The 44409-nt window shown below is 70.8% G+C and carries 35 protein-coding genes and 1 pseudogene (1 of these 36 only partly in view); 14 read left to right on the top strand and 22 right to left on the bottom strand.

Annotation, left to right across the window (positions count from 1 at the left end; all coding sequences use genetic code 11):
• Window positions 1-260: 260 nt before the first annotated feature.
• The 6 genes from ACIBCM_RS26580 to ACIBCM_RS26555 all read right to left on the bottom strand — a co-directional run bounded on the left by ACIBCM_RS26580 (window position 261) and on the right by ACIBCM_RS26555 (window position 7972).
• Window positions 261-1289, bottom strand: coding sequence for a thiopeptide-type bacteriocin biosynthesis protein (locus ACIBCM_RS26580; RefSeq protein WP_399247368.1), 1029 nt, complete (start codon window positions 1287-1289; stop codon window positions 261-263).
• The gene (locus ACIBCM_RS26575; RefSeq protein ID WP_399247366.1) at window positions 1271-2491 is read right to left on the bottom strand and encodes a lanthionine synthetase C family protein; all 1221 of its coding nucleotides are present in this window, start codon (window positions 2489-2491) and stop codon (window positions 1271-1273) included. Before ACIBCM_RS26575 ends, ACIBCM_RS26580 begins: the two co-directional genes overlap by 19 nt.
• Window positions 2488-5544, bottom strand: coding sequence for a lantibiotic dehydratase (locus ACIBCM_RS26570; protein ID WP_399247364.1), 3057 nt, complete (start codon window positions 5542-5544; stop codon window positions 2488-2490). Before ACIBCM_RS26570 ends, ACIBCM_RS26575 begins: the two co-directional genes overlap by 4 nt.
• A gap of 87 nt (window positions 5545-5631) precedes the next feature.
• Entirely contained in the window at window positions 5632-5826 is a 195-nt protein-coding gene (locus ACIBCM_RS26565) for an FxLD family lanthipeptide (protein WP_099280197.1), read from the bottom strand.
• Entirely contained in the window at window positions 5823-7103 is a 1281-nt protein-coding gene (gene fxlM / locus ACIBCM_RS26560) for a methyltransferase, FxLD system (RefSeq protein ID WP_399247362.1), read from the bottom strand. The genes ACIBCM_RS26565 and fxlM overlap by 4 nt, the downstream gene beginning before the upstream one ends.
• 317 nt (window positions 7104-7420) lie before the next feature.
• Window positions 7421-7972 carry an ATP-binding protein gene (locus tag ACIBCM_RS26555; RefSeq protein WP_399247360.1) on the bottom strand — a complete coding sequence of 184 codons (552 nt, stop codon included), beginning with the start codon at window positions 7970-7972 and terminating at the stop codon, window positions 7421-7423.
• 228 nt (window positions 7973-8200) lie between these two features.
• Between ACIBCM_RS26555 and ACIBCM_RS26550 the strand changes: the two genes are divergently transcribed.
• The 4 genes from ACIBCM_RS26550 to ACIBCM_RS26535 all read left to right on the top strand — a co-directional run bounded on the left by ACIBCM_RS26550 (window position 8201) and on the right by ACIBCM_RS26535 (window position 11178).
• Window positions 8201-9673 carry a helix-turn-helix domain-containing protein gene (locus tag ACIBCM_RS26550; RefSeq protein ID WP_399247358.1) on the top strand — a complete coding sequence of 491 codons (1473 nt, stop codon included), beginning with the start codon at window positions 8201-8203 and terminating at the stop codon, window positions 9671-9673.
• A 14-nt stretch (window positions 9674-9687) separates the two neighbouring features.
• Window positions 9688-10392, top strand: coding sequence for an HAD family hydrolase (locus ACIBCM_RS26545; protein WP_399247356.1), 705 nt, complete (start codon window positions 9688-9690; stop codon window positions 10390-10392).
• Window positions 10393-10513: 121 nt separating this feature from the next.
• Window positions 10514-10780: a helix-turn-helix transcriptional regulator gene (locus ACIBCM_RS26540; protein ID WP_399247354.1), complete on the top strand. Its 267-nt coding sequence runs from the start codon at window positions 10514-10516 to the stop codon at window positions 10778-10780.
• Window positions 10781-10962: 182 nt separating this feature from the next.
• The gene (locus ACIBCM_RS26535; protein ID WP_399247352.1) at window positions 10963-11178 is read left to right on the top strand and encodes a hypothetical protein; all 216 of its coding nucleotides are present in this window, start codon (window positions 10963-10965) and stop codon (window positions 11176-11178) included.
• Window positions 11179-11291: 113 nt separating this feature from the next.
• On the opposite strand, the gene ACIBCM_RS26530 is transcribed toward ACIBCM_RS26535, so the two are convergent.
• Window positions 11292-11660: a MerR family transcriptional regulator gene (locus ACIBCM_RS26530; protein ID WP_399247350.1), complete on the bottom strand. Its 369-nt coding sequence runs from the start codon at window positions 11658-11660 to the stop codon at window positions 11292-11294.
• A gap of 211 nt (window positions 11661-11871) precedes the next feature.
• Between ACIBCM_RS26530 and ACIBCM_RS26525 the strand changes: the two genes are divergently transcribed.
• Window positions 11872-13374 (top strand): MFS transporter, encoded by a 1503-nt coding sequence (locus ACIBCM_RS26525; protein ID WP_399247378.1) that lies wholly within the window; start codon window positions 11872-11874, stop codon window positions 13372-13374.
• A 217-nt stretch (window positions 13375-13591) separates the two neighbouring features.
• Entirely contained in the window at window positions 13592-14062 is a 471-nt protein-coding gene (locus ACIBCM_RS26520) for a hypothetical protein (RefSeq protein ID WP_399247348.1), read from the top strand.
• Between the two features lie 377 nt (window positions 14063-14439).
• Here the strand turns inward: ACIBCM_RS26520 and ACIBCM_RS26515 are convergent, their stop codons facing one another.
• The 4 genes from ACIBCM_RS26515 to ACIBCM_RS26500 form a co-directional block, all read right to left on the bottom strand.
• On the bottom strand, window positions 14440-14895 hold the full coding sequence (locus ACIBCM_RS26515; RefSeq protein WP_399247346.1) for a hypothetical protein: 456 nt from the start codon (window positions 14893-14895) through the stop codon (window positions 14440-14442).
• A 226-nt stretch (window positions 14896-15121) separates the two neighbouring features.
• The gene (locus tag ACIBCM_RS26510) at window positions 15122-16663 is read right to left on the bottom strand and encodes an alpha/beta hydrolase (RefSeq protein ID WP_399247344.1); all 1542 of its coding nucleotides are present in this window, start codon (window positions 16661-16663) and stop codon (window positions 15122-15124) included.
• A gap of 67 nt (window positions 16664-16730) precedes the next feature.
• Complete coding sequence (locus ACIBCM_RS26505) at window positions 16731-16877, bottom strand: hypothetical protein (RefSeq protein WP_399247342.1); 147 nt, start codon at window positions 16875-16877, stop codon at window positions 16731-16733.
• A 310-nt stretch (window positions 16878-17187) separates the two neighbouring features.
• The gene (locus tag ACIBCM_RS26500) at window positions 17188-17403 is read right to left on the bottom strand and encodes an EF-hand domain-containing protein (RefSeq protein ID WP_399247376.1); all 216 of its coding nucleotides are present in this window, start codon (window positions 17401-17403) and stop codon (window positions 17188-17190) included.
• Between the two features lie 96 nt (window positions 17404-17499).
• Here ACIBCM_RS26500 and ACIBCM_RS26495 point away from each other — a divergent pair, with 96 nt between their 5' ends.
• Window positions 17500-18150 (top strand): GNAT family N-acetyltransferase, encoded by a 651-nt coding sequence (locus tag ACIBCM_RS26495; RefSeq protein ID WP_399247340.1) that lies wholly within the window; start codon window positions 17500-17502, stop codon window positions 18148-18150.
• 130 nt (window positions 18151-18280) lie between these two features.
• Here ACIBCM_RS26495 and ACIBCM_RS26490 read toward each other — a convergent pair.
• The 7 genes and pseudogenes from ACIBCM_RS26490 to ACIBCM_RS26460 form a co-directional block, all read right to left on the bottom strand.
• Window positions 18281-18934, bottom strand: a pseudogene (locus ACIBCM_RS26490) (ADP-ribosyltransferase); the annotation flags it as partial.
• 159 nt (window positions 18935-19093) lie between these two features.
• Window positions 19094-20296 (bottom strand): YncE family protein, encoded by a 1203-nt coding sequence (locus ACIBCM_RS26485; RefSeq protein ID WP_399247338.1) that lies wholly within the window; start codon window positions 20294-20296, stop codon window positions 19094-19096.
• Complete coding sequence (locus ACIBCM_RS26480) at window positions 20296-21102, bottom strand: polysaccharide deacetylase family protein (protein ID WP_399247336.1); 807 nt, start codon at window positions 21100-21102, stop codon at window positions 20296-20298. The genes ACIBCM_RS26485 and ACIBCM_RS26480 overlap by 1 nt, the downstream gene beginning before the upstream one ends.
• 646 nt (window positions 21103-21748) lie before the next feature.
• A complete protein-coding gene (locus tag ACIBCM_RS26475; protein WP_399247334.1) occupies window positions 21749-22273 on the bottom strand; it encodes an ATP-binding protein in 525 nt (174 codons plus the stop codon).
• 443 nt (window positions 22274-22716) lie between these two features.
• Window positions 22717-23487, bottom strand: coding sequence for an enoyl-CoA hydratase/isomerase family protein (locus tag ACIBCM_RS26470; protein WP_399247332.1), 771 nt, complete (start codon window positions 23485-23487; stop codon window positions 22717-22719).
• A gap of 144 nt (window positions 23488-23631) precedes the next feature.
• Window positions 23632-24876 carry an Ig-like domain-containing protein gene (locus tag ACIBCM_RS26465; protein WP_399247330.1) on the bottom strand — a complete coding sequence of 415 codons (1245 nt, stop codon included), beginning with the start codon at window positions 24874-24876 and terminating at the stop codon, window positions 23632-23634.
• A 378-nt stretch (window positions 24877-25254) separates the two neighbouring features.
• On the bottom strand, window positions 25255-26481 hold the full coding sequence (locus ACIBCM_RS26460; protein ID WP_399247328.1) for an Ig-like domain-containing protein: 1227 nt from the start codon (window positions 26479-26481) through the stop codon (window positions 25255-25257).
• 169 nt (window positions 26482-26650) lie between these two features.
• On the opposite strand from ACIBCM_RS26460, the gene glgX reads away from it, so the two are divergent.
• Window positions 26651-28852, top strand: coding sequence for a glycogen debranching protein GlgX (gene glgX, locus ACIBCM_RS26455; RefSeq protein ID WP_399247326.1), 2202 nt, complete (start codon window positions 26651-26653; stop codon window positions 28850-28852).
• Between the two features lie 158 nt (window positions 28853-29010).
• On the opposite strand, the gene ACIBCM_RS26450 is transcribed toward glgX, so the two are convergent.
• The 4 genes from ACIBCM_RS26450 to ACIBCM_RS26435 are packed head-to-tail and all read right to left on the bottom strand — an operon-like array spanning window position 29011 to window position 32828.
• On the bottom strand, window positions 29011-29706 hold the full coding sequence (locus ACIBCM_RS26450; RefSeq protein ID WP_399247324.1) for a response regulator: 696 nt from the start codon (window positions 29704-29706) through the stop codon (window positions 29011-29013).
• Complete coding sequence (locus tag ACIBCM_RS26445) at window positions 29690-31045, bottom strand: sensor histidine kinase (protein WP_399247322.1); 1356 nt, start codon at window positions 31043-31045, stop codon at window positions 29690-29692. Before ACIBCM_RS26445 ends, ACIBCM_RS26450 begins: the two co-directional genes overlap by 17 nt.
• Window positions 31046-31083: 38 nt before the next feature.
• Complete coding sequence (locus tag ACIBCM_RS26440; RefSeq protein ID WP_399247320.1) at window positions 31084-31929, bottom strand: ABC transporter permease; 846 nt, start codon at window positions 31927-31929, stop codon at window positions 31084-31086.
• The gene (locus tag ACIBCM_RS26435; RefSeq protein ID WP_399247318.1) at window positions 31926-32828 is read right to left on the bottom strand and encodes an ABC transporter ATP-binding protein; all 903 of its coding nucleotides are present in this window, start codon (window positions 32826-32828) and stop codon (window positions 31926-31928) included. Before ACIBCM_RS26435 ends, ACIBCM_RS26440 begins: the two co-directional genes overlap by 4 nt.
• Before the next feature lie 157 nt (window positions 32829-32985).
• Between ACIBCM_RS26435 and ACIBCM_RS26430 the strand changes: the two genes are divergently transcribed.
• From ACIBCM_RS26430 to ACIBCM_RS26405, 6 genes are all read left to right on the top strand, one after another.
• A complete protein-coding gene (locus ACIBCM_RS26430; protein WP_399247316.1) occupies window positions 32986-35142 on the top strand; it encodes an ABC transporter transmembrane domain-containing protein in 2157 nt (718 codons plus the stop codon).
• Window positions 35139-37019 (top strand): ABC transporter ATP-binding protein, encoded by a 1881-nt coding sequence (locus tag ACIBCM_RS26425; protein ID WP_399247314.1) that lies wholly within the window; start codon window positions 35139-35141, stop codon window positions 37017-37019. The genes ACIBCM_RS26430 and ACIBCM_RS26425 overlap by 4 nt, the downstream gene beginning before the upstream one ends.
• A gap of 737 nt (window positions 37020-37756) precedes the next feature.
• Complete coding sequence (locus tag ACIBCM_RS26420) at window positions 37757-39790, top strand: M4 family metallopeptidase (RefSeq protein ID WP_399247312.1); 2034 nt, start codon at window positions 37757-37759, stop codon at window positions 39788-39790.
• A gap of 169 nt (window positions 39791-39959) precedes the next feature.
• Window positions 39960-41831 (top strand): pentapeptide repeat-containing protein, encoded by a 1872-nt coding sequence (locus ACIBCM_RS26415; RefSeq protein ID WP_399247310.1) that lies wholly within the window; start codon window positions 39960-39962, stop codon window positions 41829-41831.
• A gap of 133 nt (window positions 41832-41964) precedes the next feature.
• Window positions 41965-42657: a response regulator gene (locus tag ACIBCM_RS26410; RefSeq protein ID WP_399247308.1), complete on the top strand. Its 693-nt coding sequence runs from the start codon at window positions 41965-41967 to the stop codon at window positions 42655-42657.
• A gap of 384 nt (window positions 42658-43041) precedes the next feature.
• A protein-coding gene (locus ACIBCM_RS26405; RefSeq protein WP_399247306.1) for a sensor histidine kinase crosses the window boundary here: on the top strand, window positions 43042-44409 show its 5' portion. 222 nt of this gene lie beyond the right edge of the window; only the first 1368 of its 1590 coding nucleotides appear in the window; it begins with the start codon at window positions 43042-43044; its stop codon lies beyond the right edge, outside the window.

Genomic DNA, 44409 nt, shown 5'->3' with positions numbered 1-44409 from the left:
TCAGCCACGTGATCATTCTGGCCTCGGCCCGCCACGCAGGGAACCACCCACGCGGCGGGCCGTCACGAGGCAAACATTGCCTGATACGGCACTAGATCCAGGATCCTAGGTCCTAGATCCGGACCATGAGCCCTCACGGAGTACTCACGGAGCCCTCAGTGAGTACTCCGTGAGGGCTCACTGAACGCTGCTTGACCTGCGATTTTGTGATTCACGGAGGGATCACTGATTGCTCCGTGAGGGCTCACGGCCTGACACCCTCACTCTCCGGAAGAGGTCTTCGGCGGCCGGGATGAATCCTGTGAAGGGCCCAGGATGGCGGTGCGGGCGGTCAGCGCCAGGACGCCCTGGGAGTGCATGGTCAGCCCCATCCGGTTCCAGTGGAAGATCACATGAAGGCTGAGGATCCGGCGCAGCCCCCGGTCGAGGGTGCCGAGTCGGACGGCTTCGGCGAGCGATCGGCCGGTCTCCCCAAAGGCGGCAACCCATTCCTTGATGGGTTCGAGTGACCCGCCGGGGCACAGCAGGCTGTCGTGGTCGGCTCGGAGGAGGGTTCCGATGTCCTCGGTGATGGCTTCGAGCTTCTCAGGGGGAATGGGGTTGACCGGGATGCGGTGCTCGTCGGTGATGACGCGGTGCCAGACGTCGGCCTGTTCGTACCATTCCAGGCCAGCGGCGCGCATCATCAGGGTGCAGAGGAGGACGGACAGTTCGCGGCGGCCGAGGGGGATGTCGTGGCGGTCGTCGATGCGGGGGATCTCCCGGCTGTCCGCGACGAACAGTCGGTGCGCGGCCGTCATGCCGGCCGGGCCACCGAAGGCCGTGGTCTCCGGTTCGTAGATGCCGGTCCACCACCGTTTGAGGAAACTCCCGCCCGGGGCGGTGAGCCGGTCGAAGCCGGCGGCCAGTGTGGTCCTTGCCGCCGAGTCCGTGGAGGTGAGCCGGATGCGGAGGCGCCAGCAGGGGTGCTTGCGCGTGTACCACCAGCCGTCGATGTCACCTGCGGCCTCGGCGGTACGCAGGAGGGGCATGATCGCGGCCAGGAAGGAGAACTCGGCCATCCTCCAATTGGCGAAGTGGAGGTTCACCTGCCACCACTCGGAGTCGGCCGAACTGCTCTGGAGGGCCTCGGTCCCCGCACAACGGAACAGCTCGACGGCGTCGGTGAGGTCGGCCGGGTCCATATCTGCCTTGCGGGCGGCCTCGGAGACGGGAGTTCCGGCAAGTACGTCGAGGACGGCTTCCGTGGCCTGGGACGGATCGGTCCGGGTCAATCGATCAGAAGACATGCGTCCCATCTCGAGGTCGGGGTCTGCTGCGCGGTAAGGGTGGTCAGGGCGAGCGCCGTACCCGCGTCACCGTTCAGAAAGCCTGGGTTCCGGTCTCCCGCAGGAGCTCGATCCCGGAATGCGGTGCCGAGGTGAGCGGGCAGAGCGCGGAGACGGGGGTCGTGCGCGTTGTGGGCGGCCCGGACGGCCGTTTGGTAGATGCCGGCCCATCCGTGGCAGAGACCGTTGTCCGTGATGCTCGCGAGCTGGATGGGGTCGGTGAGCGCCTGGTGGAGAGCGTCTTCATGGACGGCCTGAAGTTTCTCGTCGTTCAAAGCGATGCCTGCGAGCTGGCCAGCGCGGGCGATGCCGGTGGTGCCGTAGCACCAGCTCGGGCGGGCGGGTCCCGGCTGGTGGGGACGGCCGGTGGCGAGGTCGTGGCGGGTGAGGTGCTCCGGCCACCAGGGGCCGGTTTCGCTCTGCTGTCGCCAGGTGTCGAGGTGGTCGCAGATCGTACGGATGGCTGCGGACTGGCCGGAGACGGCGATGCCCCTGCGGAGGGCCTGGGCGAGGAGGAGCAGGGGGCCGGTGATGCCGTGGGCGACGCCGAGGTTGCCATGGCCGCCAGGGAAGTCGGCGGAGTGCTCACGGTTCGGGCCGTGGTCGACCCACCATCCGGGGACGCCTCGGTGGTCTTCGCCGAGCGGGCGGGTCAGAGCGACCAGGTAGCCGAGAACTCGCTCCAGAACCGTACCTCCGGGGTCGGTGCGGAGGAGGTAGGCGCCGACTCCGGTGAGTCCGTAGAAGACGTCGTACTCGGCGAACGAAGGCGGTTCTCCGTGGTGGATTCGTTCGAGCGCGGTATCGGTCCGGCGGTGGGCGAGCTCCGTGATGTGCCGGTGCAGGGTGGCCCGTGCGTCGGCGTAGAGGTGCTCGACGGGCGGGGGCGTTGTGCTGAGGAGGAAGGCGACGGCCGGCGCCCCGAGGAAGAGTCCGGTGGTATCGGCGGCGCTGACCTCTCCGGCCAGCGCTTCGGTGATCCAGTGGTGAGCGTGTTTCCAAGGTGTCAGGCCGAGGCGGGCGCGTTCGATGTGGAGCAGGGCGATTCCCGCTGATCCTTCGGCAAGGGACTGGGCTCGCCAGGGTTCGTCCGCGGGCGGCGGAACAGGGTCGGTCAAGCGGTCGGTGAGCTGTAGGAGGACTTCGGCGGCGAGGGCCGTCATCGCGTTTGCCTCCGGTATCGGTGGTGCAGCGCAGCGGTCCGGGCAAGTCGCGATGTGGTGGCTTCGGTGGTGGTGTCCGGGCCGAGGGCGCGAGCGTGGTGCTGATGGATCAGCGAGCGGGCGGTGGTCAGAGGCTCACGCTGGTCGATCAGGGCTCGCCGGTAGGCGCGGACGGCGGTGGCACGAGTGGTCCATGCGTCGGCGGCCTCGGTGCCGCCGGGAAGAGCGCTGAGCGCCGCCCGATATCCCGGAGTGGAGAGGCTGAGCGTCTGTTCGCGCAGGCTGCGGTCCAGTCGCCCGCTTCCCTGGGGTGTGTGCTCGATCAACCACTCCTCCCCCTGTTCAGGGGTGGCCGCGAGGTTCTGTACGAGGTCGAGGATGCCGGCCGCTGCCAGGGCCTGGGGTGAGAGGTCGGGATTCTGGTCGGTGAGACGGATCTGGGCGAGGACGGTCGCCGAGTCGGCGACGAAGAGCCTGTGGGCGGCATCCAGTGCCGGTCCGTGGCCGTACTCGCCCGGGTGTGGGCGGAAGTCGGTCAGGGTGAGGTTGGAGACCAGCGCCTTGTCGTGAAGGGAGCGGGCCCACTCATGGACGTGTTCGGCCACCGTCCCGTACGTGCCGGGTTCGATGTGGAGGACGAGGTCCAGGTGCGGCGCGGCCTCGGAGCGGCGGATGAACCACCACATCGGCGGGGTGTAGCCAAAGCAGCCGAGGAGGCGGGGCAGGTGCCGGACGAGGATTTCGTCGTAGCGCCGGGGGTGACCGTGAATTCGGGCGCGCAGGACGGTACCGGCACCCGGTAAGTGGGCTTCTCCCTTGGCGACCAGGACGGTCGAGGTCCGTGTGGGGCGCTCGCTCTCGTCTTCCGCAGGGACGATGTGGAGCGGTAGCCAGACCTCGTGGGCACGGCCGATCCAGCCATAGGCGTCGGTGCCGGGTGATTCGCGCAGGACCAGGCGGCCGGCTCCGTCGAGGTGGGTGCGGAGGATGTGGCGGTGGACGCTGTGGGTCAGGTCCAAGGGGAGGCGCTGGTCGTGTTCGGTCATGGTGACGTGCTCTGGGACACGGAGCCGCTCCCTCCAAGCATCGAAGGCGTGGTCCCATTCCTTCGTAGTGGCTGTCTGGCCCGGGAGGTCCTGGGCGGCGAGCAGCCAGCGGGCCGGAGTGAGGACGGTACGGCGGTAGCGCACCCGGGGCAGATACGGCAGGCGGGCGGCGGCACCATAGTCGAACGGCTTGTAGACGGCGTGCCGGGCCGTGGCGATCTCGGCGAGGAACCGGGCCAGCGGCGGGGTCTGGACTGCGGCTTCGAGGGCGTGCGGGACCCGGACGGTGATCGGCCTGCAGGTGGAGATCTGGACGAGGTGGAAGCTGCGGTCATCCGCGGTGACGGCGAGATCAGTGAGGGGTATGGAGCCGTCGTCCGACTCGCGGTGCTCGGCGAGCGGGATGACATGGGAGAGCAGGTGCGGAACACGGGCGACGTTCTCGTTGCGCCGTCGGCGGGGAGCGAAGCTGAGCTGCGCGGCGACCGCGCCGGTGCTGTCCGTGTACGTGGCGGCCAGCGCGTCCCGATGCTCTGTGGGGAGCAGGTGAGCGAAGCGGCCGGCCATGCTGCTGCCTGGTCTCGGTACACCGGTGACCAGAAGCTGGAAGTCACCCCGGGCGAGTGCCGCAGTGGAGGCGGAGTGGATTTCGAAGGCGACTTCCACGCGAGGGACGAGCGTCCGGCCGTCGGTGCCCGCGGCCTTGGCCAGAGTCTCCGTCACGGCATCGGTGAGGACCAGTTCGTCCCGGCCTGCCATGACGGTTTCCTGGACCATGCGGAGAAGGATTCCGTCCCGGTCTGTCAGTTGCTTTGGTGCCCGCTCGCGGACTGATCCGGTGTAGCCGGCGGGAAGGCCGAGGCCCGTGTCCGACACAAGGTCCAGGACGGGGACGAGCGTTCCGGTGCCGTACTCGGCGAGGAACTCGTGGTGGTAGTCGCGCCAGTGCTGGTAGCCGTACGGCTGCGGGGTGGTCCGGTAGAGCGCCGCAACGGCGCGCTGGGCTTCGTCCACCACCGGCTGAGGGATCGTGACCTCGCAGTCGAGGGCCGTGTCGACGAGAACCGGAGTCCGGGTGACTGAGGAGACCGTCTGCATCCGCGCGATCGTGGTGTCGAGGGTCGTACGGTCGGACCGCGTCCCGGACAGCTCCGAGTGAATGGAGTACAGCTCCCGCACCGTTTCCCGGACCTCGTCCACGGTCTCGGCGTCGGCCTTCCTCAGCTCGGCGCAGAGGTGATCGAAGGCGTCGACGGTGGTCATGGGTGCCCACAAGCTCGTGATGAGGAGGTGGTGCGAGACGAGTTCCTGGAGCAGGGTGTCGATCTGCCCGGCGACGGCCCGTGGGAACCGGGTGCGAAGGCGGTCACCTAGATCCCGGTACCGGATGGGATGCCGGGCCGCCTCCATCGCAGCCGCGAGCGAGCGCGTGTTCCATACGGCTATCTCTTCCGGCGCCAGATGCGGCGCACGGGCGTCGGCGGGCGAGCCGGGTGCGACGAGCCGGTCATCACGTATCCGGACCGGGGCATTGGCCATCACGGGCAGCCGGTCGCGGAGCCCGGGGCTTGCCTGGAGGCGCTGAATGATCTCGGTGAGCCAGTCGGCGTCGGCTCGGACCGTTGCCTTCGGCTTCGTACCCCAGCTCACCGAAGGGTCCGGCCCGACGAGGAGCGGGGCCGTACCGGCGAAGAGGCCCAGAGGTGTCGGGCGGTGCTGCCAGCGCAAGAGGTAGGAAGCGACCGAGAGCACGGCCCGACGAATCTTCCGGGGCTGAGTCTGCCGTCCCTCGACCACGGCCTCAATGGTCTCGCACAGCACTGGCGCGGTGAACCGAAGCGCCTCCTGTACGTCATCGCGCTGCCAGGTCCGGGCGAGCCAGCCCCGGAGGAGCACGGTGTTGTCCAGGTCCAGCGTGCGGGGCAATTCGGCGGTGCCCGTGCTCGTGGTGGCGCGGAGCAGGGCCACGCCCTGCCACCGGTGGCCGGCCCCGGTCGTGGCGGTCATGAAAGGGAATCCCTTCGGGCGGCGCGTGAGCGGGGAACGGTCCGGTGGACCGGGCCGAAGGCGGCCCGGTCCACCGGAGGTGCCGGGTCAGGCCGAGTCCTCCACGAACGAGTTGCAGGCCGAGGCCCCGCCCTGACAGGTCGGTCCGCAGCCGTCACCGGTGGAGCACATGAGCTTGCCGTACGGGTGTTCCGCGATGACGACCCGTACATCGAGCGGGGCGAAGTCGTCCTCGTCGAAGGCCATAGACGGTTCGGTCTGAGCCAGGATGGCGTTCGTCATGCCGTGCCCTTCCTCTCTTCTGAAGTGATGCGGGACAACCTGATCTCCGGCGGCTGAGCCGGGGGCCAGGCGAGGGAGATCCGGCTGTGCACCTTGTCGATCACCCGGTCGGCCGGGATCTGCTCGTCAGGGGTGCCGGCCGGATGGACCCGGATGACCGGGTTGGGGCCACCGCGCCGGTCGCGGGCCCAGTCACGGATGTGGTCCGCGACGATCTTGGCGAAGCCGGAGGCCGTCGGGCCGAGCGCATGGACGCCGTACTCGACGCCCTTGTCGTCCTCGGTCGGGCGGACGATGAGATAGGCGAAGTCGGCGCCGTCCACGGCGGCAAGGGAGAAGGACTTGTTCGAGGGGGCGACGATCCCGGTGTCCAGGTCGGGGTCGACCGTCATGACACAGAAGCCGGGCAGTGTGATCGCCAGGTGCATCTGGAGCGTGTCCACGAGTTCGCCGCGGCCGACGTCGACTCCGGTCCACAGCTCCACCCGCGGGGTGGTGACGGCGTTGTCGAGCAGGCTCGGATCGGCGGGCAGTCCGTCGTCGAACCGCAGCCCGATCGCCGGGGTCCCGGCGACGAGCAGCAGCTCCTCCTGGTGCCCGGACGAACCCTGCATGGGGACGAAACCGCAGACGAACGCGGATTCGCTCTCCAGGTGGTCGCCGATAAGGACAAAGGCCACGGACCGGGTCAGCCCGCGCATCCGCAGCGGTACGACCAGGCGTCCGCCCGGGGCGAGCCGCTCGGTCCACGCGGGCGGGATGTCCCAGGCGCCGGCGGTCACCATGACGAGATCGAACGTGCCGAGGTCGTCCAGGGGTTCCGCCGCGTCGACGCAGACCACCTGGACCCGGTCGTAGCCGTACTCGTCCAGCAGTCGGCGGGCCCGGTCCGTCACTGTGGAATCGATGTCCACGGTGACCACGTCACCGGCTACTCCGACCAGTTCGGCGAGGTAGGCCGCGTTCAGACCACCCGACCCGATCTCCAGCACCCTCATTCCCGGGCGTACCTGTGCCTGCTCCAGCATCATCGCCTGGATTTGCGGCGCGGAGACCGAGCTGAGCTGGACGCCGTGTTCGTCCGTCTTGGTGATGACGGCCGCGTACGGGGCGTACGCCTTCTCCAGGGTTGCCTCGGGGACGAAGGCGTGCCGTGGGACCTTCCGCATCACGGCCTCGACCTCCTGGGAGGCGATCGCGCCGTCGGCGACCAATTGGTCCACGACCTGGTTGCGCAACCGTGCGGCCTCGTCGGAGTCGACTGTCGTGTGGGTCATGAGGGTGTCCTTCGTTCGTACGTGTTCAGGGTGGGAAGAACCGGCCGGCGGGGCGCCGTCGGTGCCACCACGCCGGGACGCTATCGGCGGCCATCGGCCTGCCCCGGCAAACGACAGGGGCTGGCCGGAATGCACTGCGTCAGGTCGCGCAGTCTCCTATGGGTCCGACGAGCACTCATCGCCGCAGCAGACGGCAGCCGGCCCCGCCCCAGACGCGACGAGTTCAGTGCCGCGCTGCCCCGGAGACGCTGCCGTCACGGGGGCGAGACGGCAGGATGTCCGAAACCCGCTGCGGCGAGATTGGCCCGATAACGGAGTCAATCAGCGGGCACCGCCTCCCCGGGGCTTTCGCCTTCAGGAGTCCGGAGGGAGCACCACACCGAGGTGCGGTCGTCCGACAGTCCCCAGAAATCGGCGAACGCGTCAACCAGAAGCAGCCCCCTACCGGTCTGGGCGAGATCTTCGTCCGGCGCTTCGAGCCCGCCTTCGCCGATCTCGATCCGCGAGCCACTGCCGACTCTGAGCCAGAAGCGGCTGGCCGTGCACCACAGGCGCACCTCGACCTGGCCACGTCCATACTCGAACGCGTTGGTCACCAGTTCGGTGATCAGAAGGTCGGCAGTTGCGACGAGGTTGTCGGCTCCCCAGAGCCGCAGATGGGCTCGTTCGATTCGCCGGACCTCTCCGGGCCGGGATCTGTCCTCATCGGTGAGGGGGCGGCCTGGGGCCGTGGTCCGGTCGAAGTCGACCGCGAAGCCCTGCGCTTTCGGGTTCCGGAGGTTCCAGCACCTCACTCCTCGTCCGAGTGAGCACACCAACGCGGTGGGCTCCGTGAGGACGGACGCCGGTGACGCCTGTTCGTCGGTCAACAGGGCAACGTGTTTAGAGCGTTGAGCCGTACCTGTGGTCACTGTCCCCTCCCTCGGACTCGGAATCGCGGTGCTTCCGGACGGCGTGTGCGGTGAGCCGTGGGAGGAGTCTTGAGGTCGCGCGGGTCCAAGGGGACCGCCGAAGCGATATCGCTACGGCGATATCCATCTGTGCCTAGCCTGGTGCCGACGGACGGTTGGGGTGAGGCAGTGAGGCAGGGGCAGCTCATGAAGTCGTCGTTTCGCGTGTGCGACAAGTGCGGTCACGGGCTGAGCCAGTACAACCCCGACCCTCTGTGCGCCCCCTGTTCCCGGGGTGGCGACATCGCACGGGTCCCGGACCGGGCATGGCGTGACGAACAGGTCCGCAGAGCACTGTCCGCTTGGGATTTCGGCGAGTTACTGCGGCTGCTGCGTCGGCGGTCCGGTCTCTCCCAGATGGCCGTCCGCTCTCTGACGGGCCTCACCCAGTCGTTCATCTCGGACCTGGAGCGCGGCCGGAAGCATCTGGGTGGTGGCGAGGCCATCATCGACTTCCTCAACGGCCTCGGGCTTCCCGCGGACCTTCGTCCCCTGCTGCTGACCCCGTTCGGTGAACCGGGTCGGGCGGCGTCGAGCGGGCCTCTCGACCCCGCTCTGCCGTGGAATGCGGACCGTATGGTGACCTCACTTGAGTTCGCTGTCGGAGGTGTCATGAAACGCCGTGGGGTGCTGGCGCTGAGCGGGGCCGGCCTGACGCAGTACGTGCTGCAATCCACCATCGCGGCCCCCGAGGCCATGGCCTCGATGACTTCGAACGGCACCGGAGTCACCATCCCGCTGATCGCTTCTCTGGAGGCGACGACCGACGCACTCCGGCACATGGACGCCAGCAGCGGCAGCGGCAGTCTGGCGGCGACGTCGATGGGGCATCTGAAGATCCTCGTCAGGCTGCTGAAGCACGGTTCGTACGACGAGGCCCGGGGTCGTCGGCTGGCGGCGGCAACCGCGGACGCGGCAGCGCAGGCCGGCTGGTACATGTTCGACGGTGGCAACCACACGAAGGCGCAGAGACTGTTCCTCGCCGCGCTGCGAGCGGCCCATGCCTCTGGGGACTCCCGCCTCACCGCGGCGGCCCTTTCCTTCCTGGCCATTCACGGGTACTCCGTCGGAGATCCACGGGCCGCGGTCACCGCTGCCAGAACCGCGAGGCTGGGTATCAGCGACCGCGATGCCCCCGCCTTGCAGGCGATGCTTCTGACCCGGCAGGCCCGGGGTCACGCACGGCTGCGCGAGGAGTCGGCAGCCCGCGCGGCCCTGGAGGAGGCCAGGGTGCTGTGCGCACAAGGCCGTGGTGAGGACGATCCGGACTGGCTGTACTGGATCAAGCCGGGCGAGATCCTCGGTCAGACGGCGAGTTGCCTTCTCGACCTCGGCAGGCCAGGCGAAGCGGCGGAGTCCTTCGACGCCGCCCGGGATGAGCTGAGCCAGGAGGAGATCCGTACGACCGCCCAGTTCCTCTCCCGAGCGGCTACCGCTCATATGAAGACGAAGAACCCCGACGTCGGATGGGGCATTGCCGGGGACGTCCTCAGCCTGGTGGACGGCGTCCACTCCGCCCGCTTGGACGATCACCTCCACTCCATGCTGGCGGAGGTCCGGCGATTCGAGGACACCCCGGCGGCACGCGAACTCCTGGAACGCGGCGAATCCGTCATGTAAGGGCGTGCGGCGGCATGATTCTTGTCCTGTGGGACATCGACCGGACCCTTGTCTACGTCGGCGATATCGATCGGCTGGTGTACCGAACCGTCTTCGAGGAGGTCGTCGGACGCCCTCCGGAGCGGCTTCCGGCGAAAGGGACGGGTGTCACCATGCCGGTCGCGGTGAAGGAACTCCTCACCGTGAACGGTGTCCCCGGTGAGCAGGTGGACGCGTTCGCCCGGCGGATCATCGGTCTCATGCCCGGAGAGTTGGAGCGGCATCGAGGAAAAATGCTGACAGAGGGGCTACTGCTCCCCGGTGCGGCCGAGTCGCTCACCGCCGTGCGGAAGTCTCCCCGTCTTCTGCCGTCCGTCGTCACCGGAAATCTTCGGGCCAGCGCGGAAATCAAACTCTCGACATTCGATCTGATCGGCCTTGTCGATCCGGCGGTCGGGGGGTACGCGTCCGACGATCCTCATCGTCCGGCCCTGGTGGGCGTTGCTCAGGGGCGAGCCGGGGCCGCGTACAAGCACTTCTTCGACCGGAGCAACACCGTCATCGTCGGGGACTCGCTGGAGGACGTCCGCACAGGACGCGAAGGAGGGGCGCGGGTGATCGGTGTCGCATCCGGGACCACCTCGGCAGCCGATCTGGCCGACGCGGGCGCGGACCATGTCATCTCCGACCTCACCGACCCTTCGCAGCTTCTGCGGCTGATCGGACCCGGCGTCGAGTAGAAGCAGGGATCATCGAGGAGTCTGCCGCGCCCATCTATCACTGGCGGCCCGGCCCATCCAAGCCTCTCTTTCTCCGGACCATTCTCCTGTCACCTCAAGGACGGACGACAGGAACGCAGTCATGCCTCAGGCAATCTCACCGAACGAAACGGCCTTCTTGAGCCTGCCGCAGGCAGCCTCATATCTGGGACTCTCCCCGAACACCCTTTATGTCTGGCGTCACCGGCGTCAGGGACCGCCGAGCTTCCGCATGGGCCGTCGCGTCATGTACCGGATCACGGCGCTCGACGAGTGGGTGCGAGCCCAAGAGCTGTGCGATTCACGGTCGAACCCCTCTCTTGACCCGCTTCACCAAAAGCCTCAGGCCCGCACGCGCAGGGCCGCATAGCGGAACTCCCCCTCGAAAAATTCTTCAAAGAGACCTCCGGATGCGGGATAAGGACGGGCTCCAGCCAGCGTTCTGAACACCCACTCGGAAGGAATCACAGCACCAAAAGGGGAGCACCAAGCGCATGGCCGGTTACATAGAGGACCGATGGCAGAAGAAGCGGCGACCACTACGCTCACTTCATGCCCGGCGCGGGGCGGCGCGGTCTCGCGGCCATGGACTCCTGGCTCGCCGGTGATCAGCACAAAGTCCCTGAGAAGTCCCTGGCGGCCGGATGGGGCATCACTTCTACCCTGAAGTTGCAGGTCAACAGCATGATCAACTCGGCTGACGCCGTGAAGGTGAAGTACAAGGAGACGGCGCGGGGCGGGCTCGCGGTGAACATCATCGAGTGCTGACGGTATAGGCCCTGACCAGCGCTTTTTCATCTTCCGGCGCTGTCAGGGCCTTCCTCGCCCGCACGGCGGATCCACCCGCCGGGCCGGTGGTCGTACACGATGGCCCGGTGCGCTCAGACGGACCCGGTGAGAGGCGGCGCGGCGGCGATCACCTCGTCCAGTACGGCACGCGACGCGGTCAGCTCCTCAATCGCGCCGGTCAGCCGCTCCCGCGCGTCGTTGAGGTCGACCATCATCTCCGCGCACGTCGGGACGAGCTTCTCGCCGTCGTCCCGCATACACGGCAGCACCTCGGCGATCAGTGCGGTGGGCAGCCCGGCCGACAGCAGTGTGCGGATGCGCCGCACCAGGTCCACGTCGCCCTCCCCGAAGTCGCGGTATCCGCTGGACCGCCGCTCCGGATGCAGCAGACCTTGCTGTTCGTAGTAGCGCAGCAGTCGTTCGCTCACGCCCGTACGGCGGGAGAGTTCCCCGATACGCACTGTGCCCCCAGCGGTCGTCCCACGCCTTGACCTTGACATTGATGTCAGAGTTTACCGTTCGTGCGGACAAGTCACTGCTCAGTGGTGGTGGTGACGCAACACGCGGGCAAGGGGAGGCACACCATTGACCAGCGAGAGCGCGCCGCCGCGCGCCGGAAGGCGGGAGTGGTGGGGACTGGCCGTACTGGCCCTGCCCACCTCGGTGCTGGCGATGGACATGACCGTCCTGCACCTCGCCACACCCACCATCAGCCGGGACCTCTCCCCCACCGGCGGCCAACTGCTGTGGATCCTGGACATCTACGGCTTTCTGATCGCGGGCTTCCTGATCTCCATGGGCACCCTCGGCGACCGCGTCGGACGCCGTCGGCTGCTGCTGATCGGAGCCACCGCCTTCGCCGCCGCCTCGGTGGTCGCGGCGTACGCGCCGAACGCCGACATGCTCATCCTGGCCCGGGCGTTGCTGGGGGTCGCCGGAGCGACGCTGATGCCCTCCACTCTGGCCCTCATCTCCACCATGTTCGCGGTCCCCGCCCAGCGTGCCGTCGCCATCGCCGTCTGGATGGCCACCTTCATCACCGGTGAGGCCGTCGGCCCCCTGGTCGGCGGGGCACTGCTGGAGTTCTTCTGGTGGGGCTCGGTCTTCCTCATCGCCGTCCCCGTGATGCTGCTGCTCCTGATCACCGGTCCCCTGCTGTTGCCGGAGCACCGCGAGACCCGGCAGACCGGCCGTTTCGACTACGTCAGCGCCGCACTGTCGCTGGTGGCACTGCTCTCCCTGGTCTACGCGGTCAAGCGGTTCGCCGAGTCGGGCGCGGGTCCGGCGCCGCTCGGCTTCGCCCTCGTCGGCCTGGCCGTGGGCACGGCCTTCGTACGGCGGCAGCACCGTCTGGACGAACCGCTGATCGACCTCGGTCTCTTCCGCGTCCCGGCGTTCAGCGCCGCGCTGAGCACCCAGATGCTCGCGGTCTGCGGCCTCGCTGGCACCCAACTCCTGCTGATGCAGTACCTCCAGTCCGTCCACGGCCTCTCGCCCCTCCGGGCCGGTCTGTGGACACTGCCCGCCGTCGGCATCGGGATCGGCGGCACGCTGCTGGCCCCGCGCGTGGTCACCCGGGTCCGGCCGGCCGCCGTGGTCGGCGCCTGCCTGACCCTGGCCGCGCTCGGCGCCGCGCTGATCGTGCCGGCGGGGCCACGGGACGGCCTGGCCTGGGCGATCGGCGGCTTCACCCTGCTGTATGCCGGCATCACCCCGATCCTCGCCCTGACCACCGACCTCATCGTCGGCTCCGCCCCGTCCGAGCGGGCCGGCGCGGCGTCGGCCGTCTCCGAGAGCGGCGCGGAACTGGGGCTCTCCCTGGGCATGGCGCTGCTCGGCAGCCTCGGCCTCGCCGTATACCGGCGGCGACTCACCGACAGCGCGCCCGCGGATGTGGACGACGCCACGCTGAGCGAAGCCCATCACACGATCGGCGGTGCCGTCAGTGCCGCGGAGGACCTCCCGGAGCCGGCCGCGGCGGCCCTCGTCGACGCGGCCCGCTCCGCCTTCACCAGCGGCCTCACCACCGCGGCGGGCCTCACCGCGGCCGTCCTGCTCGCCACGGCGGCGCTGGCCGCCCTGATGCTGCGCGGCGTTTCGACCGTGGACCACGGCGAGAAGGAGGCCCGGTCCGCGCCCCCGGACCCGGAGCGGGTGGCGGCGCGCGGCGACTGACGCTCCCGGCGGTGTCTCACGGGGCCTCCGGAGCCCGCGTCGGGGGCTCCGGCGCCCTGTGGACCGCCGCCGGCCGGGCGGTGAGAGAGGAACTCCCCGCGCAGCCGGGGATGGTCCCGGGGCCGTACCCTCGGCCGCGACGCGGTCTGTGTCCGGATGCGCAACCGGCACCAGGACGGGGGACCGGAAGCGGGACCGGAAAGGGGGAGGGGATCCGATGACGGCCCGGCTGCTCGACGAGGACGGCGCCGAGCCGAGAATCGCCTACTTCACCTTCTGTCTGAGCGGCCTCGAAGACGGCGCCGACCCTCAGTCGGCCGCCCTGGCGGCGAGCCCGCGCGCACGCTGGACCGTCCTCGCCGGGCCCGGCGGGGCCGTCTTCCAGAGCGCGACGACCGACCACCACCCCTCCGTGCGCCTTCAGCAGTGGAGCGCCGAACCGCCCGTGCCCGAAGGTGAGTGGGACACTCTCGACACCGTCCGGTTCCAGCTCGGTGCCCACGGAGAGATCCAGCTCGTCGAGCGCGACGGCCGCCCGGTCTGCGAGGTCCTGGACCTCGGAGGCCCCGGCACCTACCGGCTGCGCGCCGCCAGCCGACACCGCGCGGCGGCCCAGGAGCGGCACACCGCGGGGGAGATGTTCTTCCGCGGCACCGAACAGTGGCTCATCCAGATCTGGCCGCTCTGACCACCGACCGCCGAGGCCCGAGCCCGCGGGCCCGGACGGCGTAGCCGCCGGTGATCACCGGGGGCGGGCAGGGGTGTGGCCGATGGCCAGGACATCGGCGAGGAGCCGGCGGTGCGGTGCAACGGGCGCGGAGGATGTCGGCGACCGAGGCTCGTCGGCGGCGGGGGAGCAGTGGCCATGCTCTGCGCTATTGCGCCCGTACCGCCGGGCGGGGCACTATGCGGCTTCCCGGCCGACGCCGCGCAGGCGGCGGCTGCGGCCGCGGTCCTGAGGTCCGGCGGCCCGGGGCCCCTGGGGGGCAGGGCCGTGGTGTGTTCCGGGCAGATGAGGAGTGGTCCTCCAGCGACCGGCGGGTGCGTGCCGGGCAAGCGGGTGCGTCACTGGACGTAGTTGCAGTTGTGGTTGCCCGAGCTTGAGGTGTAGTCGCAGATCGCGAACTTCATGTTCCTCACCGCGGGGTGGTAGTCCGAGACATGGCCCGTGCCGGTGCTGCCGCTGGAGGCGATCGTCGTCCACGGCTCCTGCCTCCAGCCGCCGGAATCCCGCACTTCGTACTTGACGCGAAGGTGCGCGACTCCCCCGCCGGTGCCGCAGGAGTCCAGGGCATACAGGTTGTAGCCGGCGTGGTAGGTGCCGTGGGGGTTCGGCGCGGGGTTGAGGTGGTAGGTGTAGTCGCCCGAACCTTCGGAGCAACCGCTGGCGCTCGTTCCTTCGATGAGCCATTGCGCTCCGGCCCCACCCGCGCTCGCGGGGGCCTGGGCCACGCCGAGGGCGAGGGCCGTCGCGGCGAGGGTGACCGCGAGGCGGGTTCGTGTCCCTGAACGTCCGAGCATGACGCCTCCTGATACCGAAGGGGATTGCCAGGGCATCAGGATGCGGGCACAGACCTACCGGACTCCATGGACATCCGTGCACATCTCCCGGAGATCCCCGCACAGGTACGCACCCTTCCGTCTCTGCCGGACGAACTCCCCTGCCCGCACCGGAGGGGGCGGACAGGGAGCGTTCGTACGGGTGCGGGGAGCCCGCCGTCAGGGCAGCGGTCGGAGAGGCAGGCGGTCAGCGGGGCAGCGGGCCCCGTACCGGAACCGGGACCCTGGTGGACTTGCGGTGCTGCTGGGGCGGGTTCGCCTCGCAGGCGGTGTCCTTCGACGGAAGGCGACCGGTCGTCAGATAGGTGTTGGCGACCCGCTCGGCGCAGTCGCTGACGAACGTCCCGTACACGCCGTGGCCCTCGCCCTCGTCGACCGTCACCATGCGGGAGCCTTCCAGCGCCCGCCTCAGCCCGTAGGCGTACGGAAGCGGGGTCTGCGGGTCCCATTCGTTCTGGAGGATCAGCGCCGGGACGTCGTTGTCGATCGCGGTGGCGGGCTCCGCGGTCCTCCCCCAGAACGCGCAGGGCGCGATGTTGGAGGCGTAGTCCCCGTACAGCGGATAGCGGACGGCGTCGGTGACCGCCTCCTGCCGGTAGCTCTCCGGGTCCTTCGGCCAGGGCGCGTCGCCGCAGACCACGGTCCAGAACATGGAGGTGGCGTTGTCGTCCCAGGGGTAGGGGGCCGGCAGATCAGGGGTCGGCTCACCGGCCGCGGCCTTCTTGAGGTTCACCACCCACTCGGCGCCGAGGCGCGCCGTGACGAACGTGGTGCGCAGCGCGGCCCGGAGCCGGGTGCCGCTGTAGCGGGTGCCGCCGAGGAGGACGGGGTCGCGGTCGGCCCGGGCGACGAGTTCCCAGAAGGTACGGGAGACCTCGGCCGGGGTGTCGCCGAGGCCGTACGCGTCCGAACGCGCGGCGGTCCACTCGGTCCACCGCGTGAACGCCCGCTCCGCCCCGGGTGCCCAGGACTTGAAGCTCTTGTGCCACGCGCCGGCGGGATCGGTCGCGCTGTCGAGGACGAACCGGTCTACGCGCCGGGGGAACAGCTGCGCATAGACCGCTCCGAGATAGGTGCCGTACGAGTACCCCAGGAAGCTGATCTTCCGCTCTCCGAGCGCGGCCCGGATCACGTCCATGTCCCTGGCGGTGTTCCGGGTGGTGAACTGCCTGAGGGTGTCCTCGCCGTACTTGTCGTGGCACTTGTCCGCGATGCCCCGGGTCAGCGCCACATGGCGGGCGAAGGTCTCCGGCTTGTAGGGACGTTCCCCGTCCAGTTCCTCAGGGGTCAGTCCGCAGGTGATCGGCGTGCTGCTGCCGACGCCCCTCGGGTCGAACCCGATGAGGTCGTACCGCTCCCGTACGGAGGCGGGAAACGCGTCGTGGAGATACGCGGGCATGTCCAGGCCCCAGGAACCGGGGCCGCCGGGGTTGATCAGCAGCACGCCCCGCCGCTTGGCGGGGTCGCTCGCCGCGATCCGGGATATCGCGATGTCGACCTGTGCGCCGTGCGGACGCCGGTAGTCCAGCGGCACCTTCACCGAGGCGCATTCCAGTGAGGGCGGGAGGTCGGGGCGGCACGCGCTCCAGCTGACCTTCTGCGCCGCGTACGCGGCCGTGGGGACCGCGGACCGGGCGGGTGAGGCGGTCGCCGGGGCCGAGGCGAGGGCCGGAGCCGTCGTTGCCATCATGCTCACCGCGAGTACGGGAGCGAGACGTCTTATCTGCACGGTGGGGGGTCCTTCCGTTCGGCGTGCGAGACAGGCCGGCCCCGTGGTGACGGGCCGGCCGCGCACATCATCCCCCGGAGAGCGCTTTCCCCAACTCCACCTCGGGGACGGGATGTTCACCCGCCTTCCCCCGCCGGAAGAGACGGTTCTCCGTGCCGGTACGCGAGCGGGCGGCCGCCACGGAGGCGACCGCCCACAGCGGTACGGAGAGCATCGCGAGCCCTCCTTGTCCACGGGACCGGGCGTACCGGCGGCGCCGGGCCGGCAACCGGGTGCGGCGGCAGGGTCGGCATCACACGTACGGCCCCATCGGTCCGGCACCCGTCACCGTGCTGACGCCGCCCCTCACCGGCGGAACGGCCGCGTGGACGGGCCTCGGTCCGGAGGGTCACAGCCCCGCGGAGGCCGCCGGAGAACCGCGGCGGCGCCGGCGACGGCAGCGAGGACGACCCACGCCGAGCCGGACCGCGCCGAGCCGCCGGCTCTCGCCGACGGAGGTTTCGGCACCCGCCCGGGTGGTTCCGTCAGCTCTTGTTGAGGGAGTTCCAGAACTCCTCGAAGCTGAGCACGCCGTCCCCGTTGGCGTCCTTCGTCTTGATGACCGCTTCGGCGACCGGCTCGGTGACGTTGAAGTCGCCCAGCTGCGCCATCACGCTCTTGTACTCCGCCGCCGTGATCAGACCGTCGCCGTTGAGGTCGTACCGGTCGAACGCCCTGCGGGCCTCTTCCTTGTCCACCACTGCTCTCGCCCCTCCTTGGTACGTCATGTGACGAAGGTCAGATTAACCGCAGAACCCGCCCCGCCGGTTCCAGGGTGGGCAGGGCACGATGGCCGTATGTGCGATGAGCTGGGGCGGATCCTCAAGGCGGCGGAGCGCGGGGAGTTCCCCGCGCCGGACGGGACCACGACCGTGATCGGGCAGCCGGACGCGCGCGACGCGGGTGTGCTCGCCTTCACCGCCCACTCGGTGGTCTTCACGGACGAGGATCCCGCGTGGATACGGGAGCGGCTGGCGGCGGCTCCGTCCGATCCGCTGGCCGCGGCGATGAACCCGGTGTTCCTGGCGGAGCTGCTGGCACGCACCGGGCGCGTGATGGGCACGATCGACCTGATGACGGTGGCGCGGGCGCTGCCCGGCCCGCCGGAGGTGGAGCTGCGGGAGATCGCGGACCCCGGGCACACGAGGGTGGCACGCGCGCTGGCGTACCGCGACGGCGTACGGGTGTGGGCGGCCGACGGCGGGGTGCTGGTCCTCGGGCGGGGCCTCGCGGGGCGCTGGGAGTGCGCGGTCGAGGTGGACGAGGACGCCCGGGGCCGCGGGCTCGGGGTGGCGCTGGCGCGGGCGGCCCGGCGGCTGGTGCCGGACACGGCGGTGTGGGCGCAGGCGGCGCCGGGGAACGCCCGCAGCGTGCGGGCGTTCCAGCGGGCGGGGTTCCGGCCGGTGGGGTCGGAGGCCCTGCTGTCGGCTACCTGGAGCTCCTCGTAGCGGGGATGGCAGCGGGGATTCGGGCGGCCGGGACCGGGGTGCCCGGGGCCGTGGCCGAGTCGGACGCCGGGGCCGGGCCTGTCGGGGAGGTCCGGGCCAGGGTGGCGGCGGTGACCGGGTAGGTGCTCCGCCACGGCACATAGTGCGGGTTGTCCCGGCACTCGTTCATGATCTCGGTCTTCCTGGCCTTGTCGACCGGGCAGACCCCGACGATGAACTCACGGGCGATACCGCCGGGGAAGGCCACCTCGACCTGGTCGGCGTACTTGTGCGTATCGCCGATGGTCTTGTTGACGTCGACTCCGCCGGGGGCGTCGATGTAGTAGTTCCAGCCGCTCTTCCAGGACTTGTAGAGGTCGTGGTCGTACGTCGTCGAGACATACGGGGAGGGCTGGTTGACGAGGACGTACTTCTCGATGTCGTACTGGCCGTCGAGCGGGGCCTTGGGGTGGAAGCCCTCTTCAAAAACGATCTCGGGGCCACGGCCGTCCGAGCGGTAGAGCTGGCCGCAGGTGGTGCGCCAGACGGGGTCGGGGGTGATGCGTTCGATGTCGGCGCGGTGGTCGGCGGCGGCGTACAGACGGTCGGCGACCGCGGGGCAGGAGTTGGCGGGGGCGGCCTTGACGGCGCTCGCCCCGGTCGCGGCGGCCGGCCGCGGTACGGACCACTCTGCGGGTCCGGTGGCGGCGGGTCCGGTGGCCGCCGAGGTGGCGGCGGGGGCCAGCGCGGCGGACAGGGTCAGGGCGAGTACGGCGGCCAGGCGCCGCGGTCGGGTGGTCATCATGATGATCACCCTGTCGGCCGTGCGGCACCGGGCCGGGCAACCTCACCCGTGGGTGGGCGGGTTGTGCGATGGGGTGACGGGGCTCCGGAGCGTAGGGCCCGGCGCGCGTCCGGGCCGTACCCGTCCCGGGGCGGTCGTACGGCCGGGCGACGCGAGCCGTCAGCGGAAGACACCCGTGTGGCCGAGCGAGTAGCGGCCCGGCTGCGGATAGACGGCGAGCCCGTGGGGACCGCTCCCCACGGGGATCCGGGCCAGCTGCTTGCCGGTCTTCGTGTCGATCGCGTACACCTCGGAGTCGTAACGCCCCGACAGCCACAGCACCTTGCCGTCCGCCGAGACCCCGCCCATGTCGGGGCTGCCGCCGTCGGGCAGCCACCACTTCTTCGTCAGCCTGTTCTTGGTGAAGTCGAAGATGGAGATGGATCCCTCACCCCGGTTGGGGATGTACATCTCCTTGGAGTCACGGCTGATGTAGAGGCCATGGCAGCCCTTGCCGGTGGGCAGCAGGGTGGGCGTGGTGAACTTCTCGCCGTCCAGCACCCACATGCCGTGCGCCATCATGTCCGCGATGTAGAACGTCTTGCCGTCCGGGGAGATCTTCACGTCCTGTGGCATCGCGCCCTCGAACGGCAGCTTCTGCTGGCCGACGACCTTCATCTTCTCGGTGTCGACCTTCAGCAGCTCCCCGGAGAACTCGCAGGAGACGACGAAGTACCGGCCGTCGGCGGAGAAGTCCGCGTGATTGACGCCGAAGCAGCTGACCGGAACCGTCTTCTTCCGGTCCATGGTGTGCGGGTCGCGGAAGACCAGTTCGCGGTCCATGGAGGCCATGACGACGGCGTACTTGCCGTTGGGCGTGAAGTAGAGGTTGTACGGGTCGTGGACCTCGACCGCCTTGCCCGCCTTTCCGGTCGCGGGGTTGATCGGGGTGAGCGTGTGGCCCCGGTTGTTGTTGACCCAGAGCGTCTTGAGGTCCCAGGAGGGGACGACGTGCTGGGGCTGGATGCCGACGGGGATCGTCTCGACGATCTTGTAGGTGGCGGGGTCGATGACGGAGACCGTGTTGGAGTTGGTGTTGGGGACGTACACCTTCGACGGGAACTTCCTGACCACGGGCGAGAGCCGGCCCGGCCGGTCGGCGGCGTAGATGTCCTTGGGGTCGGTGACCGGGGGCATCCCGGGCAGTCCGGCGGGGGCCTCCGACCGCTTGGGCGCGGCGACGCCCGCCTCGCCCGCCTCGGTACCGTCGGCCCGTACGCTCCGGTCGCCGCCGCTGCCGCAGCCGGCCAGCACGGCGATCAGGGCCCCGGCGAACAGAGCGCCGGTCCACCGGGTCAGTCTCAGGGGGGTTCTCGGGTGCATCAGCTCAGCAGCTCCGTGGTGGTCACCGCGCGCAGTCCGCGCCGGTGGAGGTCGTCGAGGAGGGGTGGCAGTGCGGCGACCGTGTCCGCGTAGCCGAAGTGGAGGCTGACCACCGATCCGCGCTGGATCTGCCCGGCGACCGTACGGGTCACGGCCGTGGCGCCGGGCGAGGTGGCGTCGAGGGAGTCCAGGTCGTACGAGAGGACGTGCGGGTATCCGGCGCGCCGGGCGAGCCGGACGACGAGGGGGGTCGCGTACTGCGTACGGGAGGGACGGAACCAGGTGCCGATGGAGCCGGTGAGTCTGCGCAGCCGCTCGGCGCAGCCGGTGATCTCGGCGTACGCGTCGGCCTCGGGCATCTCGTTGATCGTGAGGTGGCGCCGGGTGTGGTTGCCCAGGTCGTGGCCGCCGTCGAGGATCCGCCGGGCGAGGCCGGGGTGCTCGTCCAGCCAGTCGCCGACGGCGAGCACGGTGACCCGGGCGCCCGCGCGCTCGGCCTCGGCCAGCACCGCGTTCGCGGTGGCGGGGTCACCGGCACCGTGGAAGGTGAGGGCCACCCGGTCGCCGTCACGGGGGCCGTGGGTGATCTGCGCGGGCTGCCCGGGGTAACGGCGGGCCGCGGGCGCCGCCGTGGTGGTACGGGTGTCACGGGCACGGCCAGGTGACGGCGTCGGGGATAAGGCGGCGGGTGCCGCGGGCGCGGCCGGGGCGGGGCCGCCGTCGTCGGCGCAGCTCGTGGCGAGAGCGGCCGCGACGGCGACCCCTGCTCCGGCGCGCAGCGCACGGCGGCGGTCGATCGGGGTCACGGGAGAGGACAGTAGACACGAAATTAGATAAAAGTAACGATTGCCCCAATTCAGGTAGTTTTGCGGGGTCGCGGGGACCGCTCGGCATGCACACGGCCAGACGGGTCACCGAAATGTTCGCCACTGGCGGACACGGGCCGACATTTGCCAGGTCGCCCGCCCTCCCTGCCTGTGATTGAGGTTCAATTTGCCCTTGTTTGCGAGCTAAGCCCGAGTCAGCGATTTGGGTGCGGCGGGCCGGTCTGTCATAGTCGGGAGCACGACCGCCTCCGACCCGGGCTCGGTCGTCAACAGCGGCCGTGGAAACACCCCCCATTCCACGGCGCTCCACAGAAGCCCCCGCGACGCGCCGCACCCGGCCGATACGGGGGCTTCTGTGCATACGCGGGCGCGTACCGGTGAACACGTTCTTCCGGGCGGACCGGCGGCCGCCGCGACGGGGCCGACCGGCCGGTCAGGAGGTGGGGCGTGCGATGCCGGGCAGTGCCGGGCTCCGGGGCGTGGGCCCGGGGGCCGTGCCGGACCTCCGGCAGCCGGGGGCGGTACCGGGACAGCCGGGGGTGGTACCAGGACGGCCGGGGGTGGTACCAGGACGGCCGGCGGGGCTACCGGGACGCCTGCGATGCCGGGCGGTGCCGGGATTGCGTCAGCCGGGCGGGGAGGCCGAGTGGCGCTGGGGTACCCGCATCTCGAACCAGGTGGTCTTCCCGCGCGGGAGCAGATCCACGCCCCACCGGTCGGAGAGCTTGTCGACGAGGAAGAGCCCGCGCCCGCTGATGTCCATCGGCTGGACCGGCAGCAGACAGGGCAGTCCGCGCGAGGGGTCCCGGACCTCCACCCGGATCCAGCCGGGGCGGCGGGTCATCCGCAGGCCGAAGACCCGGGCGCCGGTGTGCCGGACCGCGTTCCCCACCAGTTCGGAGACGAGCAGGACCGCGTTCTCGGCGATCTGCGCGGACAGCGCCCACTGGCGTACCACGACCGAGTGCGTCAGCCGGCGGGCGGTGGCCGCGGACTCGGGGCGGGAAGGGAGACGGACCTCTTCCTCGGTGGGATTGCCGAACAACTCCAGCGACTTAAGGGCCTGTTCATCCTCGATGGCCGTCACCCACCGCGTATCGACAGCGCTGCCGCGCTCCCGCGGTTGATCCACACCTTCGAGGCCCGCCATGCCCCCATCATGGCCGGTGGCCGTGGATTCCGTGGCCGTTCCAGCGGAATAAGGCTCCTGGAACTGCTCGTTCCAGGCGCCGGCGTTGGCATATGACAGCGGCCCCATACGAGCACTCCTGCCCACTCCGAGCTGCACTGACACCCTGTCAATAGGAGTACTCCGGCCCGGAAATACCCCGGATTCCTTAATGCTCCCTTAAGGCTCGGCCAAGGATCGCACAGCGTCCGGAACCGTCGGAGCCCGGGTCCCGGAAACCCTTCCCGGGGCCCGGGAAGGCCACCCGGGCCCGGGCCCGGGAATCCGGCCTCCGGGATCCAGGGACTCCGCCCCGAACAAGGACCAGCGGGCTTCAACTCCCGTAACACCAGGGCCTTCTGACGGAGACACCGCCTCAGGTCCCCGGGAAACCTCAGGACGGCCACCGGGCGTCCCGGGAAACCTCAGACGAACTTCGCCTTGCCCGGGCCCTCCTCCACGAAGCTCCGCATCCCGCGCTCCCGGTCCTCCGTGGCGAACAGACCGGCGAACAGGCTCCGTTCGATCGCGAGGCCCGTGTCGATGTCGGTCTCCAGACCGGCGTCGACGGCCTCCTTCGCGGCGCGCAGCGCGAGCGCGGGCCCCTGGGCGAGCTTCGCGGCCCAGGCATGGGCCTGCTCGTAGACCTCGGCGGCGGGGACGACCCGGTCCACCAGTCCGATCGCGAGCGCCTCGTCCGCCCTGACCTGACGGCCCGTGAAGATGAGGTCCTTGGCCTTGGCCGGGCCGACCAGCCGAGCGAGGCGCTGGGTGCCGCCCGCACCCGGGATCACACCCAGCAGGATCTCCGGCTGACCGAGCTTGGCGTTGTCGCCCGCGATACGGAAGTCGGCGCAGAGCGCCAGCTCACAGCCGCCGCCGAGGGCGTAGCCCGTCACGGCCGCGACGACGGGCTTGGGGATACGGGCCACCGCGGTGAACGAGTCCTGGAGCGCACGGGCCCGTACCACCATGGCGGCATGGTCCATGACCTGCATCTCCTTGATGTCCGCACCCGCCGCGAACACCTTCTCACCGCCGTACAGAATCACCGCCCGGACGTCGTCGCGGCGGCTCGCCTCGTCGGCCAGCTCACGCAGCCGGTCCTGGATGGCGATGTCCAGCGCGTTCATCGGCGGGCGGTCCAGTCGGATGGTGCCGACGCCTTCGGAGACCTCGAGTTTCACAGTCGTCATGGAGGCAGGTTAACCGCGGCTAACGGAAAGGGGCCCGGTGCCGTGGCTCACACCCGGGCCCCGTGCATGGACCAGGGCGACACGGACCAGGGCCCCGGGCGCGGTTGCCGCGCCTCGGGGCCCTGGGACCGGACAAAGGGAGATCTACTTGATCCACTCCGCCCACGGCATGTTCCAGCCATTGAGACCGTTGTCGGGGGCGATCTGCTTGTCCTTGGAGTTCTTGACGATCACCACATCGCCGAGGAGCGAGCGGTCGTAGAACCAGGCGGCCGGAGTACCGCTGTCGCCCGCGCCCCGGGCGTCGCGCAGACCCACACAGCCGTGGCTGACGTTCTGCGAGCCGAAGGTGCCGGCCGAGGCCCAGTAGTTGCCGTGGATGAAGGTGCCCGAGTCGGACAGCCGCATCGCGTGGGGCACGTCCTTGATGTCGTACTCGCCGCCGAAGCCGACGGTCGCGCCGTTCATCCGGGTCACCTTGTGCTTCTCGCTGATGACCATCGTGCCGTTGTACGTGGTGGTCGCCGGCGCGCCCGCGGTGATCGCGATGTTCTTGATCTCCTTGCCGTCCCGGACGACGACCATCCGCTTGGAGGTGGCGTCCACGGTGGAGACCTGGCTGCGGCCGATGGTGAAGGAGACCGTCTTGGCCTGCTTGCCGTAGACCCCCGGGCGCCCCTCGACGCCGTCGAGGTTGAGCTTCACGGTCACCTTGGTGCCCGGCGCCCAGAACTTCTCCGGGCGGAAGTCGAGCCGGTCGTTGCCGAACCAGTGGCCCTCGATCGGCACCGCCGGAACGGCCGTCACCTTGATGGCCTTCTCGACGGCCTCCGGGTCGGTGATCCCCCGGGTGAACTTGATCTTGATCGGCATTCCGACGCCGACGGTCGAGCCGTTCTCCGGCGTGTAGTGGCCGATGAAGGTGTTCTTCGGTACGAGGGTGGTGAAGGTGGTGTCCTTGGCGGACTCACGGCCCTCGCCGTCCTTGGCGATCGCGTGCACCTTGTACCGGGTGGAGCCCGCCAGATGGTGCGCCGGCTGCCAGGAGGCACCGTCAGCCGCGATCGTGCCCTCGACCTTCGCGCCCTCGTCGTCCTGGACCGTGACCGCGGTGAGCTTCCCGCCGGTCGCGGTGACCTTCAGCGCGCCATCGGTGGCGACCGCCGTGGCGCCGTCCTTCGGCGCAATCGTGACCACGGCCTTCGAGGCCGAGTTCCCGACCTTGCCGCCGTCCTTGCGGTCCTTGTCACCGTCGCCCTTGCCGGAGCCCCCGCCCCCGCAGGCCGTCACCAGCACCAGCAGCGCCCCGACCATCAGCGCCAGCAGCGCGGACCCCCCACGTCCGCGTCCGGCCCCGGCCGTGCCCCCCGATATCGGATGCCCATTCACTCCGGTCTCCCCTCACACGGCCTGGCCCCGCCACGGCCCGCTCCCCCGTGCGACTCTCGTACGCACTTCGACAGAGAATCACACACCGGGGTAGTTGAACGTTCCCGTGAATGTCACCGTTCCGTCCCAACCGGTCCGGCGGCTCAGGTATCTGACGGGGTACGGGGTGGGGGCGGGCCGGGCGGTGGCCATCCGGTGGCCCGTCGGGCCGTTGGGGGTCTTCGGGCCGTTGGGGTCTTCGGGCTGTCCGGAGCATTCGGGCCGTACGAACCGGTCGGGGCCGTTCGGGGCCGTTCAGCTCCGTTCAGGGGATCTCCGGGGCCGCCGGGGACCCGGGGAGAGAGCGGGGCCGGGCCGGCGCGGAGGATCCGCCGGGGATCAGCGCAGTGCGGACCCCTCCTTCCACAGCTTCCAGTCCATGTTCCAGCCGCTCAGCCCGTTCGCGGGTTCGACCGTCCTGTCACGCGAGTTGACCACCTCGACCACGTCCCCGATCAGCGTCCGGTCGAAGAACCAGCCCGCCGGGGAGTCCCCGCTGCCGCCCTTCTCGTCCCGCAGCCCGACACAGCCGTGGCTGACGTTCACCGAGCCGAAGATCTCGGGCGCGGCCCAGTAGTTGCCGTGCAGAAACGTGCCGGAGTCGGTCAGCCGCATCGCATGCGGCACATCCTTGATGTCGTACTCGCCCTTGCCGGTGGAGTCGGTGAATCCGACCGTCGCGCCGTTCATCCGGGTCACGTCGTACAGCTCGCTGACGACCATCTTGCCGTTGTACGTCGTCGACTTGGGCGCCCCCGCGGTGATCGGCACCGTCGCCAGGACCTGGCCGTCCCGCCGTACCTGCATCGTCTTCGCCTCGGCGTCCACCAGCGAGATCTGGGAGCGGCCGACGGTGAAGGAGACGGTCTTGTCCTGGATGCCGTACGCGCCCGGCGCGGCCTCGACGTCCCGCAGCCGCAGTTCGACGGTGACCTTGGTGCCCGGGGCCCAGTACTTCTCGGGACGCAGATCGAGCCGTTCCGTACCGAACCAGTGGCCCGCGACCTCGACCTGCGGGTCGGTGGTGACCCGGATGGCACGTTCCACGGCGGCCCGGTCGGCGATCTTCCGGTTGAAGTCGAAGGAGATGATCATCCCGGTGCCGACGGTGGCGCGGTTCTCCGGTTTGAAGTAGCCGATGAACCGGTGCTCGGGGACCTCGGTGGTGAAGGTGGTGTGCCGGGCCGTCCGGCGGCCGTGTCCGTCGACGGCCACCACGTCGACGCTGTACTTGGCGGCGAGGCGGAGACCGGCCCCCGGATCGGGGTTCCAGCGCAGTCCGTCCTCGGAGATCCGGCCGGGGATCCCGGTGGGGGCCCCGTCCTCGATCCGTGTCACCCTGACCCGTTCCAGCCGCCCGCTGGGCAGCCGCACCTGAAGAGGGTCCCCGGGGTCGACGCCCTTGGCCCCGTCCCCGGGAACGACCCTGATGATGTCCTCGACCGACCGCCGCTTGCTGCTGATGTCGAGTGTCCCGTCGGTGCAGCCGGAGAGCCCGGCCATCAGTCCTGCCCCTGTCAGGGCGACGGCCGCGCCCCGTCCTGCCCGCTTCAGTACGTGTCTCACGCCCCACCCAACGATCACGGACCTGTGGGGGAAACGTGGGCGGATGTTGGGAGCGGGGCACTCCGGGCAGAACAGGTGGGAGGACCACCCGCGGTGGAGCGGCCGGGACGCCGGGCCGCCCGGCCGCGGGCGGTCCCCCTGAGCCGCGGGAGGGCCGCAGGTGCCGCAGGTGTCGCAGACGTCGAGCGCAGCAGAGTCGGGGCCGGTGGTGTGGCCGGGGTCGCCGACCCCGCTGGGGGCCCGATTCCGCGTGGGCCCGGACGGGGTCGCGGGCACCAACTTCGCGCTCTGGGCGGCCGGGGCCGAGGCCGTCGAGCTGTGCCTCTTCGACGGCGAGGACGGACGGGTCACCGAGACCCGGCTGCCGCTGACCGAGCTGACCCACGAGATCTGGCACGGTTTCGTCCCCGGTGTCCGCCCCGGCCGGCGGTACGGCTACCGGGTCCACGGCCGCTGGGACCCCTGGACGGGAGCCCGCTGGAACCCCGCGAAGCTGCTGCTCGACCCCTACGCCCGGGCCGTGGACGGCGATTTCGCACTGCCTCCCGAGGTGTACGGGCATGTCCGCGACTGGCCTCAGCAGCATGTCGCGGACACCGTGCGCGACGACCGGGACTCCGCTCCGTACGTCCCCAAGGGGGTCGTGGTCCACGACGGCTCCCCCGGCGACGAGCGGATGGACGACCGCAGACCGAAGACGCCCTGGGCGGACTCCGTCATCTACGAACTGCACGTGAGGGGGTTCACCCGGCTGCATCCGGGGATTCCGCGGGAGCTGAGGGGCACCTACGCGGGCCTGGCGCATCCGGCGGCGATCGAGCATCTCGTACGCCTCGGGGTCACCGCCGTCGAACTGCTGCCCGTGCATCAGTACGCCCATGAGGACCATCTGCTGAAGCGGAACCTCCGCAACTACTGGGGGTACAACTCCATCGGCTACTTCGCCCCGCACGCGGCCTACGCGGCGAGCGGTACCCGGGGACAGCAGGTCGCCGAGTTCAAGCGGATGGTCCGGGCGCTGCACACGGCAGGGATCGAGGTCATCCTCGACGTGGTCTACAACCACACGGCCGAGGCGGGTGAGCTGGGTCCCACGCTCTCGCTGCGGGGCATCGACAACCGCGGCTACTACCGCCTCCAGCCCGACCCCCGGGCGTACACCGACTACACCGGCTGCGGAAACACCCTCCATGTGGTGCGGCCGCAGGTGCTGCGGCTGATCACCGACTCGCTGCGGTACTGGGTGAGCGAGATGGGGGTGGACGGCTTCCGCTTCGATCTGGCGGCGGCGCTCGCACGCTCGACGCACGATGTCGACATGCTCTCCCCCTTTCTGGCGGTGATCGCGCAGGATCCGGTGCTGCGGCGGGTCAAGCTGATCGCCGAGCCGTGGGACGTGGGCCCGGGCGGCTATCAGGTGGGGGCGTTCCCACCCCTGTGGACTGAATGGAACGATCGCTACAGAGATGCCGTACGGGATTTCTGGCGCGGCGCGCTGCCCGATGTGCGCGACCTCGGCTACCGGCTGTCCGGCTCCAGCGATCTGTACGCGTGGGGCGGACGGCGGCCGTACGCGTCCATCAACTTCATCACCGCGCACGACGGCTTCACCCTGCGCGACCTGGTGAGCTACGAGCACAAGCACAACGAGGCCAACGGCGAGTTCAACCGCGACGGCACCAACGACAACCGCTCCTGGAACTGCGGTGCCGAGGGCGAGACCGACGACCCGGCGGTCAACGCGCTGCGGTGGCGGCAACTGCGCAATCTGCTGACCACCCTGCTGGTGTCGACGGGGGTCCCGATGCTGGTCGCGGGCGATGAGATGGGCCGTACGCAGCGCGGCAACAACAACGCGTACTGCCAGGACAACGAGGTCGGCTGGGTCGACTGGTCCCTCCTGGAGCAGCCGGGGCCGCGCGGGCTGTTCGCTCTGGCCGTCCGGCTGCTGGCCCTGCGCCGGGACCATCCGGTACTGCGCCGCCGGGCCTTCTTCTCCGGCCGGGCGCGTACGGCCGAGGGGCCCCGGGATCTGGCCTGGTTCACCGCGCACGGCACGGAGACGACCGAGGAGGACTGGTACGCGTCCTCGGCCACGGTCGCGTTCTATCTCTCCGGACGGGACATCCCCGGCCGGGACGCCCGCGGGGAGCGGATCACCGACGACAGCTTCCTGGTGATCCTGCACGCGGGCGACGGCCCGCTGGACTTCCGTCTGCCGGGAGAGCCGTGGGCGTCCTCGTACGAGGTGCTCGTCGACACCGCCGAGGAGGAGCAGAGCGAGCCGCCGGGCACGGGGTACGGGGGCGGTACGACGGTGCCGGTGGGCGCGCGGTCGGCCGTCCTCCTGAAGGCCACCGTCACCGGCTGAGCCGGGTCCGGCCACGGGTCCGGCCACGGGTGCGCCCGCGTCATGGGGCACCCGGGTCAGGAGTGGGCCCGGGGCACAGGAGTGAGCCCGGGTCAGGGGTGCACCCGGGCCAGGGCGGGCCGAGTCACGAGTCGGCGCAGCTCACACGTCGGGCCGCGTCAGCCGAGGATGCCCCGGTCGTAGGCCACCGCGACCGCCGCCGCGCGGTCCTTCGCGCCGAGCTTGCCGAAGATGTGCGTGAGATGGGTCTTCACCGTCGCCTCGCTGATGAACAGCTCCCGCGCGATCTCCCGGTTCGGCGTTCCGCGGGCGACCAGGACGAGGACCTCGCGCTCCCGCGCGGAGAGCGCCTCATGGCCGGGGGCCGACGGGGTACGGACCCGGGAGACCAGCCGGGAGGCGACGGCCGGGGAGAGGACCGTACGGCCGTCGGCGGCGGCCCGGACCGCGGTGAACAGTTCCTCGCGCGGGGCGTCCTTGAGCAGATAGCCCGTCGCGCCCGCCTCGATCGCGGGAAGCGTGTCGCTGTCCGTGTCGTACGTGGTGAGCACCAGCACCTTCGCGCGGGCGCCGCTGCCGGTCAGCTCGGCGATCGCGGCCACTCCCCCGCCGCCGGGCATCCGCAGGTCCATCAGGACGACATCGGGATCCAGACGGGTGACGAGACCGACCGCGTCCACACCGTTGTCCGCCTCGGCGAGGACGGTGAAGCCCGGGGACGACTCGAACATGCCGCGCAGACCGTCCCGTACGACCGGGTGGTCGTCGACGATGATCAGCGTGACGGTCCGCTCGTCCTGCCCGTCCCGCTCACTCCGCTCGGCCGGCTCATTCCGCTCATTGCGCGTAGTCATGGCGGACCAACGGTACGCGAGCCGAGACGACCGTACCCCCTCCGGGCTCGGTCTCCACCTCCACGGTTCCCGCGATCCGCTCCGCGCGGGCCCGCATACCGCGCAGTCCGAAGCCGCCGGAGCCCGACGGGGGCGCCACGGCGAGCGGGTCGAAGCCCCGGCCGTCGTCGCGGACGTCCAGGGTGACCTCGTCGCCCATGTACGACAGGGTCACACCCACCCTGGCCGCCCCCGCGTGGCGGGCGACATTGGACAGCGCCTCCTGGCCGATACGCAGCAGGGTCGCCGCGACCTCGTCGTGCAGGGGCTCCTCGGTGCCGGTCACGGTGAACCGGGCGGGCACCGAGCAGCGTCCGGACCACTCGGCGGTGGTCTTCTCCAGCGCCTCGGAGAGCGTGTCGTGCTCCAGGGCGGCGGGGCTGAGGTTCTGTACGGAGCGGCGTGCCTCGCCCAGACCGGCACGGGCGAGGGCGGCGGCGCGGTCGAGATGCTCCCGGGCGAGCCGCTCGTCGCCCGCGACGGCGACGACCTGGAGCTGGGCGATGATGCCCGCCAGGCTCTGGGCGATGGTGTCGTGGATCTCGGCGGCGAGCCGGCGCCGCTCGTCGGCGACGCCCGCCTCCCGGGCCTGCACCAGGAGCTGGGTGTGCAGATGCGCGTTCTCCTCCAGGGCCTGTTCCAGACGGGCGTTGGTGCGCTCCAGCTCGTCGATCGTCTCCGCCTTCTGGCGGGCGGCCTCCTCCTCGTGGACCGCGATATGCGTGAACAGCAGACACAGACCGGCGTTCAGGGCGAAGAGCACCCCGAACAGGGCCCAGTGCACCGGTGAGTCGGGCGGCAGCCCGCCGGACTGGGAGCCCGCCATGACCACGGCCGTGAACACCAGCCCCGCGTGCAGCCTCCGTCCCGACAGCAGATGCCCGACGTCGAAGTACCCGACGACCGCGAAGATGCCGAAGAAGGGGTTCGCCCAGGTGAGACCCATGGCGAGCAGGGACCGCAGTACGTAGTAGACCTGCCCGGCCACCGGCCGTTCCCCGTCCGACGGCACCGAGATGCCCATGAGCGCGTCATCGGGGCGCCCGAAGGCGTTCCACCAGATCTGGAGGGCGACCGCCAGCACGGCGAGGACACCGGCGGTGTACATCTGGGTCCGGTTCATCAGATCGCTGCCCGCGACGACCGAGATGAAGGCGGCGAGGGCGAGGGTGGCGAAGGGGCCGTACCGGAAGAACTGGCTCCAGCGCACGGCGGCGAGGGTCGGCGCGGTACGAGGGCCGGCCTCACCGGTCCGGGCTCCCGGTGCGCCCGGGACGGCCGGGTCGTGCTCGTCGGTCATGGGACCAGTCTCCCCCGGCCACCCCGGGAGGACCGTCGTCACTCCCATCGGAACCAGCGGGCCGCCGCCCCGGTGAGGAGCAGGGTCCAGACCGCCATGACGGCGAGCCCGTCCCAGGCGGGCCAGGACCCGGTGGCCGCGCGGGCGAGCGACTCGGACGCCGCGCCGAAGGGGGTGAAGCCGACGATCCCCGCGAGCGTGTCCGGCATCGACTGGACGGGCAGCCAGACCCCCGCCGTGAACATGGCGGGGAAGAAGACGGCGGAGCCGATGGCGGTGGCGGCCTTCTGGGTGCGGGACAGAGCGGCCACCATCGCTCCGAGGGCGAGCGCGCTCACCGTGGCGAGGACCAGCGCCAGCGCGTACCCGCCGGGGTTGCGCGGGAGCTGTACGTCGAAGGCGATCCTCGCGACGGTGATCGGGAGGACGGCGGCGCAGAGGGCCACCGCGCCGTGCAGCAGGAGCTGGGCGGCGAGAAGGGAGCCGGGGCGGACCGGGGTGGTGGACATCCGGCGGAGGATGCCGCGCTCCCGGTAGCCGGTGAGGACCGGCGGCATCGCCTGGAGTCCGGCGAAGATCATGGCGAGGAGCACGGCGACCTGTGTGTACAGATCGATGAAGCGCCGCCCGCCGAGGTCGTCGGAGACCTCCCGGAAGACCGGGATGAGCCCGATGATCGTCATCAGGATGGTCGGGAAGGCGATGATCCAGAAGTGGGAGCCGGGCTCACGGGCGAACAGCCGGGCCTCGGCCTTCAGTACGGCGGTGGACGCGGAGAGGGAGGCGGAGGGGGCCGCGGAGTGAGAGGGAGAGGGGACCACAGAGGGAGAGGCAGAGGGGGAGGCAGAGGGGGAGGGAGAGGGGGAGGGAGAGGGGGAGGTCATGTCACTTCCTGTCCGGTCAGATCGAGGAAGGCGTCGTCGAGTCCGGCGTCGGCGACACGGAGCTGCTGCGCGGTGACGCGGTGGCGGGCGAGCAGCGAGAGGAGCGCGGTGACGGTCTCGTCGGTGCCGTGGACGACCACCCGCTCACCGGTCTCGACCGACGCCGTCCCCGGCAGCTCGCCCAGCTCGCGCGGGTCGAGCGGGGCCGAGGGGACGAATGAGACGACGGTGGCGGCGGAGGAGCGGCGGATCAGCCCGGAGGGTGTGTCGAGCGCGACGACGCGGCCCCGGTCGATGACGGCGATCCGGTCGCACAGGCGCCGGGCCTCCTCCATGAAGTGGGTGACGAGCAGAACGGTGACCCCCGAGTCCCGGATCTCCTCGATCAGCTGCCAGGTGTCCCGGCGGGCGCGCGGGTCGAGCCCGGTGGTCAGCTCGTCGAGCACCACGACCCGGGGCTCGCCGATGAGCGCCAGAGCGATGAACAGCCGCTGCTTCTGACCGCCGGAGAGCTTCGCGAACCGGGTGTCCAGCTTCTCCGCCAGTCCGAGCCGTTCGGCGAGGGGCCGCCACGGGGCCGGCCGCGGATAGAACGCGGTGTACAGCTCCAGCGCCTCACGGACGGTGATCTTCGGCTGGAGTTCGCTCTCCTGGAGCTGTACGCCGAGCAGCCGGGTGACTTCGGCACGGTCCACGGCCGGGTCGTACCCGGCGACCCGAACCGTCCCGGCGTCGGGAATCCGCAGCCCTTCCACGCACTCGACCGTGGTGGTCTTGCCCGCGCCGTTGGGCCCGAGGATCCCGAAGATCTCGCCCTCCTCCACGGAGAAGCTCACCCCGTCGACGACGGCTCGTCCGCCGTATGCCTTGCGCAGCTCACGCACTTCGACCGTTTTCATGTCTTCGAGGGTCCCGGCCGGAGATCGTCCCGTGCATCGCCCATCACGCTGGAGAAGTCATCATCCGATCGGCTGATTGCCGGGTACGACCGGCGTGAGGATCGCCACCGGAAATGGGGATGAGAGGTGTCAGTGGCGAACCGTAGGCTCGCTCCTGATGCCCACCACACCTGCCCCCGCCGAGGAACGCTCGGCCGTACGTACGCTGCTGCGGCTGTGGCCGTATGTACGGCCCGTGCGCACCCGTCTGTTCAGCGCGGCCTTCGTCGCGATCGTCGCTTCCTGTCTGAGCCTGGTCATCCCCCTCGTCCTGAAGTGGATCGTGGACGGACCCGTGGCCGACCGGGACCCCGGCGGGGTGTGGCTGGGGGCGTTCGCGCTGTTCGCGCTCGGCGTCGCGGAGGCGGTCCTGTTCGGCTTCCGGCGCTGGCTGGTGGCCCGGCCGCTGGCGGGTGTCGAGTCGGCGATGCGGGCGGATCTGTACCGGCATCTCCAGCGGCTGCCGGTGGCGTTCCACGACCGGTGGGCCTCGGGACAGCTGCTCTCGCGCGGTACGACGGATCTGATGCTGGTGCGGATGTTCCTGGCGTTCCCGCTGACCTTCCTGGTGGTCAACGGCACGACCATTCTGGTCGGCTATGTGATCCTGCTGGGGCAGGAGTGGACGCTCGGTCTGGTGCTCATGATCCCGATCGTGCCGCTGGTGGTGCTCTGCTCCTACTTCGAGACCCGCTACTCGCGCGCCGCGCGGCGGGCCCAGGACCAGGTCGGCGATCTGACGACGGTCGTCGAGGAGAGCGTGCTCGGCATCCGGATCGTCAAGGGCTTCGGCCGTCACCGCAGCCAGGCCGCCGCCTTCCGCGAGCAGTCGAGGGAACTGCGCGGCACGGAGCTGGCCAAGGCACGGCTCCTGGGGGGCATCTGGGCGCTCATCACGATCATTCCCGAGATCGCCATCGGCGCGGCGCTGGTCCTGGGCACGGCCCAGGTCGCCGACGGGGATCTGTCGGCGGGCACGCTGGTGGCCTTCCTGTCGACGGCGCTGGCGCTGAGGTGGCCGGTGGAGTCGATCGGCTTTCTGCTGGCGATGAGCCAGGAGGCGGCGACCGCGACGGAGCGGTACTTCGAGGTGATGGACGCGGAGGAGGAACGGGAGGGGCCGGCCCCGGCGGGGTGGTCGGCCGGTACGAAGGGTGCGGCGGGTACAGCCGGTGCGAAGGTTGCGGCCGCTGCGGCCGGTGAGAAGGTTACGGTCGGCGAGAAGGCCGCGGCCGGTGCGGCCGGGCAGCGTGACGAGCCCGGGCAGCCCGCCGGGGGCGGATCGCCCGCGAAGGGCGGACTGCGCTTCGAAGGTGTCGAGTTCCGCTACCCCGACGCGCCCGAGGACTCCGTACCCGTCCTGGCGCGGATCGATCTGACGGTACGCCCGGGCGAGACCATGGCCCTCGTGGGCGGCACGGGCAGCGGGAAGTCCACGCTCACCGCGCTGGTGCCACGGCTGCACGAGGTGACCGGCGGCCGGATCACCCTCGACGGCGAGGACATCGCCGCGATGCCCCGGGAGCGGCTGCGGGGGCTGGTGGCGGTGTCGTTCGAGGAGCCGACCCTCTTCTCTGCGACGGTCGGGGAGAACGTCCTGATGGGCGCGGCGGACGGCTCCGGCGAAGCCGATGTGCGGCGCGCTCTGGAGATCGCGCAGGCCGGATTCGTGCATTCCCTCCCGCAGGGCACCGACACCGAGGTCGGTGAGCAGGGCCTGAGCCTCTCGGGCGGTCAGCGTCAACGGCTGGCCCTGGCCCGCGCGGTGGTCGGCAGGCCCCGCTTCCTCGTACTGGACGACCCCCTGTCGGCGCTCGACGTCCATACGGAGGCCCTCGTCGAGGCGGCCCTCCGCGATGTCCTCGCGGACACGACGGCCCTGGTGGTGGCGCACCGCCCGTCGACCGTTCTGCTCGCGGACCGGGTGGCGCTGCTGTCCGGCGGCCGTGTCGCCGCGGTGGGCACCCACCAGGAACTGCTGCGGACGAACGCGGAGTACGCGTGGCTGATGTCGGGAGCGCGACCGGAGGGCGCCGGTCCGTCGAGTGAGGCCGGTCCGCCGGACCACGCCGTTCGGGCGGCGGACCCGGACGGGGCGCCACACGCGGACGGGGCGGCACACGCGAACAGCACGAAGGGCATGAACGGCATGAACGGCCCTGCCGGGCCGGCCGGCACCGACGGCGCCACGAACCCGGACAGCGCCACAACCACCGACGGCGGTACGAACGCCGACGAACGCTCCGAAAGCGCCGGGAAAGGGGAAGCCCGATGACCGCCACGACCACGGCCCCCGGAGAGCCTGGGGACGATGTCAGGCCCGGTACGGAACCCGGCGACGGCCCCGCCCGTCTCCCCGCCGCCGACCCCTTCGACCAGGACGACCTGCCGACGCCCAAGGGCGCGACCGGAGCCCTGCTGCGGTCGCTGCTCGCTCCCCACCGCGGCCGGGTCCTCGTCGCCGCCGTACTGCTGCTCCTTCAGCAGGCCGCCGTACAGGCCGGTCCGCTGCTCGTCGCGTACGCCATCGACAGCGGTGTCCCGGCCTTCCGGGAGAACGACTACGGCCCGCTCATCGCCGTCGCCGTCGGATACGCGGTGAGCGCGTTCGGGGCGGGGCTCCTCCAGTACCTCTTCATGACCGCCTCCGCTCGCGTCAACCAGGACGTCCTCCTCGATCTGCGCGGCCGGATCTTCCGGCACGCGCAGGCCCTGAGCATCGACTTCCACGAGCGCTACACCTCCGGGCGGCTGATCTCCCGTTCGACGACGGATGTGGAGTCCCTGCGCGAACTGCTCGACGAGGGGCTCCAGGAGCTGATCAACGTCGTCCTGGCCTTCGTCTACATCTGCGCCATGCTGCTCTGGCTGGACCTCGGCCTCGGGGCCGTGGCCGTCGCCTCCTTCATCCCGCTGTACTGGTTCATCCGGATCTACCAGCGGCGCGCCGCGGCCATCTACAGCACCCGGTCGACCGCGTTCGCCTCGGTGATCGTGAAGTTCGCGGAGACGATGAACGGGATCCGTCCGGTACGGGCGTTCCGTCGCGAGTCGGCGAACGACACGGCGTTCAAGGTGCTCAACGACAGCCTCGGCCGCAGCAACGGCGACGCCCTGCTGGAGATGGCGCGCTATGTCCTCTGTTCACGGCTCGTCGCCAACACCGCCGTCGCCGGGATCGTCCTGTGGGGCGCGTACCGGGTCGCGGGCGGGACCCTGGCCCTCGGTGTGCTGGCCGCCTCCGTGCTCTATCTGCGGCGGCTGTACGACCCGATCGACCGGCTCGGCATGTTCCTCAACTCCTACCAGTCGGCCGGCGCCTCCCTGGAGAAGATCGCGGGCCTGCTGGCCCAGAAGCCCTCCGTCCCCGAGACGGCCGACCCCCGGGAGCTGCCGCCCCGCCGCGGTGAGCACCCGGGCCGGGAGGTCGTCTTCGACGGCGTCAGCTTCGCGTACCGCACCGGCGGCGAGGTATTGCCCCGTTTCGATCTGACCGTCCCGGCGGGTCAGACGGTGGCGGTCGTCGGCTCGACGGGCGCGGGCAAGTCCACGCTCGCCAAGCTGCTGGCCCGTTTCTACGATCCGACGGACGGCCGGGTCCTCCTCGACGGTGTGGACCTCCGCGACCTCGGCACCCCCGAACTGCGGCGGGGGGTCGTGATGGTGACCCAGGAGGCGTTCCTGTTCTCCGGCACGGTCGCCGAGAACATCTCCATCGGACGGCCCGACGCGACCCGCGAGGAGATCGAGCAGGCGGCGAAGACGATCGGCGCGCACGACTTCATCACGGGGCTGCCGGACGGGTACGACACGGACGTACGGAAGCGGGGCGGCCGTATCTCGGCGGGGCAGCGGCAACTGGTCGCCTTCGCGCGGGCGCTGCTCGCCGATCCGTCCGTCCTGATCCTGGACGAGGCGACGAGTTCGCTGGACATCCCGGGTGAGCGTGCCGTGCAGCGCGCGATGGACACGGTTCTGCGCGGGCGTACGGCGGTGGTGATCGCCCACCGGCTCTCCACGGTGGAGGTCGCGGACCGGGTGCTGGTGGTGGAGCACGGCCGGATCGTGGAGGACGGCACTCCGGCGGAACTCATCGGCGCCGCGGGCCGTTTCGCGGATCTGCACCGCGCCTGGCGCGACAGCCTGGTCTGAGCCCCACCGCATGCGCCCCGGGTGCGGCCCCGCCCCGCCCGGGTGCCGGGGTGTGCCGATCCGGCTCCGTACGGGGCTCCCGGGGCGGGCTTCGGAAGTGTGCGTCACCGTTGCGCGGACGCGCCTCGTGTGGGCCCGTACTCCTCCGGTCCACAGTCCCCCTGCGTGCTCCCCGATACGTGCCCTCTGGTACGTGTTCACCGGTACGTGTCGGCCGGTACGTGCTCACCGGTCGCCGGCCCGGGGATGAGGCGGGGTGCGCAGAGAGGGGTATGCGGACTGGAGTGAGCGTTCCATCCAACGGATGAAGGGGGTCGGAGGCGGCGCCGGGACGCCCCTTCCGTACCTCCCGTCCCGTACGGAACACGCCACACTCCACAAAGGCGGCCCACAGGCATCGGAGCCTCCGCTCGGGTGCCGCGTCCGTCCGCGACGGGCCGCCGGAGGGGTCCGGCGGGGGGCCGCCCGGCATCCGTACAAGCGCTCGATGTCCGGGTTATACCCGCCCTTTGCCTGCTCATGACACCTTCCTGACGATCGACGAAGCGTCCGCTCACCGAACATGACGAAGCGTTGAACGAACCGCTTTTGGCCATTTCGTTGACGCGAGCCTGACAGGGGGCTTTCCGTCCTGCGACTCTTCCCCCGTTTCCGTTCCACGCCCGACCTGCTTCGCATCCTCTGTCCGGACACCGGCTTCTCGCGGTCCGGCAACCCCCCTCGCAGAAGGAGTTCGCGTGAGATCCACGCCCCGCCGGCGCACCGTCACCACCGGTGCCCTCATCGCCTCCGCGGCCCTGCTCGCCGCCGGCTTCCAGTCCGGTGTCTCCGCGGCGGCCCCGAGCGCCACGGACACCGCGGTGCCCGTGGCGAAGGCCGGGAAGGCCGACCCCGGCGCGCTGCCGCTGAGCCTGAGCCCCTCCCAGCGGGCCGAGCTGATCCGCAAGCAGTCCGCGACCACCGCGGCCACCGCGGCCGAGCTGGGCCTGTCCGGCCAGGAGAAGCTCGTCGTCCGAGATGTGGCCCAGGACCGCGACGGCACCACCCACACCCGCTACGAGCGCACCTACGCCGGCCTGCCCGTCCTCGGCGGCGACCTCGTCGTCTCCACCACCCGCACCGGAGCGAGGGAGTCGGTCAGCCGGGCGTCCAAGACCAAGCTCGCCGGTGTGGACACCACCGCCGGCCTGCCCGCCGCCACCGCCGAACAGCAGGCACTCGGACTGGCGAAGGCCGACGGCACCACCGCCGCCGACGCCCGGCGCGCCCCCCGCAAGGTCGTCTGGCTCGCCCAGGGCACCAAGCCCGTCCTCGCCTACGAGTCCGTCATCGGCGGTGTCCAGAAGGACGGCACCCCCAACGAACTCCACGTCGTCACCGACGCCGACTCGGGCAAGAAGCTCTACGAGTGGCAAGGCGTCCACACCGGCACCGGAAACACCCAGTACAGCGGGCAGGTGACGGTCGGCAGTGTCCGTTCCGGCAGCCTCTACCAGCTGACCGACGCCGGGCGCGGTGGGCACCAGACGACCAATCTGAACCGGGCGACCACCGGTGCGGGCACGGTGTTCACCGGCGCGGACGACGTGTGGGGCAACGGGAAGCCGGCCGAGCTGGAGACCGCGGGCGCGGACGCCGCGTACGGCGCGGGTCTGACCTGGGACTACTTCAAGAACGTGCACGGCCGTTCCGGAATACGCGGCGACGGCGCGGGCGCGAGCTCCCGGGTCCACTACGGCACCAACTACGTCAACGCGTTCTGGCAGGACTCCTGCTTCTGCATGACCTACGGCGACGGCGCGGGCAACCTCAAGCCCCTCACCGCCATCGACGTGGCCGCCCACGAGATGACCCACGGAGTCACCTCCGCCACCGCCAAACTCGTCTACAGCGGTGAGTCCGGCGGCCTCAACGAGGCGACGTCCGACATCTTCGCCGCCGCGGTCGAGTTCCACGGCAACAACAGCCAGGACGTCGGCGACTACCTCGTCGGCGAGAAGATCGACATCAGGGGCAACGGATCCCCGCTGCGCCACATGGACACGCCCAGCAAGGACGGGCTGTCCAAGGACTACTGGTACGCGGGCATCGGCGGTGTCGACGTCCACTACTCCTCGGGTCCGGCGAACCACTGGTTCTATCTGCTCTCCGAGGGCAGCGGTGCCAAGACCATCAACGGCGTGAACTACAACTCGGCGACCTCCGACGGTCTTCCCGTCGCGGGCATCGGCCGGGACAAGGCCGCCCTGATCTGGTACAAGGCCCTGACCACCAAGTTCAACTCGACCACCAACTACGCCGCGGCCCGCGCCGGCACCCTCGCGGTCGCCGCCGAGCTGTACGGCGCCAACAGCCTTGAGGCCAAGTCGGTGACCGACGCCTGGGCTGGCGTCAACGTCGGTCCGCGTACGACCGACCCCAACCGCCCGTCGTTCGAGAGCGCGGCCGTGATCTCCATCCCGGACAACGGCCCGCCGGTGAACTCCTCGGTCGTCGTCTCCGGCGTCCCGGGCAACGCGCCCTCCGCCCTCCAGGTCGACGTCGACATCATCCACCCCTGGCGCGGTGACCTGGTGGTCGACCTCCTGGCCCCCGACGGGACCGTGTACCCGCTGAAGCCGTTCAGCGGTTCCGACTCCGCCGACAACGTCCAGGAGACGTACTACGTCAACGCCTCCTCCGAGCCGGCCAACGGCGCCTGGAGGCTGCGGGTCCAGGACCTGGCCGCCCAGGACGAGGGCCAGATCAACAAGGTGCGGCTCACCTTCTGAACCCCCGGGCCGCCCGTACCACCGGGGCGCGTACGACCCGACCACGCACGCCCCACCGCCTGAGCACCGCACGACCACCGTGGCCGTCATGACCTGACGCCCGGTCCGCGCGCCCGGGAGGAACTCCGGTTCCTTCCGGGCGCGTCGGCGTTCATGACAGGATCGGCGCATGATCACACCGCCGCAGGCCCGGGTCGTGTGCGCGGTCACCGACTGCGGGGGAACGGGTGTCCTCGACGGGAGGTGCCCCGGGCATCTGACCGAGGACCGCCTGACGGACTGGCTGGCCACCCTCGCACCGGGGGCGGATCTCGATCTGCGGGAGTGCCGGCTGTCCGCCGAGGTGTTCCCGCGCATCCGGGCGGCCGTACGGGACGAGGACGGCGTACCGCGGATCGGGCAGTTCCAGTTCCAGGGGGGCACGGTCACGGGGCGGGCCGATCTCTCCGGAGTCCGCTTCTCGGGAAAGGTGTTCCTGGGCCGGGCCACGTTCGACGCCTTCGCCGACTTCGCGGGGGCCCGTTTCGGGGCCGATGTCCACGCTCCGTTCCTCACCGCCCCGGGCGGTATCGACCTCGGCGGTACTGAGGTCGGGGGAACCCTGTATCTGGATGACGGGACCTTCGGATACCTCAGTCTGGCGAACGGGCGGTACCACGGTCCGGTGCGGCTGCGCGGCGCGGAGATCGAGGGCGGGCTGGGCTTCTACGGGGCCACGGTGTACGCCAACGCCGACCTCTCCGCGATGCGGATCACCGAGAGACTGGACCTCGGCGGCGTGGAGTTCCGGGGGGCCCTGTTCCTCCAGGACACCTCGGTCACGGACGGTCGGCTGAACCTCTTCCGCTGCCGTGTCACCGGCCCGGCCGTCCTGGACGGTCTGCGTGTCGCCGAGGACGTGCACCTGGACGGCGCGGTCTTCAAGGCCGGTGCGCGGTTCGTCGGTGCCGATTTCGGGGGCGAGTTCTACGGTGTCGCCCGGCTGGGCACCACGGCCGACTTCACCCGCGCGGCCTTCCGCGCTCCGGCCGGGCTCTCCCTCTGCGCTCCGGAGGTCCTCTTCAAGGGCGCACGGTTCGAGGAGAAGTCGACCGTCGCACTGCGCTATGCCACGGTCGATCTGACCGACGCCGTCTTCCTCCAGCCCGTGGCCGTCACCGCGCGCTCCGCGCCCTTCGAGGGCGAGGCGGCCGACGAATCGGCGTTCGCCGCGCTGGATCCCGCCGTACGGATCCGCTCCCTGCGGGGTGTGGACGCGGCGATGCTGTCGCTCGCCCACACCGATCTTTCCGAGTGCCGGTTCGCGGGCTCCTTCCATCTGGACCAGGTGCATCTGGAGGGCAGATGGACCCTGGCGTCCTCCCCGCCCGGGCTGCGCAGGACCCGGCGGCAGGTCCTCGCCGAGGAGCGGATGTGGCGGGCGTGGCCGGGGCGTTCGGCGCGGGCGCGCGCCGGATGGGGCGAGCCCGCGCAGAATCCGGAGGACACCCCCGGGCTCGCCACCCTCACCACGGTCTACCGGCAGTTGCGCAAGGCGCGCGAGGACGCCAAGGACGAGCCCGGGGCCGCCGATCTCTACTACGGCGAGATGGAGATGCGCCGGCACAGCCACACCCGCGCGCGGGCGGAACGCTGGCTGCTGGACGCGTACTGGCTGCTGTCCGGATACGGGCTGCGCGCCTCCCGGGCGCTCGGCTGGCTGGCCCTCGCCATGGTCACCACGATCGTGCTGCTCATGGGCTTCGGGCTGCCCGACGGGACTCCCCGGCAGGAGATACGCCGGGTGGGCTCGGGCAGCGGGACGATCGCGGTCCTCGACAGGCCCTCTCCGCGTCTGACGAAGCCCTTCGCCGACCGCTTCACCGGCGAACGGTTCGACAAGGCGCTCTCGGTGACGCTGAACTCGGTCGTCTTCCGTACGAGCGGCCAGGATCTGACGACGGCGGGCGGCTATGTGGAGATGGTGTCCCGCTTCACCGAACCGGTCCTGGTGGGCCTGGCGGCGCTGGCGATCCGGGGCCGGCTGAAACGCGGAAGCTGAGATCTCCGTCCCGGGCGTCGAGGGGCCGGGCCCGGCGGGACGCCCGACGCCGATGGCCGGGGGCCCCCAAGGTGGCGCCCGGGCGGCTTCGGAGGTACCGGGCCGTCCGGTCCCGCGCTCTACCCTGGTCGGCATGACTGCATCGCCCACCGACCTGCCCGTACGTGTACTGCTCGCCGATGACGAGGCCATGATCCGCGCGGGAGTACGGGCCATCCTCGCCGGTGAGCCGGATATCGAGGTCGTCGCCGAGGCCGGTGACGGGCGGGAGGCCGTGGAGCTGGCACTCGGTCACCGGCCGGACGTCGTTCTGCTGGACATCCGGATGCCGGGGCTGGACGGGCTGGGCGCGGCGCGGGAGCTGCGGCGGGTGCTGCCGGAGGCCGCGCTCGTCATGCTGACGACGTTCTCGGAGGACGAGTACATCGCGCGGGCGCTGGACTCGGGGGTGAGCGGGTTTCTGCTGAAGTCCGGCGACCCCCGGGATCTGATCGCAGGGGTACGGGCCGTCGCGGAGGGCGCCGCGTTCCTCTCCCCGGAGGTGGCGGCGCGCGTCATCGCCCAGCTCGGCGGCGGCCGACTCTCCAGGGCCGCCGAGGCCCGTCGCAGATTGGAGCCGCTGACCGGACGGGAGAGCGAGGTCGTCGCTCTCGTCGGGGCGGGGCTGTCGAACGGGGAGATCGCGGCACGGCTCCATGTCGTGGAGGGCACGGTGAAGGCCCATGTCAGCGCGGTACTGGCGCGGCTGGGCCTGCGGAATCGGGTGGAACTGGCGATCCTCGCGCACGAGGCGGGGGTGGCGGGGCCCACGGCGGATACGCGGTAGCCCCGTTCCACGGCATGGGCTGCGCCGACGGACTGGGATCGGGCCTCCACCCGGAGGTTCTCGCCCAGTGACCGTCCCTCCTCACCAGGTCCGTCCTCAATCGCCGGACGGGCTGGAATTTGCGCACCCCGCCCCCAGCGCCTCACCGGCAGGGCAGGCCAACCCCAAGATCCAGCCCCGCCGGCGATTGAGGCGCGGGGGTTCGGGGGCCGCGCCCCCCGACAAGCAACCCCCGCCCCCAGCACCCGACCGGCCACGCCAGCACCAATAACCAGCCCCGCCGGCGATTGAGGCGCAGGGGTTCGGGGGCAGCGCCCCCGACAAGCAACCCGCACGCCCGGACGGGCTGAGAGGTCGGCGAACGACGTCCGGCATGGTGGAACCATGCGCAGAGACCACTTCCGTCGCCCCGCCCTCGCCCTCGCGCTCTGGTCGCTCATCAGCATCCCCGTCCTGCTCAAGGGCAACCCGAACGACGGCGGCTCCTGGTGGGGCCTCGCCGGAGGAATCGTGGCGCTCGGGGTCGCCACCGCGATGTGGCGGCGGCTGCCCCTGGCGGCGCTCGGGGTCGCGCTGGTGCTCAGCGCCCTGCACAGCATGGAGCTGGTCAGCCCCGCGTACGGCCCCGCGACGGCCGTCTTCGGATATCTCGCCGGGCGCCACACCCAGCACGCGCGGCCCGCGCTGTACACGTTCGCCGGGGCCGTAGCCGCCGGGCTGGTGGCGACGCTGGCCGTCGGCGACGATCTGATGGTCTGGTTCGTCCAGGCCGGCTCGCTGCTGTTCCTCGTGGTCGTGCCGTGGCTGCTGGGCCGGAACGTCCGGCAGTACGCGGAGCTGGTCCGCACGGGCTGGCAGCTCGCGGACCGGATGGAGCGCGAGCAAAGGGCCGTCGCCGACCGGGAGAGGCTGCGGGAGCGGTCCCGTATCGCCGGGGACATGCATGACTCGCTCGGCCACGATCTGTCGCTGATCGCTCTGCGGGCGGCGGCCCTGGAGGTCGACCGGGCCCTCGACGCGCGGCAGCGGACGGCGGCCCGCGAGCTGCGGCAGGCCGCGGCGGACGCGACGGCACGGCTGCGGGACATCGTCGGGGTGCTGCGGACCGGGGAGGAGGGCGCGTCGACGGTGCCCCACGACGAGACCGTACGGGCGCTGGTGGAGCGGGCGCGGGACTCCGGGGTCGCGGTGGAGCTGCGGGAGGAGGGCGCCGGGGACGGGCTGCCGGAGATGACGGGACGGGCGGTCCACCGGGTCGTCCAGGAGTCCCTGACGAACGCGGCCAAGCACGCGCCCGGCGCGGACGTCACCGTACGGATCGTACGCGGAGCGGATTCGGTGACGGCGACGGTGGGCAGCGGCCCTCCTGACCACGCGGCCGAGCCGGGGCTCGCGTCCGGCGGTACGGGGCTGGTGGGTCTCGACGAGCGGGTACGGCTCGCGGGCGGGACGCTCTCCCACGGGCTCCGGCCGGACGGCGGGTTCACCGTCACCGCCCGGCTGCCCACCGCCGCCACCGCCACGGAGGTGCCGGCGCCCGTTCCCGGGCCGCCCTGGACGTCCACGTCGCAGCGGGAACTGGTGCTGGCGAAACGGCGGGTGCGTCGCCGGCTGGTGCAGGCGGTCGTCGTACCGGTCACCGTGGTGGGGGTGCTGGCGGTGCTGATGTTCGGGTTCGATCAGTACACCCGGACCCGTACGGTTCTCGACCGAGGCGGGTACGACGGGCTCCGGGTCGGTGACACACGGGAC

The sequence above is a fragment of the Streptomyces sp. NPDC051018 genome (assembly GCF_044456085.1).
GTDB lineage: Bacteria > Actinomycetota > Actinomycetes > Streptomycetales > Streptomycetaceae > Streptomyces.
This window is presented reverse-complemented; position numbering and strand designations above follow the sequence as displayed.

What these genes read in the sequence shown, in the direction of transcription:
- ACIBCM_RS26580 (WP_399247368.1), bottom strand. Translation starts at nt 1,289, where the DNA reads ATGTCTTCTGATCGATTGACCCGGACCGATCCGTCCCAGGCCACGGAA.
- ACIBCM_RS26575 (WP_399247366.1), bottom strand. Translation starts at nt 2,491, where the DNA reads ATGACGGCCCTCGCCGCCGAAGTCCTCCTACAGCTCACCGACCGCTTG.
- ACIBCM_RS26570 (WP_399247364.1), bottom strand. Translation starts at nt 5,544, where the DNA reads ATGACCGCCACGACCGGGGCCGGCCACCGGTGGCAGGGCGTGGCCCTG.
- ACIBCM_RS26565 (WP_099280197.1), bottom strand. Translation starts at nt 5,826, where the DNA reads ATGACGAACGCCATCCTGGCTCAGACCGAACCGTCTATGGCCTTCGAC.
- fxlM (WP_399247362.1), bottom strand. Translation starts at nt 7,103, where the DNA reads ATGACCCACACGACAGTCGACTCCGACGAGGCCGCACGGTTGCGCAAC.
- ACIBCM_RS26550 (WP_399247358.1), top strand. Translation starts at nt 8,201, where the DNA reads ATGAAGTCGTCGTTTCGCGTGTGCGACAAGTGCGGTCACGGGCTGAGC.
- ACIBCM_RS26545 (WP_399247356.1), top strand. Translation starts at nt 9,688, where the DNA reads ATGATTCTTGTCCTGTGGGACATCGACCGGACCCTTGTCTACGTCGGC.
- ACIBCM_RS26540 (WP_399247354.1), top strand. Translation starts at nt 10,514, where the DNA reads ATGCCTCAGGCAATCTCACCGAACGAAACGGCCTTCTTGAGCCTGCCG.
- ACIBCM_RS26535 (WP_399247352.1), top strand. Translation starts at nt 10,963, where the DNA reads ATGCCCGGCGCGGGGCGGCGCGGTCTCGCGGCCATGGACTCCTGGCTC.
- ACIBCM_RS26525 (WP_399247378.1), top strand. Translation starts at nt 11,872, where the DNA reads ATGGACATGACCGTCCTGCACCTCGCCACACCCACCATCAGCCGGGAC.
- ACIBCM_RS26520 (WP_399247348.1), top strand. Translation starts at nt 13,592, where the DNA reads ATGACGGCCCGGCTGCTCGACGAGGACGGCGCCGAGCCGAGAATCGCC.
- ACIBCM_RS26515 (WP_399247346.1), bottom strand. Translation starts at nt 14,895, where the DNA reads ATGCTCGGACGTTCAGGGACACGAACCCGCCTCGCGGTCACCCTCGCC.
- ACIBCM_RS26505 (WP_399247342.1), bottom strand. Translation starts at nt 16,877, where the DNA reads ATGCTCTCCGTACCGCTGTGGGCGGTCGCCTCCGTGGCGGCCGCCCGC.
- ACIBCM_RS26495 (WP_399247340.1), top strand. Translation starts at nt 17,500, where the DNA reads ATGTGCGATGAGCTGGGGCGGATCCTCAAGGCGGCGGAGCGCGGGGAG.
- ACIBCM_RS26485 (WP_399247338.1), bottom strand. Translation starts at nt 20,296, where the DNA reads ATGCACCCGAGAACCCCCCTGAGACTGACCCGGTGGACCGGCGCTCTG.
- ACIBCM_RS26475 (WP_399247334.1), bottom strand. Translation starts at nt 22,273, where the DNA reads ATGGCGGGCCTCGAAGGTGTGGATCAACCGCGGGAGCGCGGCAGCGCT.
- ACIBCM_RS26470 (WP_399247332.1), bottom strand. Translation starts at nt 23,487, where the DNA reads ATGACGACTGTGAAACTCGAGGTCTCCGAAGGCGTCGGCACCATCCGA.
- ACIBCM_RS26450 (WP_399247324.1), bottom strand. Translation starts at nt 29,706, where the DNA reads ATGACTACGCGCAATGAGCGGAATGAGCCGGCCGAGCGGAGTGAGCGG.
- ACIBCM_RS26445 (WP_399247322.1), bottom strand. Translation starts at nt 31,045, where the DNA reads ATGACCGACGAGCACGACCCGGCCGTCCCGGGCGCACCGGGAGCCCGG.
- ACIBCM_RS26440 (WP_399247320.1), bottom strand. Translation starts at nt 31,929, where the DNA reads ATGACCTCCCCCTCTCCCTCCCCCTCTCCCTCCCCCTCTGCCTCCCCC.
- ACIBCM_RS26435 (WP_399247318.1), bottom strand. Translation starts at nt 32,828, where the DNA reads ATGAAAACGGTCGAAGTGCGTGAGCTGCGCAAGGCATACGGCGGACGA.
- ACIBCM_RS26430 (WP_399247316.1), top strand. Translation starts at nt 32,986, where the DNA reads ATGCCCACCACACCTGCCCCCGCCGAGGAACGCTCGGCCGTACGTACG.
- ACIBCM_RS26425 (WP_399247314.1), top strand. Translation starts at nt 35,139, where the DNA reads ATGACCGCCACGACCACGGCCCCCGGAGAGCCTGGGGACGATGTCAGG.
- ACIBCM_RS26415 (WP_399247310.1), top strand. Translation starts at nt 39,960, where the DNA reads ATGATCACACCGCCGCAGGCCCGGGTCGTGTGCGCGGTCACCGACTGC.
- ACIBCM_RS26410 (WP_399247308.1), top strand. Translation starts at nt 41,965, where the DNA reads ATGACTGCATCGCCCACCGACCTGCCCGTACGTGTACTGCTCGCCGAT.